The organism is Methylococcus mesophilus (assembly GCF_026247885.1).
In the GTDB taxonomy this organism is placed as follows: Bacteria; Pseudomonadota; Gammaproteobacteria; order Methylococcales; family Methylococcaceae; genus Methylococcus; species Methylococcus mesophilus.
Map to the genome: position 1 here is coordinate 1,488,921 of NZ_CP110921.1, position 53,580 is coordinate 1,542,500.

The 53,580-nt window shown below is 62.9% G+C and carries 52 protein-coding genes, 2 rRNA genes and 1 pseudogene; 24 read left to right on the forward strand and 31 right to left on the reverse strand.

Annotated features, from left to right (window positions below; translation table 11 throughout):
* Positions 1-7 precede the first annotated feature (7 nt).
* Positions 8-352 carry a hypothetical protein gene (locus tag OOT43_RS06830; protein WP_266024087.1) on the forward strand — a complete coding sequence of 115 codons (345 nt, stop codon included), beginning with the start codon at positions 8-10 and terminating at the stop codon, positions 350-352.
* 19 nt (positions 353-371) lie between these two features.
* The gene (locus OOT43_RS06835) at positions 372-1,040 is read left to right on the forward strand and encodes a thiopurine S-methyltransferase (protein ID WP_266024088.1); all 669 of its coding nucleotides are present in this window, start codon (positions 372-374) and stop codon (positions 1,038-1,040) included.
* A 15-nt stretch (positions 1,041-1,055) separates the two neighbouring features.
* On the opposite strand, the gene OOT43_RS06840 is transcribed toward OOT43_RS06835, so the two are convergent.
* The 3 genes from OOT43_RS06840 to OOT43_RS06850 form a co-directional block, all read right to left on the reverse strand.
* Complete coding sequence (locus OOT43_RS06840) at positions 1,056-1,322, reverse strand: RNA recognition motif domain-containing protein (RefSeq protein WP_026045904.1); 267 nt, start codon at positions 1,320-1,322, stop codon at positions 1,056-1,058.
* Between the two features lie 171 nt (positions 1,323-1,493).
* A complete protein-coding gene (locus OOT43_RS06845) occupies positions 1,494-1,703 on the reverse strand; it encodes a cold-shock protein (RefSeq protein ID WP_010960118.1) in 210 nt (69 codons plus the stop codon).
* 193 nt (positions 1,704-1,896) lie between these two features.
* A complete protein-coding gene (locus OOT43_RS06850; RefSeq protein WP_266024091.1) occupies positions 1,897-3,138 on the reverse strand; it encodes an ArsB/NhaD family transporter in 1,242 nt (413 codons plus the stop codon).
* An 81-nt stretch (positions 3,139-3,219) separates the two neighbouring features.
* Here OOT43_RS06850 and OOT43_RS06855 point away from each other — a divergent pair, with 81 nt between their 5' ends.
* Positions 3,220-3,750 (forward strand): PepSY domain-containing protein, encoded by a 531-nt coding sequence (locus tag OOT43_RS06855; protein WP_198323742.1) that lies wholly within the window; start codon positions 3,220-3,222, stop codon positions 3,748-3,750.
* A gap of 124 nt (positions 3,751-3,874) precedes the next feature.
* Here OOT43_RS06855 and OOT43_RS06860 read toward each other — a convergent pair whose 3' ends face one another.
* Positions 3,875-5,191, reverse strand: a complete 1,317-nt coding sequence (locus OOT43_RS06860; protein ID WP_266024092.1) for a glycosyltransferase — start codon at positions 5,189-5,191, stop codon at positions 3,875-3,877.
* A gap of 36 nt (positions 5,192-5,227) precedes the next feature.
* Entirely contained in the window at positions 5,228-5,836 is a 609-nt protein-coding gene (locus OOT43_RS06865; RefSeq protein WP_266024093.1) for a TetR/AcrR family transcriptional regulator, read from the reverse strand.
* 211 nt (positions 5,837-6,047) lie between these two features.
* Between OOT43_RS06865 and OOT43_RS06870 the strand changes: the two genes are divergently transcribed.
* A complete protein-coding gene (locus tag OOT43_RS06870) occupies positions 6,048-6,272 on the forward strand; it encodes a hypothetical protein (protein WP_266024094.1) in 225 nt (74 codons plus the stop codon).
* A 33-nt stretch (positions 6,273-6,305) separates the two neighbouring features.
* Positions 6,306-6,839, forward strand: a complete 534-nt coding sequence (locus OOT43_RS06875) for a hypothetical protein (RefSeq protein ID WP_266024095.1) — start codon at positions 6,306-6,308, stop codon at positions 6,837-6,839.
* A 162-nt stretch (positions 6,840-7,001) separates the two neighbouring features.
* Here OOT43_RS06875 and OOT43_RS06880 read toward each other — a convergent pair whose 3' ends face one another.
* From OOT43_RS06880 to OOT43_RS06930, 11 genes are all read right to left on the reverse strand, one after another.
* Positions 7,002-7,526, reverse strand: a complete 525-nt coding sequence (locus OOT43_RS06880; protein WP_266024096.1) for an SRPBCC family protein — start codon at positions 7,524-7,526, stop codon at positions 7,002-7,004.
* A gap of 18 nt (positions 7,527-7,544) precedes the next feature.
* Positions 7,545-8,516, reverse strand: a complete 972-nt coding sequence (locus tag OOT43_RS06885) for a vWA domain-containing protein (RefSeq protein ID WP_266024097.1) — start codon at positions 8,514-8,516, stop codon at positions 7,545-7,547.
* Positions 8,513-9,076 carry an MxaK protein gene (locus OOT43_RS06890; protein ID WP_266024098.1) on the reverse strand — a complete coding sequence of 188 codons (564 nt, stop codon included), beginning with the start codon at positions 9,074-9,076 and terminating at the stop codon, positions 8,513-8,515. The genes OOT43_RS06885 and OOT43_RS06890 overlap by 4 nt, the downstream gene beginning before the upstream one ends.
* Positions 9,073-10,056, reverse strand: a complete 984-nt coding sequence (locus OOT43_RS06895; protein WP_266024099.1) for a vWA domain-containing protein — start codon at positions 10,054-10,056, stop codon at positions 9,073-9,075. The genes OOT43_RS06890 and OOT43_RS06895 overlap by 4 nt, the downstream gene beginning before the upstream one ends.
* On the reverse strand, positions 10,053-10,955 hold the full coding sequence (locus OOT43_RS06900) for a nonribosomal peptide synthetase MxaA (protein ID WP_266024100.1): 903 nt from the start codon (positions 10,953-10,955) through the stop codon (positions 10,053-10,055). Before OOT43_RS06900 ends, OOT43_RS06895 begins: the two co-directional genes overlap by 4 nt.
* The gene (locus tag OOT43_RS06905) at positions 10,955-11,797 is read right to left on the reverse strand and encodes a DUF58 domain-containing protein (RefSeq protein WP_266024101.1); all 843 of its coding nucleotides are present in this window, start codon (positions 11,795-11,797) and stop codon (positions 10,955-10,957) included. Before OOT43_RS06905 ends, OOT43_RS06900 begins: the two co-directional genes overlap by 1 nt.
* Positions 11,794-12,813, reverse strand: coding sequence for an AAA family ATPase (locus OOT43_RS06910; RefSeq protein WP_266024103.1), 1,020 nt, complete (start codon positions 12,811-12,813; stop codon positions 11,794-11,796). Before OOT43_RS06910 ends, OOT43_RS06905 begins: the two co-directional genes overlap by 4 nt.
* A 222-nt stretch (positions 12,814-13,035) precedes the next feature.
* Positions 13,036-13,317, reverse strand: a complete 282-nt coding sequence (locus OOT43_RS06915) for a methanol dehydrogenase [cytochrome c] subunit (protein WP_266024849.1) — start codon at positions 13,315-13,317, stop codon at positions 13,036-13,038.
* A gap of 43 nt (positions 13,318-13,360) precedes the next feature.
* Positions 13,361-13,840, reverse strand: a complete 480-nt coding sequence (gene moxG / locus OOT43_RS06920) for a cytochrome c(L), periplasmic (RefSeq protein WP_266024104.1) — start codon at positions 13,838-13,840, stop codon at positions 13,361-13,363.
* A gap of 4 nt (positions 13,841-13,844) precedes the next feature.
* Positions 13,845-14,717: a methanol oxidation system protein MoxJ gene (gene moxJ / locus OOT43_RS06925; RefSeq protein WP_394358038.1), complete on the reverse strand. Its 873-nt coding sequence runs from the start codon at positions 14,715-14,717 to the stop codon at positions 13,845-13,847.
* 196 nt (positions 14,718-14,913) lie between these two features.
* Positions 14,914-16,719, reverse strand: coding sequence for a methanol/ethanol family PQQ-dependent dehydrogenase (locus OOT43_RS06930; protein WP_266024105.1), 1,806 nt, complete (start codon positions 16,717-16,719; stop codon positions 14,914-14,916).
* A 571-nt stretch (positions 16,720-17,290) separates the two neighbouring features.
* On the opposite strand from OOT43_RS06930, the gene OOT43_RS06935 reads away from it, so the two are divergent.
* Genes OOT43_RS06935 through OOT43_RS06945 form a run of 3 tightly spaced genes read left to right on the forward strand, consistent with a single transcriptional unit; the run spans position 17,291 to position 19,856 of the window.
* Complete coding sequence (locus tag OOT43_RS06935; protein ID WP_266024106.1) at positions 17,291-18,637, forward strand: ATP-binding protein; 1,347 nt, start codon at positions 17,291-17,293, stop codon at positions 18,635-18,637.
* Positions 18,634-19,281: a response regulator gene (locus OOT43_RS06940; protein ID WP_266024107.1), complete on the forward strand. Its 648-nt coding sequence runs from the start codon at positions 18,634-18,636 to the stop codon at positions 19,279-19,281. Before OOT43_RS06935 ends, OOT43_RS06940 begins: the two co-directional genes overlap by 4 nt.
* 5 nt (positions 19,282-19,286) lie before the next feature.
* Entirely contained in the window at positions 19,287-19,856 is a 570-nt protein-coding gene (locus OOT43_RS06945; protein ID WP_266024108.1) for a hypothetical protein, read from the forward strand.
* Positions 19,857-19,866: 10 nt separating this feature from the next.
* Here the strand turns inward: OOT43_RS06945 and OOT43_RS06950 are convergent, their stop codons facing one another.
* The 3 genes and pseudogenes from OOT43_RS06950 to OOT43_RS06960 form a co-directional block, all read right to left on the reverse strand.
* The gene (locus OOT43_RS06950) at positions 19,867-20,244 is read right to left on the reverse strand and encodes an HVO_A0114 family putative DNA-binding protein (RefSeq protein WP_266024109.1); all 378 of its coding nucleotides are present in this window, start codon (positions 20,242-20,244) and stop codon (positions 19,867-19,869) included.
* Positions 20,241-20,408, reverse strand: a pseudogene (locus tag OOT43_RS06955) (toxin-antitoxin system TumE family protein); the annotation flags it as partial. The gene OOT43_RS06950 and the pseudogene OOT43_RS06955, both read right to left, overlap by 4 nt.
* 247 nt (positions 20,409-20,655) lie before the next feature.
* Positions 20,656-21,684: a zinc-dependent alcohol dehydrogenase family protein gene (locus OOT43_RS06960; RefSeq protein WP_266024110.1), complete on the reverse strand. Its 1,029-nt coding sequence runs from the start codon at positions 21,682-21,684 to the stop codon at positions 20,656-20,658.
* A 72-nt stretch (positions 21,685-21,756) separates the two neighbouring features.
* Between OOT43_RS06960 and OOT43_RS06965 the strand changes: the two genes are divergently transcribed.
* Positions 21,757-22,029, forward strand: a complete 273-nt coding sequence (locus OOT43_RS06965) for a BrnT family toxin (protein ID WP_266024111.1) — start codon at positions 21,757-21,759, stop codon at positions 22,027-22,029.
* Positions 21,989-22,258, forward strand: a complete 270-nt coding sequence (locus OOT43_RS06970; protein WP_266024112.1) for a BrnA antitoxin family protein — start codon at positions 21,989-21,991, stop codon at positions 22,256-22,258. Before OOT43_RS06965 ends, OOT43_RS06970 begins: the two co-directional genes overlap by 41 nt.
* Before the next feature lie 18 nt (positions 22,259-22,276).
* On the opposite strand, the gene pepN is transcribed toward OOT43_RS06970, so the two are convergent.
* Entirely contained in the window at positions 22,277-24,928 is a 2,652-nt protein-coding gene (gene pepN, locus OOT43_RS06975; RefSeq protein ID WP_266024114.1) for an aminopeptidase N, read from the reverse strand.
* A gap of 192 nt (positions 24,929-25,120) precedes the next feature.
* Between pepN and OOT43_RS06980 the strand changes: the two genes are divergently transcribed.
* The 6 genes from OOT43_RS06980 (at position 25,121) to OOT43_RS07005 (ending at position 33,904) form a co-directional block, all read left to right on the forward strand.
* The gene (locus tag OOT43_RS06980) at positions 25,121-25,642 is read left to right on the forward strand and encodes a Spy/CpxP family protein refolding chaperone (protein WP_266024115.1); all 522 of its coding nucleotides are present in this window, start codon (positions 25,121-25,123) and stop codon (positions 25,640-25,642) included.
* 7 nt (positions 25,643-25,649) lie between these two features.
* Positions 25,650-26,381: a response regulator gene (locus OOT43_RS06985; RefSeq protein WP_266024116.1), complete on the forward strand. Its 732-nt coding sequence runs from the start codon at positions 25,650-25,652 to the stop codon at positions 26,379-26,381.
* Positions 26,369-27,559 carry an ATP-binding protein gene (locus OOT43_RS06990; protein ID WP_266024117.1) on the forward strand — a complete coding sequence of 397 codons (1,191 nt, stop codon included), beginning with the start codon at positions 26,369-26,371 and terminating at the stop codon, positions 27,557-27,559. The genes OOT43_RS06985 and OOT43_RS06990 overlap by 13 nt, the downstream gene beginning before the upstream one ends.
* Positions 27,560-27,675: 116 nt before the next feature.
* Entirely contained in the window at positions 27,676-29,316 is a 1,641-nt protein-coding gene (locus tag OOT43_RS06995; protein ID WP_266024118.1) for an NAD(P)-binding protein, read from the forward strand.
* 4 nt (positions 29,317-29,320) lie between these two features.
* Positions 29,321-32,887 (forward strand): pyruvate:ferredoxin (flavodoxin) oxidoreductase, encoded by a 3,567-nt coding sequence (gene nifJ, locus OOT43_RS07000; protein WP_266024119.1) that lies wholly within the window; start codon positions 29,321-29,323, stop codon positions 32,885-32,887.
* A 15-nt stretch (positions 32,888-32,902) separates the two neighbouring features.
* Positions 32,903-33,904, forward strand: coding sequence for a dihydroorotate dehydrogenase-like protein (locus OOT43_RS07005; RefSeq protein ID WP_266024120.1), 1,002 nt, complete (start codon positions 32,903-32,905; stop codon positions 33,902-33,904).
* 66 nt (positions 33,905-33,970) lie between these two features.
* On the opposite strand, the gene OOT43_RS07010 is transcribed toward OOT43_RS07005, so the two are convergent.
* Positions 33,971-34,294, reverse strand: a complete 324-nt coding sequence (locus tag OOT43_RS07010; protein WP_266024121.1) for a ComEA family DNA-binding protein — start codon at positions 34,292-34,294, stop codon at positions 33,971-33,973.
* Between the two features lie 179 nt (positions 34,295-34,473).
* On the opposite strand from OOT43_RS07010, the gene OOT43_RS07015 reads away from it, so the two are divergent.
* Entirely contained in the window at positions 34,474-34,881 is a 408-nt protein-coding gene (locus OOT43_RS07015; RefSeq protein ID WP_266024123.1) for a hypothetical protein, read from the forward strand.
* Between the two features lie 109 nt (positions 34,882-34,990).
* On the opposite strand, the gene OOT43_RS07020 is transcribed toward OOT43_RS07015, so the two are convergent.
* The 3 genes from OOT43_RS07020 to nifL form a co-directional block, all read right to left on the reverse strand.
* The gene (locus tag OOT43_RS07020) at positions 34,991-35,731 is read right to left on the reverse strand and encodes a right-handed parallel beta-helix repeat-containing protein (protein WP_266024124.1); all 741 of its coding nucleotides are present in this window, start codon (positions 35,729-35,731) and stop codon (positions 34,991-34,993) included.
* 229 nt (positions 35,732-35,960) lie between these two features.
* Entirely contained in the window at positions 35,961-37,496 is a 1,536-nt protein-coding gene (nifA, locus tag OOT43_RS07025) for a nif-specific transcriptional activator NifA (RefSeq protein ID WP_266024125.1), read from the reverse strand.
* Entirely contained in the window at positions 37,489-39,057 is a 1,569-nt protein-coding gene (nifL, locus tag OOT43_RS07030; protein WP_266024126.1) for a nitrogen fixation negative regulator NifL, read from the reverse strand. Before nifL ends, nifA begins: the two co-directional genes overlap by 8 nt.
* A 152-nt stretch (positions 39,058-39,209) precedes the next feature.
* Here nifL and bfr point away from each other — a divergent pair, with 152 nt between their 5' ends.
* Positions 39,210-39,674, forward strand: coding sequence for a bacterioferritin (gene bfr / locus OOT43_RS07035; RefSeq protein ID WP_266024127.1), 465 nt, complete (start codon positions 39,210-39,212; stop codon positions 39,672-39,674).
* Positions 39,675-39,905: 231 nt separating this feature from the next.
* Here bfr and OOT43_RS07040 read toward each other — a convergent pair whose 3' ends face one another.
* From OOT43_RS07040 to OOT43_RS07060, 5 genes are all read right to left on the reverse strand, one after another.
* Positions 39,906-40,193 (reverse strand): 2Fe-2S iron-sulfur cluster-binding protein, encoded by a 288-nt coding sequence (locus OOT43_RS07040; RefSeq protein WP_266024128.1) that lies wholly within the window; start codon positions 40,191-40,193, stop codon positions 39,906-39,908.
* A gap of 264 nt (positions 40,194-40,457) precedes the next feature.
* Positions 40,458-40,859, reverse strand: coding sequence for a Dabb family protein (locus tag OOT43_RS07045; RefSeq protein ID WP_266024129.1), 402 nt, complete (start codon positions 40,857-40,859; stop codon positions 40,458-40,460).
* Positions 40,860-40,900: 41 nt separating this feature from the next.
* On the reverse strand, positions 40,901-41,218 hold the full coding sequence (locus OOT43_RS07050) for a DMT family transporter (RefSeq protein ID WP_266024130.1): 318 nt from the start codon (positions 41,216-41,218) through the stop codon (positions 40,901-40,903).
* A 4-nt stretch (positions 41,219-41,222) separates the two neighbouring features.
* Positions 41,223-41,699, reverse strand: a complete 477-nt coding sequence (locus OOT43_RS07055) for an HMA2 domain-containing protein (protein ID WP_266024131.1) — start codon at positions 41,697-41,699, stop codon at positions 41,223-41,225.
* A 22-nt stretch (positions 41,700-41,721) separates the two neighbouring features.
* On the reverse strand, positions 41,722-42,240 hold the full coding sequence (locus OOT43_RS07060; RefSeq protein ID WP_266024132.1) for a WbuC family cupin fold metalloprotein: 519 nt from the start codon (positions 42,238-42,240) through the stop codon (positions 41,722-41,724).
* Between the two features lie 139 nt (positions 42,241-42,379).
* Between OOT43_RS07060 and OOT43_RS07065 the strand changes: the two genes are divergently transcribed.
* The 6 genes from OOT43_RS07065 to OOT43_RS07090 are packed head-to-tail and all read left to right on the forward strand — an operon-like array spanning position 42,380 to position 50,163.
* Positions 42,380-43,843, forward strand: a complete 1,464-nt coding sequence (locus OOT43_RS07065; protein WP_266024133.1) for a TldD/PmbA family protein — start codon at positions 42,380-42,382, stop codon at positions 43,841-43,843.
* Positions 43,840-45,204: a TldD/PmbA family protein gene (locus OOT43_RS07070; protein WP_266024134.1), complete on the forward strand. Its 1,365-nt coding sequence runs from the start codon at positions 43,840-43,842 to the stop codon at positions 45,202-45,204. The genes OOT43_RS07065 and OOT43_RS07070 overlap by 4 nt, the downstream gene beginning before the upstream one ends.
* 26 nt (positions 45,205-45,230) lie before the next feature.
* Positions 45,231-46,871, forward strand: a complete 1,641-nt coding sequence (gpmI, locus tag OOT43_RS07075) for a 2,3-bisphosphoglycerate-independent phosphoglycerate mutase (protein ID WP_266024135.1) — start codon at positions 45,231-45,233, stop codon at positions 46,869-46,871.
* Entirely contained in the window at positions 46,868-48,256 is a 1,389-nt protein-coding gene (locus OOT43_RS07080) for an ethanolamine ammonia-lyase subunit EutB (RefSeq protein WP_266024136.1), read from the forward strand. The genes gpmI and OOT43_RS07080 overlap by 4 nt, the downstream gene beginning before the upstream one ends.
* Entirely contained in the window at positions 48,253-49,005 is a 753-nt protein-coding gene (gene eutC / locus OOT43_RS07085) for an ethanolamine ammonia-lyase subunit EutC (RefSeq protein ID WP_266024137.1), read from the forward strand. Before OOT43_RS07080 ends, eutC begins: the two co-directional genes overlap by 4 nt.
* A gap of 18 nt (positions 49,006-49,023) precedes the next feature.
* Complete coding sequence (locus OOT43_RS07090) at positions 49,024-50,163, forward strand: ligand-gated ion channel (protein ID WP_266024138.1); 1,140 nt, start codon at positions 49,024-49,026, stop codon at positions 50,161-50,163.
* 89 nt (positions 50,164-50,252) lie between these two features.
* Here the strand turns inward: OOT43_RS07090 and rrf are convergent.
* Together rrf and OOT43_RS07100 are read right to left on the reverse strand one after the other, a co-directional pair.
* A 5S ribosomal RNA gene (gene rrf / locus OOT43_RS07095) occupies positions 50,253-50,365 on the reverse strand.
* A gap of 103 nt (positions 50,366-50,468) precedes the next feature.
* Positions 50,469-53,361 (reverse strand): 23S ribosomal RNA (locus OOT43_RS07100).
* Positions 53,362-53,580 lie beyond the last annotated feature (219 nt).

Here is a 53,580-nt window from a genome sequence, read left to right on the forward strand (position 1 = left end):
CCTACGCATGAAAACCCTGCGCCTCATCCTGCTGTGCTTGATCTTCACCACCGCCCAAAATGCCGCAGCCATGGGACCGAACACGCTGAAGGGCCCCATGAGCTTCATCGAAGTGCTCAATGAGGTATTGATCATGCGGCCGGTCGGCCTGGTGGCCACGATCGTCGGCACGACGCTTTTCCTGGCAACCAGCCCCTTCACCGGCATCGCCTCGGCGGCCGAGCCACACGACGCCTTCCGCAAGGCCGGCGATGCTTTGGTGGTAGGACCGGCGGCGTTTACTTTCTCCCGCCCGTTCGGCGTCTACGGCTACAACCCGAAAGGGGTTTATCCGGACCGCCGGCCGGACTGAGCGCGGAAATTCGCAGGCCATGGATCCCGATTTCTGGCACGAGCGCTGGCAGCAGAAGCAGACGGGCTTTCACCAAATCCAGGTCAATCCGCTGTTGGAAACTATCTGGCCTCGATGCATCGGTCCTGCGCTGCCCAGGGTTTTCGTTCCCCTCTGCGGCAAGTCCCTGGACATGATCTGGCTGCGGAATCGGGGGCATTCCGTACTCGGGAACGAACTCAGCCCCATCGCGGTCGACGAGTTCTTCCGGGAAAACGGCTTGTCGGCGGTTACGACACCGCTCGGAAACGGCTTCGTCCGCGCCGAGAGCGGCGATATAAGCCTACTGTGCGGGAACTATTTCGACTTGACCCCGGACCTCGTCGGCAAGGTCGGAGCGATCTACGACCGGGCAGCGCTGGTGGCGATGCCCCCGGAAATGCAGGGCCGCTACGCCGAGCAGGTCTTCCGGCTGCTGCCGGAAACCCCGCCCATGCTGCTCATTACGCTGGAATACAACGCAGAGGAAATGAGCGGCCCGCCGTTCCCCGTCCCTGAGGAAACGGTGGTTCGCCTGTTCGGACCAGCCTACCGGATCGAGTTGCTGTCGGCGCGCGATGCGTTGGAAGGGAATCCGCAGCTGCGCGCCAAAGGATTGAGCCGCCTGACCGAAAAGGCCTATTGGCTGCAGGCCCAGGCTTCGGCCTGAACCATGAGCGCAGGCTCAGCGGCGCCCGCGGCCGCCCGAGCGTGGCCCCTTGTCCAAGGCGACATAGATCGTCTTGCCTTCGTAATCGGAACCGTCCAGAGCCTCGATGGCCTTGCGGGCCTCGTGGCCTTCCATGCTGACCGAAGCCGTGCCGCGCGCCTTGCCGGTGAACATGTCGCGGCTGAGCTGAAGCTCGAAGACCTTGCCGTAGCCGGTGAACAGTTCCTTGAGGCCCGCCTCGGTCGTTTGGGGCGGTAAATTTCTGACAAAAAGTTTCAACATGTGCTGGGCACCTTCATAAAGGAGGGTCGAGCGGAGCGCTGCGACGAAGCGCAACGTCGCGCTGAGTGAAGAGGAAAAAACAGGCCGCTTGAAGCGGCCTGTTTTCGTCAGTAGCGGTACGCGACAGCGGGCTTGCCGCCCGCACGCCATCCCGGCATAACGAGATGGTGGTTACAGAACCACGACGTTCTCGGCCTGCGGCCCTTTCTGGCCGGCGACCTCGGTGAAGCTCACCCGCTGGCCTTCTTTCAGGGTCTTGAAGCCTTGGCCCTGGATCGAACGGAAATGAACGAAAAGATCACTGCCGTTTTCACGCTGGATGAAACCAAATCCCTTGCTTTCATTGAACCATTTAACGGTTCCCTGTTGCTGTTGTGACATATCGAATCTCTCGAAAAAAATGGGTGGAAACGTAAAGCGTAGTATTACGGCGAGTGGGCAGGTGGAGCGGGTATGGTTCCGGGTGGAACGAACGCTACTGAAACTTGCGTGGCACGGACCCCAATACGACATGGCTAAAGTAAAGTAATTCGGTACCGTTTTCAAGAAAAATCGAAAAATCCGGATCAAGCGCTCACCGAAACGGATGGAAGACGGACAGCCAGCCCCAGTAAACGGCAAGGTTCACCAAGGCCAGGGGCACGCCCGCCATCGCAAACGTGTGGAAGCCAAGCGTAACTCGGTGTTTTTCCGCATGCTGAGCGATGATGACGTTGCTGGCCGCGCCGAGGATCAGAAAATTCCCCGCCACCGTGCTGCCGGCCGCCAAAGCCATCAGCGCCTCGGTCGAAATACCGGCTTCACGCAGCATGGGCAGATAAAGCGCAACCAGAGGCACGTTCGAGACCAGTTGGCTAAGCCCGGCACTCAGGCCGAGGACGGTGGGAACGTCCGTCGGATCCAAAGGCCATCGGACCATCCAGGACTGGATGGCTCCGCTTTGCCAGACGCTCGCCATCAGAACGAACATGGCCGGGAAGAATGCCAGGGTCGGCCAGTCGATCCGCCACAGCACCGACCGCCGTTCCGGGCTAAACAGCAACACGGGGCCTGCCGCGGCGAGGGCGATCCAGCTTAACCGCATCCCCTTCTCGCCGCCTGGCAAATGGCGCCAGGCAATGAGCGCAAACATCAGCCAGAGTCCCGCTCTGGCGAGCTTTGCCAGTTGCCAGTCCAGCATCTCGACGGGCGTATGGACCAGCCGCGCCCCCCGCAGACTGCCGCGGTAAATCCAGCGCAGCCACAACCACGCCAACCCCAGGTTCACCACTGTCGGCACGCCGAGCATGCCAAGAAAAGTCAGAAACGGCTCCGGCAGGCCGGTCATGGTCGCAATCAGCAGATTCTGGGGGTTGCCGATCGGACTCGGAACACTCCCTAGAGTCACCGCAAAGGCCAGCGCAAGCAGCATCATGCGCGGATCGAGATCGTGCTCCCGAGCCAGCCGCAGCACCAGCGGCGTGCCGACGACGGCTACGGTATCGTTCATCAGCAGCGCCGACGCCAAACCGCCGCCGTACAGCACCACCAGGACCAGCCCCTGGGCCGAGCGGACACGGGAAAACCACCGATAAGCCATATAATAAAGGTAGCCGCTCGCCACCAGCGCATGCCCCAACACGAACATCCCGAACAGGAACAGCATGACGTCGGGATCGATCGCCGCAAGCGCCTCGCGCCAGCCGATCTCTCCCGTCGCCAGCACCGCCAGCGCCCCTGCGCACATCGCCTGCCATATCCTGACCGGCAAGCCGCCGATGGTTCGGGCCGCGATCAGACAGAAGACCGCGCCGAGTGTAAAAAGGGAGATATTCATGGCCCACTTTGAGAAAAATTCTGCCTATAGTAGAGGCCGCACACTTCCACACCGGTGTGCCCATCAAACCAAGGAGGCACTATGAAAAAGGCGTATCTTACCCTGCTCGCCGCGGTCGGCTCCGGGATCGTTGTAGTTTCGGCCCAGGCGGGCGAAACGGGGCAGTCCAAGACCAAGGTCAGCATGGAAAACTGCATGCACGCGGCGCTGGCCAAGCGCGCCGGCGAAGTGGTCAAACTGGAGTTTAAGGAGGAACGCGGCGCGCCCACTTATGAATTCGAAGTTCTGGGAGGCGATGGGAAATCCTGGGAACTGGAATGCGACGCCCTGACCGGCAAGATCATCGAGGAAGAGCAGGAGGTCGCCGATGGCGAGGCGCCGCTTTTCAAAACCAAGGCGAGAATCGGGCTGGACGAGGCGAAGAAGATCGCGCTAAGCGCGCATCCCGGCGAGATCGTGGAAGTCGAATACGAAATCGAGTCCGACGGCAATGCGTCCTATGAATTCGACATCAAGACCAAAAGCGGCGAAGTGAAGCTCGAAGTGGATGCCGCGACCGGCAAGATCATCGAAGACGACGAAAAAGAGTTGTATCAGATCGGCAAGGAATGAATCCGCGGCTCTTCCTGACGGAATGCCCGCGAATTTGCGGGCATTCCATTCCCGACGCAACCGATTCGCACCCGGCAAGCGCGACTTGGCCGCTTCCGAGCAAATCGTATCGGACGCGGTGCCGCTAGCAGGCAAACGCCCGCCAGTCAGCGGTCGGTTCAGCCGTGGTGGCCGCCGCTTCCAGTTCCCCCACCAGGGTCGACCCCGCCCCGTCTCTGCGCACCCGCTCGCCCAGCCTCTCCGCCGCCGAGCGAAATCCGGGGTCATCCAGCAAGCACCGGACAGCTTCGGCAATCTCGGCCACGGACGCATCGGGCGAAGACAACAGCCCCGCCCCGCGCGCGACCACGCGGGCTGCATTGTCGTGCTGATCCCGTCCCATGGGCATGCAGAGCATCGGAAGTCCCTGCGCCAGCGCCTTCATCACGGTCCCGTGGCCGCAGTGCGTCACCACCGCCGCCGCCTCGCGCATGACCACCCCGTGTGGCGCCGAACGCACAGCCGCCACGTTGTCAGGAACGCACACTTGCGTTCCTTCCAAAGCCGCTCCCAGCGTCACCAGCCCTCGCACCGGCAGCCGCCCCAGCGCGTCCGCTACGCGGCCAATCGCCCGAACCTGATTCTGGAACGTCGTGCTGAAAGCGACCAGAACCAACGGCCTGGGATCCTCCGGAGACCAGGGTGATTCCCAGCGGCGTACCAGCGGCGGATCGTCCAGTTCGGGGCCGACATAGCGAAAATTCTCGGGCAAGTGATCGGCCGGAAAGTCGAAGGCCGGGCTGGTTGCCAACCAATAGCGGCGAGCCGTGGCCAGTTGCTCGGCCGCGTCGTTCAGCGGCGGGAGACCGAAGGCGCGCCGCGCCGCGTTAACCGCCGGCAAGCCCAGATTGAACATCGCCCGGTTGTCCGCCGCCACCGCCGCATCGCGCTGCCGTTCCTCCTCGTTGCGTGCTGGAAGAAAACCGGGTCCGAAAGGCGGAATTCCCGCCAGCGGATGAATACAGACATGTGACGAGAGCACGGCGTAGGGAACTCCCGCGGCCTCCGCCCCGATCATCGGTCCGAACAGCAGATCGATACTGACCACCAGATCGGGACGGCGATGGCGAATTTCCGCAGCCACGTCACGAGCATACGCCAAGGCGGCGCCACACATGACCCGGTCCCGCAGCCGCCCGAGCCCCTCCGCAGGCGTCAAGCCCTCCCAGTCGCGCACCACCTCGGTCGCCTCCGATTTGTCCGGGCGGTTCGGCGCTTCGCGATAGCCGACGAAATCCGCCCCCGCCGCCTCGATCTCCGGGCGGTTGCAGTCGTCGCTCATGACTCGCACCCGATGGCCGCGGCCTACCAGACGCCTCACGGCACTGAGCAAAGGAGGCATGTCGCCGCCTCCCTCCCAGGCTGCAAACAGGAAATCGGACGATGCTGTGCCGATGTTCACCAGAATTTCTCCTACTGTGTTGGAAATCTCGGGACCTCAGCCGGACTCCAGGAGCCTGCCAGCCATCTCTTCCATGATGTCGACGACCTCTTCCGCCCTCTTGCCCTGATCGCGACGCAGGATTTGCCAAGTGTAAACGTCGGTAATGACGATCAGTTCCAGGACCCGCCGTTCACGCAGGGCCGGCTCGAGCCCCGCCAGCCATCGGTCGAAGCTGCGTTCGACCCAGCGCCTGTGCTCGGCGCGGCCGACATCCAGCCAGACCTTCACCACCGGACTGCGGGTTTCCTGGGCCAGGATGCGGACCACCAGATCCCCTTCCGCTTCATAGTCCGCGATCAGCGCGGCCAGCGTGGACCGAATGTCCGGAGCCGCGGCCTCGCGACGGGGCTTCATTTGCGGGGAAATCAACTCCACTGCCGCTTTCAGCAGCCCTTCCTTCCCGGAAAAGCGCCGGATCACGGTCTGCACGCTCACCCCCGCCGCCTCGGCGACATCGACCAGCGTGATCTCGTCCACCCAGCGCTCCCGCATGAACTTCAGCACCGCTTCCGCGATCCGGCGGTGCGTCTCGGCTGCCGCCTCGGCCCGGGCACCTTGCCGATACTGGCGGGGAACCCCAATGCTTGCCTCATCATTTTTCATGTTAATTATTTTAACACCAACATGCCAGCGTTGGTCAAGCAGGCTCCGTCCTGGCGGGATGACAGACGATACGGGTTCCAACAAGAAGACGGCGGCCGACAAAAATCTTGTTGACGCGCCAGAATTTTTCGCGTTAGCATGATTAACATCAATTTCATTGGACCCACATCAAAGACAAAATACAATTGATTCGACGACCAAGGACCATGACATGCCGACGACCTCTGCCCGACTGGAAATCCAGCAAAGGGATGTGCCGAAGTTTTCCAAACCAGGTATCAATGATGCCATCAAGTTATTATGCACATATCTGATGGCAGGCTGCTGCATCATCTTGCTGATTTCCGAAGTCTTGACTGTCGGAATGGCGGCGATTTTCGCGACCAAGATATTGGATTTATTTGGTTATCCGCTGCAGCTCCCCACCATTCGATAAGCCGACCAAAACCAAACCAACAGGAGATCCCTGATGATAAAGATCGCAACATGCTTAACCGCCGGCTGCCTGCTGAGCGCAAACGCCCTCGGCGGCGAAGTTCTGCCACTGCTACGGAGCGCTCCGGAAAAGGTCGGCCTGGAAATCGCGCCGGTGCCTCTCAAATATACCCGGAAGAATCGAAGCCTCGTGGGTCTGGGCAGCTACCTCGTCAATGCCGTGGGGGCCTGCAACGACTGCCATACCGCTCCTCCTTATGCCGACGGCGGCGACCCATATGCAGGCGAAACCGCCCGAGTGAATGCGGAGAATTATCTGGCCGGAGGAATACCATTCGGGCCGGTGATATCACCCAATATTACTCCGGATGAAAACGGCTTGCCCGCCGGCCTGGGGTTCGACGAGTTCAGAAGCGTCATGCGGACGGGCCGGGACCCTGACGAGCCGGAGCGGCTTTTGCAGGTCATGCCATGGCCGGCATACGCAAATTTGACCGAATATGACCTGAGGGCCATTTATGAATACCTCAAGGCCGTTCCACATGCCGAACCTGAAAGTCCTATTTAGGCTTAAGCAGCGGCAAATCAACAATAGGGAGAATTAGATATGCTATTCATAGCCGCCCTGATAGCCATGATCGCAGCCGCCGTATTCGGCTTGGTACTGATATCCGAATCCTAGAGATATCCGCAAGAAGCGGGCACGGACCGCCCGCCTCGACGTAAAAACTTATCTCCCGCTCTCAAGGCTTTTCTTGAGATTGTCCAACCCTGCGCGGAAGAACTTCTGCATCGCCGCCACGGCGGCCTCGTCGTTCAGCTCGTCCGGCGGGAAGTTGCCGGTATCGCCGCGGTAGAGCCGGCTTTTCCATTCGACCTGACTGCCGGTCTCGGTCGCCGTGAGCTTGAGTACGGCGGAGTAGGAACTGGCAGGCAGCGCCTTGACGTTGTCCTTGCCCAGCCGGTAGGTGTATTCGTGGGCCGCCGGGTCGTAGGCATCGAGTTCCTCGGTGAGTTGCTCTCCGTTGGGGAAATAGAGGGTACGCTTCTCGCCGGTGGCGTTGCCGCCGGTGCTTTCGCTCTTGGCCAGAGCGGGATTCCACTGGGCGATGGTGCCGAAATCCTTCAAGGCGTTCCAGACCTTGTCGACGGGAGCCGCGATCTCCACGGTCTCGACGACCTTCTGGGGAGTGGGGCCGTGCGCCAGCGAAACGGAGGCGAACAACAGCGCGGCCAGGACCAGTATCGGTTTCATGAGGTTTCTCCTTGTTCTTCAGTTTGCGGTTGGAAATCGAAGGCGCGGGAGCAGCGTCCGCAGATACACTCCAGCCAGCACGCCGAGCGCCAGGGCAGCGGGAATCCAGCGGACGTCGGCGGCGACCCGCTGGCGGTGCGCCAATGCCGGTGCCGTGAGGGCACGGGCCAGCCCTTCCGGCGCCTCCAGGCGGTGGTAGCCCAGGCCGGCGGCTTCGGCGAGTTGCCGCAGATATGCCTCCTTGAGCTGGGACAGGTGTTCCGTGCCCCCGGCTCTTTCGCTGCCGAAGGGGGCGTTGCGGGCGTGGTAGCCCTCGATCTGCTCGGGCGGCAGTTCCGACAGGCCGAAGCTCGAGCGCTGCGGGACTTCGTCCTCGCCATAAACACCCGAGCGCCGGCCCGACTCGTCGTACTTGGGGATGGGCGAGAGCCCCGAGTCCCCGACCCCCACGATCAGCCCCCGGACCTTCCCGCTCAGATCGGCGAAATCGGGCCGGTAGCGCGGGTTGAGCGGCGGCGCCTCGTGGCCGTCGGTGACGAAGACCACGTCGGCGTCACCGCGCCCCAGCAGTTCCAGAGTGTTGCGCAGGCCCGCGGCGATCAGGCTGTCGGCAGCCCAGGCCATGCGCCAGTCGAGCTGTTCAATGGCAGCGCTGATGGCGGAAAAGCCGGCGCAGGTTTCGATCGGCTCGAACAGCAGCGCCGGCTCGCGTTCGGTGAAGACGCCCAGTCCCAGGGTGGAACCGCAGGGCAGGTCCGCCGCGGCGCGGATCAGGCTTTGCCGGACGAATTCCAGCCGCGACACGGCGCGCCCGCCTTGCCGGTAGTCCTCGACGTTCATGCTGCGGGTGATGTCGACGATGACGATGTGGCTGAACACCGGTCTCTCCAGCGCCAGCCGGAGTGGGAAACAGGCGGCCACGGCCAGGACGAGGGCCGCAATCAGGCCGGCGAAAACCGGATCGGCAACGCGCTGCCGCCAGATGCTCAAGGCAAGCCTCGCGGGAATCCGGGCAACCCGGTCCACAGCCGCTTGGATTCGGCCTTGGGCGGCTCGTCGTCGGCATTGCTGACCCGATCCATCTCCGGCATGAGGCGCATGGCCACTTCCAGGTTGTATTTGGCATCCCAGTGGCCGGGCGCCAGCAGCAGGGTGCGCCGGTAGGCTTCCTTGGCCAGTTCGGCGAAGATCCGGGCCTGGTCGATTTCCGATTTTTCGACGCGGTCCAGAGCCTGGGCAAGCTGCAGATTGCCCTGGTTGTAATACACGTCGGCGCGGAAGGGCGCATCGCCCTGGGTCTCCAGCAGGTTCAGCAGCTCCAGCGCATCGCCGAAGCGCTCGTGCCGCACGAAATACACGGCGCGCGCCAACAAGACCGAATAAGATGCCGCCGCCAGCCGTTCCGGGGCGATGTCGTGCCCGCCCAGCAGCTCCGCAACATCGGCATTGGCCGCCGCGGCCTTCCGCCATTGCCTGAGCTCCAGCAGCGCCGACAAGGCCAGCATCAGGGCCAGTCCGGCTGCGATCCGAACGCGCCAATCGCCTCTCACCGCGCCACCTCCATGCCCTTCGCGGCGACCAGCCAGGCCAGCGCCAGCGCCGCCGCCAGATAACAAAAGGCTTGCAGATCCCGCCGCGGCACCCGCTCGGCATAGCGCAGCGGCCGCTGCTCCTCGCGGTCGACGTCGGCGATGGCGCGCTTCAGGGCGTCGGCGTCTTCCGCCTCGTAGGCGCGGTAGGGGATGCCTAAACTGCTGAAAAAGAGATGCAGATAGCGCTCGGGCCGCGCCTGGGCGTTGTCGTCCTCCGGGTTGTCCGGAGTTTCGAAGATACCGTGGCTGCCCGCGGTGCGCAGGAATATCCAGTACAGCCGTATGCCCTTCTCCTTGAACCAGCGGCGCAGCTTCAGCTCGCTGTCCGGGTCCACCTCGGCGGCGCCGTCGGACACCAGCAGGACGATGCGCGAACCTGCGGTCGGCTCGTCGCCGAAATACGAAAGCGCCATCGCCAGGCCCTTGCTCACATGCGTCTGCGCCAAGCCCGGCAGCTTCATGGCGTGGACCGCCGCCAGCACCGCAGCCTTGTTATCGGTCAGCGGCAGCACGAACAGCGGAGAGGTGCTGAAAGCGGCGACCCCGACCAGATCGTTGCGTCCGCTCGAGACGAAGCCGCTCAAGAGGCGCTCGGCCGCGGCGGACTTGGATTCCTCACCCCCCGCGGGGGTCCGCCCGGCGAAGCTGTCGTCCATGCTGCGGCTGCGGTCCAGCAGCAGCACCAAGTGGGCGCCGTAGCCCGTGCGTTCGACCGTGTACTCGCGCCGGTGCAGGCCCGCGCTGCCCAGCAGCAGAGCCAGGATGGCGCCGGCGCCGGCCACGCGCAGACTCAGGTCCACGGCACGCGATGCGGCATCGGCGGGCAACAGTGCGTGCCAGGAGCACGGGGCGGGACGCAGCGGCAGCCGCCACAACGGAAGCAGCGTCAGCGGCAGGCCCCACAGCCAGTACGGCGTGTCCAGCGCCCAATCGGTCATGGCCGCCTCCTTTCGGCAAGCTGGCAGGAACGGGCCAACGCCTCCATGCGCATCAGGTCGAACGGCGGCACCGGTGCGCCCTCCCCGAAGAAGACTTCGTACGATGCCAGGAAGAAATCCCGGATCTCATTGCGTAAAGGATCGTAGGCCGGATGGCCCCGGAAGAACTCGTCCAGCCCTTCGATGAACAGCGGCTCGGCTAAAGTTTGATTGAATGCTTGATGCAGACAGGAAAAACCTTTGAGCAAGGCTTCCCGGCTGTCTTCCTGTCCGCGCAGGCGCCGCAGCATCCGGCAGGCCTCGGCGAAGTAACGGCCGCGCAGGCCGAACGGCAGCCAGGCGCCCAGATAGGCCCACCAGGCCAGCGCGCCCGTGGCTGCGAGGCCGGAACTGACGCTCGCGGCGGCAGGGCCAAGAGTCGGCAGCGGCGCCGGTGCGGCGTCCGGGCGCATCGACAGGCCTTCCGCGCGCAGCACCGACAGTTCCCGGATCGGCGCGGTGGTGAAAGTCCAGTCCGGGACCGCCAACCGCTCGCCCGAACCGGCCAATTGCAGCTCGAAGCCGGGAATCGTGAGGTTCTTCACTTCCAGGGGCGCATAGAAGGTCTGGTATTCCAGCGTCAGTATCCGGCGCTTGCCATCGCGGTGAACTTCGACCCGCCGCAGCATCAGCCAGCGGTTGATCCAGCCTTCCCTGGGCAGGGACGCAGCCTCTATCCCCTGCCCCGCATCGGTTTCAATCCGCACTTCGTGGCGTATGAGATCGCCGATGACGTAGCCGAAGGCGCGGGGCGTGTCGAACGCGAATGCCCTCACACCGGGCGGCAACTCGGCGGCCGGCGCCAGGCAGCACCACAGCCCCAGGAGGAGAGATATCGAATGGCGAAGCACCGGCAACATCAGCCTGCATGGAAATAGCGGGTGACCGCGTCGGGATCGAAACCGCCGGACAGAAACAGCGGTTCCCTGCCGAAGCCGCGCAGCGTCGCCACCAAACGGTCGCGGCGCTCCTGGAAGGTCTGCGACAAGCGGGTGCGCAAGGCTGGTCGCAGCCACATCAGCCGCTCCATGCCGTTCTCCATGTCCTGCATCCGGGCCAGACCGGAAGCCTCCGGCGCCGACTCCTCCGGGTCCCAGAGCACCACCGGCACGACGTCGTGATGCGCCAGCGACTCCATGACCTGTTTCAAGAAGCCCAAGGGAAAGTGAAAATCCGACAGCAGGAACACCAATCCGCGCCGCGACGGCATATAGCGGACCGCGTGCAACAGCCCGCGCGCGCTGCCGCCCGTAGGCCGGAAACCGCGCAGACGCTCCGCCAGCTTCAATGCCGCACCCACCTGCCGGGTCGGCGGCAGCAGGAAATCCGGAGCGCTGCGGTCGGACAGCCCGACGAAGCCCATGGCATCCCCTGTCCGGTTCGAGGACAGCGCCAGTCCCTCGGTGAAATCCGCCAGCCAGGCCGTTTTCGACACGCGCCCGCGGTAGCCCATCGAGGCGGACAAGTCCGCCAAGGCGTAAACCGCGATGCGCCCTCGCTGCTCGTGCAGGCGTACCCAGAAGTGCCCGGCGGGGTCGCCGAGGCTGGCCCGCAGATGCAGCCTGCGGGGATCGGGATGCGCCTGAAACGGCACCAGCCGCTGAAAGGCATGCACGCCGCCGCCCTGCCGGCTGGGATGGGCGCCCGGCTGGACGCCGTCGGTTCGCCAGGCCAGCCGGTAATGGAATTCCTTGCGCTTCATGGCGCCGCGATCTGGCGGATCAGCTTGCCCACCAGCTCCGGAATCAGCTCGGCGCGGCGGTATTCGTAGACCGGTTTGAGGAAGATGCGGTGGCCGACCGCCGGGGCGAACACGTATTGCACGTCCTCCGGCTCGACCCGGTCCCGGCCGCTCAACCAAGCCTGCACCCGCGCCAGCCGGACCAGGTAGCTCATGCCGCGGGGGCTGGCGCCGGCCTCGATCATGTCGCCGGAATCCGCCTCGTGCTGAACGATGCCGAAATCCTCCGGCCGCCGGGTCGCGCGCCAGAGATCCTGCACGTAGGCTCTGAGACGGGCGCTGACGTGGATGCCGCCTTGCAGGACGTCGGCGATGCCGTTGAGTTCGCGGAACGAGAGCGTATCGGCCGGCGCGGACTCGACCAGCCGGTCGGGATCGTAGAAGCGCGGGTCGAACAGGATTTGGTCGATATGCGCCGCATCGGTCGGCGGCTCGATGGCGATTTCGAGCATGAAGCGGTCGCGCGCGGCCGCGGGCAGCTCGAAGGTCTCCTCCTTTTCCACCCGGTTGCGGTCGGCGAACACCTGCAGGTGGGGAAACCGGAACTCGCGGTTGAAGGCCGACACGCTGCGCTCGGCCATGACCCGCAGCAACAGGGAATGCACCTGGGGCCGGGCACGGTTGATCTCGTTGAAGAAGAAGATGGAAAGCTGCTCGCCGTGCTTGAGCAAGGGCCCCGGCGCGACGCCCGGCCGGCCGTGCTCGTCCAGGTAGGTGTAATAGACCAGATCGTTCGGCATCAGGTCGATAGTGCCCTCGATCCGCTCGTAGTCGCCGCCGATGCCGCGCGCCACCGCACGGAGCAAGGTCGTCTTGCCGACGCCGACGCCGCCTTCCAGCAGCGCATGGCCGCGGGCGAACACGGCCAGGGTCAGCAGCCGGATCGGGCGATCCTGCCCGAGCACGACTTGCCGCAGACCCTGTTCGAAGCGCTGGGCGCGTTCCAGGCTGTCGGCAAGTGGGTTGTCTAGATTCATGAGTGAATGCCGATCGGCGGGCTTCAAGATTGAGGCGGGTTTGGACAATCCGCCCAAAGCGTCTGGCAATCGTCATACCGGCAGGGAATGCCGGTATCCAGGTCACAGGGATGTGCAGGGCCGCCCTCCATGGCCTCTGGGTTCCGGCGGTCCCTGCCGGAACGACGCGCGTTTCTTAAACTGACGGTGCCAAGCATTCAGCGGCGACGCATACCGCTCCCGTCATTTGATGTCTTCAACCTTGTAGACGAACTTGCCGGTCCTGGCGTAGTTCTCCACGCGCTTCTGGTTGCGCGCTTCCATCGCCTTGATCGACTCCGACTGCTTGTTGAGCTCGTTCGGATCGTGCTTGGGGTCGTACTTGCTGCCGGCGACCTTGTCCGGAAAACCGGGCTTGGGCTCCCAGCACACGCCGGGCGCCTTGCAATTGGTGCCGTCGTAGGCTTGGGCGCCCGTAGCGAACAGGGCGGCGGCTGCAGCCACCGCGAGAGTCGTTTTCTGCATCATGAGGAAGTCCTCCTGTTGGGGGTAGAGATTGCGGGAGATATCACTTCAGCCATTCGGCCTTGGCGGGATCGCCTTTATAGACGCTGCGCGTCCAGGCCATGACCTTGAGCATGTCGTCGTTGTTCAGGTTGACGTATTGCGGCCCCATCATGCCCTGGGCGCCGCCGAACAGAATTTCGAACAAACCCGCGTCGGTGGCCGCACGGGGGTAGGTCCAATAATCGTCCGCCAAACCCGGCCCGAGTTTGCCTTCGGCCTCATGGCCGTGGCAGCCGGAGCAGGCCGACAGATACAGGCTATGGCCTTTATCGATGGCATCCTTGTTGCCGTTATAGGGGTTCTTGCCGGTCTGCAGGAACTGCTTGACGGCCTCGGTATCGCCTCCCGCCTTGGCATAGGACAAGTCCAGCGTCTCGCCGGTGATGGCGTGGCGCAGGGTGATGTCCGCCTGCACGGGCAGTGCCAGCAAACCGGCGGCGCACAAACCGGCCGCGCCGAGTTTCACTCTTCTAAGATTCATTTCTTCAGCCTTTCCTTTGATCGTTGGAAGCCGTCTTGGCCGGCTTTTCATCCAGGGGCAGCAGCGGAATGCCTTCCGCCTTGAGCACCGCATTCACTTCCTTGCCGTGTTTGGCCAGGACCTGGTCGATCTGCTTGAGCAGAGCCTCCTCGCCTTTGCGCACGCCGATGGCGGTCGAGTAGTGATGCGGCACCTTCTCGCCGTCGGAACGCAGGTTGTCGTCCGGGATGACCGTCATGGCCAGCCCCTGCCCCGCGTCCTTGACGTAGCGCGCCGCCGCCGGCCCCCACAGCACCGCGACTTCGGCGTTGCCGTTGGCGACTTCCGCCACCAGCTTGGCCGGGTCGTAGCGCACATACTGGTTGCGCCGCGACTTGAAACCGACCAGTGAGTGCATGTAGTTGAACATGTCGTTATAGCGGCCGATCTTGCGGATCATCGTCTCGGCCGGGGTGTCCGGCATGAACGCGATCTGCTTCACAGTCTTCAGCGCCGGGCTGTTCCAGTCCTTGATGTTCAGCCCCTTGTCCTTGCGGTATACGAAGACGTAGCCGGACCGGTAATACGGCGTGCTGGTCAACATCCGCGGATCGCCTGCGTCGACGCCGATGACCACGTCGCACAAGCCCTTGTCCAGGGAATCACGGACGAAATAGCGGGCGTCCGTCCACCACACGTTCTCGACCGGTCGCCCCAACTCCTTTCCGATGAGCTCGGCCAGCTTGTTTTCGAAGCCCTGGCCGGCCTTGTCCGAATACGGCATCTCGTTTTCCGCGGAGCAGACTTTGAGCGGCTCCGCATTCTTCGCTGCCTGCACGCCGCCCGAAACCGCGAGGGCAGCGATCAGCCCCGCGGCGGCAATACGGTTCATTCGCATGATTTATCCTTATCAATGGCAAAGGGTGGAATCAGCCCCGCAGCAATGCCCTTCAACTGATCCGTCATGCCGGCAGGGAAGCCGGCATCCAGGACACAAGGACGTGATCCCGGTCGGTGCCTTCCATGGCTTCTGGATTCCGGCGTTCCATGCCGGAATGACGACATGCAGCTTCCGAGGGATGCCCCCGTTCGACTCAGAGCGAGAACACGAACACCGAGCCGCCCATCTGGGTGTAATGCGCCAGTTCCTTGAACGCGCCCACCGCCCCCAGACCCGCGGTCGGGTCCTTCAGGTCGAACACCAGACCCACGCCCGGCCAGCCGCCGACGCCGGAGTAGATGGCGACGTACTGCTTGCCGTTATGCTGGTAGGTCATGGGATGGCCGATCACGCCGGACGGCAGCTGGAACTGCCACTTCAGCTCGCCGGTGCGGGTGTCGCGGGCCTTGATGAAGCCGTCCAGGGTGCCGTAGAACACCAAGTCGCCGGCGGTCGCCAACGTGCCGCCCCAGACCGCGAACTTCTCCGGCACTTCCCATTCCATCTTGCCGGTGACCGAATTCATGGCCTTGACTTGGCCCAGCATGCCCTTGGGCCCCGGATACATGTTGAGGGTCGCGCCGACGAAGAACTGGCCGGCCCGGTAGGGCAGCATGAACGGTTCCCAGTCCATGCAGATGTGGTTCACGCCCATGAAGAACAGCTTCTTGTCCGGATCGTAGGATTCGATGCCCTGGTTGTGGTAACCCATGGCCGACGGACAGATGCCCTTGGCGTTGTGGTCCATGCGGGTGCTGTATTCCGGATCGCGGATGGGCAGACCCGTCTTAAGATCGACCTTCTTCACCCAGTTGACGGTGTCGTCGATCTTGAAGGCGTTGACCATGGCGCCGGTTTCCCGGTTGAGGGTATAGACCAGGCCGTTGCGGTCCGGGTGGGTCAGCAGCGGCGTCATCTTGCCGTCCACTTCCTGCTCGGACAGCCCCATGTAGTTGATGCCGGCGTAATCCCACTCGTCGTGCGGCGTCTTCTGGTAGCCGAACTTGGCGCGGCCGGTGTCGGCGTCGCGGCCCCAGATGGTCATGGTCCATTTGTTGTCGCCGGGACGCATGGTCTCGTTCCAGGGTGCCGGGTTGCCGGAACCGTAGTAGATCATGTCCAGCTTGGGATCGTAGGCATACCAGCCCCAGTTGGTGCCGCCACCGATCTTCCAGGCGTCGCCCTCCCAGGTCTGCTGCCCCAAGCCGAACTGGCCGTAATGGGGGTTGTTCTTATTGAAGTCCTTGTCCAGCAGCAGGTCTTCGTCGGGACCGGTGGCATAGGCCCGCCATTCCTGCTTGCCGTCCTTGATGTTGTAGGCCGTGACGTAGCCGCGCACGCCCAGCTCGGCGCCGGCCGAGCCGATCAGCACCTTATCCTTCACCACGAAGGGCGCGCCGGTCAGGGTCGAGCCCATGGCGATGTCGGAGTTCTCCATCTTCCAGATTTCTTCGCCGGTCTTGGCGTTGAGCGCGACGACGTTGCCGTCCAGCTGGGCCAGGAAGATTTTCGCCGGGCCGTGGTCGCCGGCCGGCACGTAGGCCACGCCGCGGTTGACCACGTCGCAGCACGCCACAGCGCGGGCCGCCGGATTCTGCTTGGGCTTGTACTGCCACAGGATCTTGCGGGTGTCGTTCAGATCGACCGCGTAGACGTTGTTCGGGAACGGCGTATGGATGTACATGATGCCGTCCACCACCAGCGGCGCGCCTTCGTGGCCGTGCAAAGTGCCGGTGGACATGGTCCAGGCCACTTTCAGATTCTTGACGTTGTGGCTGTTGATTTCCGTCAGCCGGCTGAAATGGGTGGAGCTGTAGTCCTTGGTCTGCATGACCCAGTTCCGGTCGTCCTTGGACAACCGGTCCAGCTCCGGGTTAGCGTGCGCGGATTGCCCGGCCAGCATGGCGCCCATCGCCAGCACCGACCCGCCGAAGCCGCTTGCCAGTTTGCGAATTTGCATGTGTCTCCTCCGAGAATGAATGACGCCGACCCTGCATCGGCGCTCTACGAACAGCGGCGGAGATTCTGGGACAGATCATGTCGGCGGCGTTACGGAATAACCCCTCGAAGCAGCCTTGAAAAACTCTCGAATGCTGGGTGGAAAAACTCCCGTCCTGGTTGATGTAATCAAACAAAAGTATGAAGCGCTACGCGCAGCTGGATTGAATGTGGGTTTTCGGACCCACGGCCGACGCCCTTTCTTTTGTGCGGCCAAAAGAAAGTACGCAAAGAAAAGGCCGCCCGGAGGCCGCGAAAACTCCCTGCGCTTCTCGCTTTCGACGAGGGTCCATCGAAGGGGCTTCCTGCCCCTCGATGGACGAGCCGCATCCCGGCGGCTCCCCCTGCGGGCTGTTCTCGCCGAAAGCTGCGATGCTCGGCGCGGCCTGACGGGGTAAACGTCAAGAACGGAAACGGCCAAGGCGCTTCCCACCCTAATTCAAAGTCAGATTCCGACAATCAGGAATATCTCCCTGTCAAAACACCCGCCAATCGAGGCAAACTAACCCGATTTTTTCCCGGAGTAAGCGCCTTTGAGCCTGCGGTTTCGCCTGAACCTCATGATCGGGCTGGTGATGCTGGCCATCATCGGCATGGGCACGCTGTTCGTGGTCCACAACGCGCGCCGTTCGGTGGCGGAGGAAGTCCGCTCCTCGGTCAATCTGGCATTGCAGCTGATCGACGCCGGCCTGGAACAGGCGGTGGCGGCGGGCCGTTCGCCGGTGGATTGGATCGCCCAGCTCGCCCGGCTCGACCATACCCGCCATTTGAGCCTCAGCATCCATCAGGGCGAAAAAACGATAATCGACCTGCCCTCCTCTGCCGGCCCCGCGGAGGGTGAGGAAGCGCCCGCCTGGTTCGCCTGGGCCGTCGCGCCGGAACCCCTGGTGGCGGAGAAACATCTGCATCAGATCGGCAATCCGATGATTCAGATCACCGTCGACGCCAACCCGGCGGACGAGATCGCCGAAGCCTGGACCGAGGCGCGCGGCTTTCTATTGCTGATGCTGGCGCTCGCCGTCACGGTGTACCTGGTCGTCCATACCACCCTGGGGCGGGCATTCAAGTCGGTGGGCGTGATCCTCGAAGGGCTGGAGAATCTGGAAAACGGCGATTACAGCCGGCGCCTGCCGGAGTTCTACCTGCCGGAATTCGCCCGCATCTCGCGGGCCTTCAACCACACGGTCTGCGCGTTGGAGAGAAGCCGCGAGGAAAACCGGGCGCTGACCCAGGGCTCGCTGGCGATCCAGGAAGAGGAGCGGCGCTATCTCGCGCAGGAGTTGCACGACGAACTGGGCCAGTCGCTGAGCGCGATCAAGGCGATCGCCGCGTCGCTCCGCAAGCCGGAGCGGGACGAAAAATCGACGGCGGACGCCGTCGGCGCCATCCAATCGATCTGCGACCATTTGTTCGCCGTGCTGCGCACCCTGATGCAGCGGCTGCGCCCCTTGATGCTGGACGAGCTGGGATTGAAGGCGTCGTTGGAGGACATGGTCGAAAACTGGCGCAGCCGTTATCCCGACGTCGCGCTAGACTTCCGCTGCGACGATGGCATCGACGACTGCATCGGCGACTCCAAGATCCATATGTTCCGGATCGTGCAGGAAAGCCTGACCAACGTGGTCCGGCATTCCGGCGCGCGCCATCTCAAAATCCATTTGAACCTGATCGAAACCGCCGACGACCGCCCCGAAGCCGTCCTGCTCAAGGTCAGCGACGACGGCGCCGGCTTCGATCCTTCCCAGGCCCCGGCCGGCTTAGGCCTGCTCGGCATCCGCGAGCGGGTGGAAAGTCTGGGAGGACAGTTCAGCCTGAATACCCGCCCCGGCGCCGGCGTCACCCTGCGCATCAAAATTCCCTGCGGAGACGAATGTTCATGAGACCCAAGATTAGCGTGCTCCTGGTGGACGACCACGCCGTAGTCCGCGCGGGCTACCGCCTGCTGCTGTCCGGCACCCCGAACATCGAAGTCGTCGGCGAGGCCGAGCGGGGGGAGGAAGCCTGCCAGCTCTACTCCGACATCCGGCCGGACGTGATCGTCATGGACCTTTCGCTGCCCGGCATCGGCGGGCTGGCCTCGATCCGCCGCATCCGCACCCGCGACGCCTCCGCCCGGATCCTCGTCTTCAGCATCCACGACGAGCTCATCTACGTGGTGCGCGCGCTGGAAGCCGGCGCCAGGGGCTACATCACCAAGAGCTGCGCGCCGGAAATCCTGGTCGACGCGGTGGCCCGGATCGCCTCCGGCGAATCCTTCCTGGAACCGGAAATCGCCCAGCGCCTGGCGATGCAGACCCTGGGCGGCGCCGAGGCGGCCACCGCTTTGAACACGCTCTCGGCTCGCGAGTTCGACGTCTTCCTGCTGCTGGCCAAGGGCTACACCACCCGCGAGGTCGCGGAAGAACTGCGGCTCGGCTATAAAACCGTCGCCAATTACAGTACCCTCATCAAGAGCAAGCTGGGCGTGAACACCACCGCCGAAATGGCCCGCCTCGCCTACCAGAACGGGATATTCAAAACGTAACGACGATGGCCGAAACCGCGTATTACTCCCAACCCTTTGCAGAGCTCCTGGCCAGCGAACGGCTGAACAGCTTGGTACCGGGTGTACCCAACCTCGGCATGCGGCCGCGGCTGGACGCCTTGCGGATCGAAACGGCTTTCGAACCCGAAACGGTCCGCGACCATGACATGGCGCAGTGCTGTCTGGCGGCCATCTGGCTGTATCACGATTTTTTCGACGAAAGCCACCGCATCAGCCAGGGCATCGCCACAGCCAGCGGCAGCTACTGGCACGGCATCCTCCACCGCCGCGAACCGGACGCCTGGAACAGCAAGTACTGGTTCAAGCGGGTCGGCAGCCACCCGGCCTTTGCCGAAGTGGCCGCCGCCGCGCGGGAGCTGGCCCAAGCCGAACCGCACTCGCGCGAAACCGAATTCCTGCTGCGGCAGACCGCCTGGGACCCCGTCGCCTTCATCGACCTGTGCGAAACCGCCCGCCTCGGCCATACGCCCGCGGAGCCCTTGTGCCGGCGCATCCAGCTCGCGGAATGGCGGATACTGTTCGATTATTGCTACAGACGGGCCTTGAGCGCCTGAAAACCCCGGATCAAGCCACCCGCCCTTGCGGAAGGCGAATGTCCACCACGATCTCGGAATAGGGGGCGCTTACCCGTCCCCGCTCGTCCCGCTCCACGGCATGCCACGCGGAAAGCCTCTCCACGTCGCCGTGCACGTTCTTATAGTCGCGCTTCAGCCGCCGGGCCAATTCGGCAACGGTCATGGGACCGCATTCCCGCAGAACGGCGAGCAAATCCCAGCGGCGCGGCGTGAACAACGCCGCGAACTGGCCGACGTCGGCAAAACCGATCCCGAAATACGGTGCAGGACTCTCGCGGCGCTCCAGCGCCTCCATCATCCGGGCCGCGCGGGACAGATTCGCCTCGAGAGGCTCACCCACCTTCACGTTCAATACTCGCTCGGTCATTGTTCGACACCTTCTATATCGGCCATGAAATCAGCCATCAATTGTTGGGGATTGACGAAGCGATACGGTGCCTCTTGGTTACCGATATGTTTGTGATCGCCCTTGCCTCGTTCATTGTCGTAACCCACTCTCCGCTCGCCGTCGACGACGTAAACCAGCCGGTATTTGTAAGGATGCTACGACGGAGGCACAGGAGACGGAACCCTCCAAATCACGATCTCGACGAACCCCTCGCCGTAAGCCTCCTTGGTACGAAACAGTTCCACGGCTTTCATGGGGTCTATTACACCATAAGCGGGAGCGGGAGCGGGAGCGGGAGCGGGAGCGGGAGCGGGAGCGGGAGCGGGAGCGGGGGCGAAAACACTTGTCCGCGGTGTCGTACTTGGCAAGGGGACGAAGTAAATCAGCCGTTCAGGCCACCCGCAACACCTTCGCCCCGCGAATCCGGCGCTGCTTGAGGTCGAGCAATGCCCGGTTAGCGTCCTCGAACGCGTATTCCTCCGTCTCGGGACGGATGCCCATTTCCGCCGCCAGCGTCAGAAAGCCGGCTACGTCGCTGCGCGCCACGTTGGCGACCGACTTGATTTCCCGCTCCATCCACAAGTGCCGGGCATAGTCGAGACCGCCCAGGCAGTCACGGTCTCCGGGCGCCTTGCGTATCGCATTGATGACCAGGCGGCCACCGGGAGCGAGGTTGGCAAGCGCCGCGACTACCGGTTTCCAAGCCGGCGTGGTGTCGATGATGGCCGCCAGCGGCACTGGAGCAGTGTCTACGGTATCGCCGGCCCAGACTGCGCCCAGTTGCAGCGCGAAAGCACGCTCTTCGGGGTTACGCGCGAACACGTAGACTTCCGAATCGGGGAACCGGTGCCGCGCCATCATCAGCACCAGATGGGCGGAGGCTCCGAAGCCGGTAAGCCCCAGCCGCTGGCCGTTGTCGAGCCCGCTGAGATTGAGCGAGCGGTAGCCGATGGCCCCGGCGCACAGGAGCGGCGCGGCCTCAAGATCGGTGAACACCTCCGGAATACGGAAGGCGAAGGCCGCCGGGACGGTCATGTACTCGGCGTAACCGCCGTCGGCATCGCGGCCGGTGGCGAGGAATCCGGGACAGAGGTTCTCCCGTCCCGACCGGCAGTAGTCGCATTCGCCGCAAGCCGAATAGATCCAGGCCGCGCCGACGCGATCGCCCAGGGCGAATCCCGCAACATCGGCCCCGAGCGCCGCGATACGGCCTACGGCCTGATGTCCGGGCACCACCGGCAGGCGCGGCGGCGCGGTGCGGCCTTCGATCTCGTCGATTTCGGTGTGGCACACGCCGCAGACCGAGACCCTCAGCAGGATTTCGCCGGGGCCCGGCTCCGGCACCGGAAGGTCGGCGAGCCGCAGCGGGGTTCGCGACAAATCCAGCGGCCCTATTTGGCCGATCAACCAGGCTTTCATGACAGCCCCATACTTTGCCAAGCCGTACGGCACCCTTGACGGCAAAAATACTCGTAACTACGATAATTCGATATGTTGATCGAATTCGATCCCGAAAAACGCAACAAGACCCTAGCCGAACGCGGCGTGGATTTCGCAGATGCCGCTGAAATATTTGCCGGACGCCACTTTACCCTGGAAGACGCCCGTGAAGATTATGGCGAATCACGCTTCATCACAGTCGGCATGCTGAAAGGCCGAATGGTGGTTCTGGTCTGGACACCTCGCGGCGAGGCTCGCCGCATCATTTCCTTGAGGAAAGCCAATGAACGCGAAACAACCCGTTATGCCCACCGAGTGGCATGATCCGGACGACGCCCCGGAACTGACGGACGAATTCTTCGAGCAAGCCGACGAATTCGTCGGCGAAAAACTGGTGCGCCGGGGGCGTCCCAGGGCCGAAAACCGCAAGGTCGCCCTGACGGTACGCTACGACGCCGACATCGTTGCCGCCTTTCGCGCCACCGGGCAGGGCTGGCAATCGCGCATGAACGCCGCCTTGCGCGATTGGCTCAAGACCCATTCCCCAGCATAAACCGGGGGGCGTCACCGCCTACGCCAGGCTCTTCACCGCCACCTCGTACACATCCTTCGAGACGCCTTCCAGGCCGGCTATGCGCTGCAACTGGCGGCACATGGCTTCCTGCCGCCCTTGGTCGTAGCGGCGCCACTGAGTCAGCGCGCCTAGCATGCGGGCGGCGACCTGGGGATTGATGGCGTTGAGGGCGACGATCTGATTGCTTAAGAATTCGTAGCCGCTGCCGTCGGCCGCATGGAAGTTGACCGGATTGGCCTGCGAGAACGCACCGATCAGCGACCGCACGCGGTTGGGGGTGCGCAGGTCGAAATCGGGATGCGCCGTCAGCGCCTTGACGTTCTCCAGGGTGCCCGGAAGATGGCAGCTCGCCTGCAGGCTGAACCACTTGTCGATAACCAGCGCCTCCTCCCGCCATCGGGCGTAGAACGACTCGAGGCAGGCGGCTTTCTCCGGATGGGCGCTGTTGACGATCGCCGCCAGAGCCGCGATCTGGTCGGTCATGGTGCGGGCTTCGCGGAACTGGGCTGCGCACAGCTGGTAGGATTCGGCCGTCTCCAGTTCGGCGATAAACCCCAGGCAGGTGTTCTTGATCCGGCGCCGGTTTCTCGCAGCCGGGTCGAGTCCCCCCGTTTCAGCCGCATGGTGCTCCCGGTAGAGCCTCAGGAAGTCCTCGGCCAGGGCAGCGGCCAAGGCTTTGCGGACCGTCTGGCGCGCCCGGTGGATGGCTTCCGGATCGGCCACGCTCATCAGCGCGGCGACGTAGTCTTCCGAGGGCAGGCCCAGCAGCAGCGCCTGATAGGACAGGTCTGCCGCCGGTTGCGCCAGCAGCGCGCGGAAGGCGTCGACCAGATTCGAGTCGACGGTTTCCGGATTTTCGCCCGCCCGGATGCGCTCGATGAGGCCGAGCATCACCTGGGTCGCCAGGCTCTGGCCTGCGTCCCAGCGGTTGAAGGCGTCGGTGTCGTGGGCGAACAGGAATGCCAGCTCCTCGGCGCTGCGTTCCATTTTCAATCGGACCGGCGCGGAAAAGCCGCGCAGGACGGAGACCACGGGGCGCTCGGGGACGTCCACGAATTCGAATACCTGTTCGGCCTCCCGGACGTGCAGGACGCAGGTTCCCGGCCCGGCCTCTGCTTCACCCGCCAACCGCAGCGGCAATTCGCGCCCGTCCTCCGCCAGCAGGCCTACGGCCAACGGTATGTGCAGAGGCCGTTTGACCGGCTGGCCCGGCGTCGGCGGACAGGACTGGCGCACCGACAGGCGCAGGGTCCGGGCCCCGGCGTCGTACTCGGGGTCGAGCCGCAGTTCGGGCGTGCCGGCCTGGGCATACCACAGGCGGAACTGGCCGAGATCGATGCCGTTGGCGTCCTCCATGCAGCGCACGAAATCGTCGCAGGTCACGGCCTGCCCGTCGTGGCGCTCGAAATAGAGGTCCGTGCCCTTGCGGAAGCCCTCGGGGCCGGCCAGGGTCTGGATCATCCGCACCACTTCCCCGCCCTTTTCGTAGACGGTGAGGGTGTAGAAGTTGTTGATCTCGATGTAGGAATCCGGCCGCACCGGATGCGCCAGCGGACCTGCGTCCTCGGCGAACTGGCGGGTCCGCAGCAGGTTCACGTCCTCGATGCGCTTGACCGCCCGCGAACTGCGGTCGGCAGAGAATTCCTGGTCGCGGAACACGGTCAGCCCTTCCTTCAGGCTGAGCTGGAACCAGTCGCGGCAGGTGATGCGGTTGCCGGTCCAGTTGTGGAAATATTCGTGGCCGATGACGCCCTCGATGTGCTCGTAATCGGCGTCGGTCGCGGTGTCGGGCCGCGCCAGCACGAACTTGGTGTTGAAGACGTTGAGCCCCTTGTTCTCCATCGCCCCCATGTTGAAGTGGCTGACCGCCACGATCATGTACAGGTCGAGGTCGTACTCGCGGCCGAAGCGCTCCTCGTCCCAGCGCATCGCGTGCTTGAGCGACTGCATGGCGTGATCGCACTTGTCCCGATCATGCGGCTCCACGTAGATCTGCAGCGCGATCTCGCGGCCCGAGGCGGTGACGAAACGGTCTTCCAGGCAGGTGAGCTGCCCGGCCACCAGGGCGAAGAGGTAACAGGGCTTCTTGAACGGGTCCTCCCACCGGACCCAATGCCGGCCGTTTTTGAGTTCGCCGCTGGCGATCCGGTTGCCGTTCGACAGCAACACCGGATAGCGGCTCTTATCCGCCACGATCGTCGTAGTGAACAACGACATGACGTCGGGCCGGTCGATGTAATAGGTGATGCGGCGGAAGCCGTGCGGTTCGCACTGGGTGCAGAACATGCCGTTGGACAGGTACAGGCCTTCCAGCGCGGTGTTGGCTTCCGGGTTGATCCGGTTGACGATTTCCAGCTCGAACGGCCGGTCCGGCACCGCATGGATCAACAGCCCCGATTCGCTGACGCTGTATTCGCCCTCGCTCAGCGTCCGCCCGTTGAGCTTGGCGGATTCGAACGCCAGGTGCTCGCCGTCGAGCGCAAGCACGGGCTGCCATTCTTCCACCGCCGGATTGTGGCGCAGCTTCAACCGGGAGGTAACGCGGGTGGACTGGGGATCCAGCTCGAAGAACAGGTCGACGGCATCGACCAGATATGCCGGCGGCTGGTAGTCCTTGAGGTAGATGGTCTTCGGGGTGGCTTCACGCATTGTTGCGAATCTTGGTTCTGGAAAAACGGAAGTCCCGATGATACGGCTTAACCCGGCCCGGTCCAAACCGGTGGCCCGATTCAATCCTGATACATTTCGGAAATTCTGCCGACACCCGCCCTCGGGATCATGCCATCGCCGGGTAAGACAGGCCCGGCGGCATCCGCTGAAAACTCAATCAGGAGATCCCCCATGAAGCGTTATCGTTCCCTCTCGCAGAAATTGATGGCAGCCGCTGTGTTCGCGGGCCTCGCCTCGGCCATATCGACGGCCGGCGCGTTCCCCTCGCCCAAACCCGATCCGGAGGAGCGGCTGGCGGCGATGCTTTGGCGTATCCACGGCGAGCTGAACCTGAACGGCGAACAGGACGGTCTGTGGAAACGCGCAGAAGACGATACCCGGCAGATGACGAAGTCGCACCGCGAGCGCTTCGAGACCGCCCAGAAGGACATCAAGTCGGCGCTGAGCGATGGCAGCGCCGACCTTCGCGCCCTCTTCGACAAACTGGACGCGGACAAGAGCAGCGTCGAAGCCAGGATGAAGGAAAACCGGAAACTGTGGCTTAGCTTCTACGACAGCCTGGATCCGACCCAGAAAAAGACCGTAAACGCCCAACTGCTGGCCGAACTCGATAGAATGGGCCCCATGCCAGCCGATGGCAAATGCCGATTCGCTCCCGGAAAAGCCGAAGGCAATCCCCTCCCCCCGAAATAGCAGCTCCATGCAGGCACCGACCACACGTATTTTGATCGTGGATGACGACGTCGAGATTCGGAATCTGCTCGGCGGATACCTCTCGCGCTTCGGCATGGAAGCCGTCGGTGTCCACGATGGCGCAGAGATGAAAAAAGCGCTGGCGGAAAGTTCGTTCGACCTCGTCGTACTGGATCTGATGCTGCCGGGCGAAGACGGCCTGAGCCTGTGCCGGTCGCTCCGCGGCGAGAGCGATATCCCGGTCATCATGCTGACGGCCAGGGGCGATCCCATGGACCGGGTGGTCGGCCTGGAACTCGGCGCCGACGACTACGTGGCCAAGCCGTTCGAGCCGCGTGAACTGGTGGCTCGCATCCAGACCATCCTCCGGCGCGCCCGGCACGAGCGCGAAACGGAAAGCCCCGAAGCCTCCGACATCGCCGTGGAATTCGAAGGGTGGCGGCTGCACCGGGTGCTCCGGCAACTGACCTCGCCCGAAGGCATGGTCGTTCCCCTTTCCAATGCCGAATTCCGCCTGCTGAGCGTGTTCATCGAGCGTCCGAACCGCATTCTGACCCGCGACCAGCTGCTCGACTATGCCCGTGGCCGGGCCATGGAAGTCTTCGACCGCAGCATCGACCTGCTGGTGTCCCGGCTGCGCCAGAAACTGCAGGACGACCCCAAGAATCCCAGGCTCATCAAGACCATCCGCGGCGAAGGTTATTTCTTCAGCGCCCAGGTAAGCAAATGCGGCGCCTGATCCCGGACACGCTGTTCATCCGCCTGTTCCTGCTGCTGCTGGTGACCTTGACCGCCAGCCACTTCCTGGGCATGGCGGTCGTGTTCAACCTGGAATTGTCCGAACCTCCGCCTCTACCGCCGGCCCCGGCGCAGCCGGCTCCCCAGGCTCACCTCCCGCCCCTGCCGGAGTGGCTGTCCCGGCCGCCTCCGCCGGCCGACTTCCCGCCGCCGAAGGACAATTTCGGCTGGCGCGTGCCGGGGCTGGAGCCGACGCCCGCTCCCCCGCCGCAGCCCACTGTGGAGCAGGCTTCCGGCGATGTCATGGGCACTGGAATGTCCCTCCCCTACCGCCCGCACGGTGGCTGGATCAACGCGGCGATGCGGCTCGTCGCCCTGGGGTTGACGGCATGGATCGGCGCCCGCTGGCTGTCCCGGCCCATCATCCGCATCGCTCGGGCTGCCGAGCATTTCGGCGACAGCCTCAGTAGCCAGCCGCTGGAGGAAAGCGGCCCCGCCGAGGCCCGCCAGGCCGCCCGCGCGCTCAACCGCATGCAGGCGCAACTGCTGGAACAAATCCGCCAGCGCAGCCAGTTCCTGGCGGCAGTATCCCATGATTTGCGCACGCCGATCACCCGCCTCAACCTCCGAGTCGAAGGTGTGGAACCGCCCGAACTCCGCGAAAAACTGCACGAGGACCTGCGCGAGATGTCGATCATGCTGGGATCGACCCTGGATTATCTGCGCGGCCATGTCGAACCCGAGCCGCTGCAGCCGCTGGACGTCGAAGCCCTGGTGAATTCGCTCGCGGAGGACGCGCAGGATCAGGGCCAGGAAGTCAGCGTCAGCGGCGAAGCCAGGCCGATCACGGCTCGTCCCATCGCACTGCGGCGCTGCCTGGACAACCTGATCGTCAATGCATTGCGCTACGGCCAGAGCGCCGAAATCACGCTGAAGGATACACCGGGGAATCTGGTCATCGAGGTGAGGGACCACGGGCCGGGCATTCCGGACGACCAGCTCGAAGCGGTCTTCGCGCCCTTCGTCCGGCTCGAGACCTCCCGCAACCGCGCCTCCGGCGGCACCGGCCTGGGGTTGTCCATCGCCCGCGACGTCGCCCTCGGCCATGGCGGCCGCCTGACCCTGCGCAACTGCCCCGACGGCGGGCTCATCGCCCGGCTCAATCTCCCGCGTAAGTGATTCGCCGCGGCGCGCGGATCCGGCCGGCGTCCGTTTTTCACACTTTCCCGCTAAACTTGAACCGGACCGGATGATTTCCTACCGTTCGGCTGGCCCCGCCCCGATGGAGAAACGCAATGAGCGGCCCCAAGTTCAGCGACGTCACGCATCCCACCGATCTGGGCGACCACGGCAGAGGTACAGGCCCGGTCCGCCGGCAGCGGCCGGTCTACGCCGACCTGCTCCCTCCCTGCAACAACGCCTGCCCGGCCGGCGAGAACATCCAGGCCTGGCTGGCCGAGGCCCAGGCAGGCCGCTACCGGCATGCCTGGCGGATCCTGATGCGGGACAACCCGATGCCGGCGGTGCACGGCCGCGTCTGTTACCACCCCTGCGAATCCCATTGCAACCGCAACGAAGTCGACGAGGCGGTGAGCATCCATGCGGTGGAACGCTTCCTGGGTGACCTCGCCCTGCGGGAGGGCTGGGAAGCGGAGACCGAGGCGCCGCCCAGCGGCCAGCGGGTGCTGGTGATCGGCGCCGGACCCAGCGGGCTGTCGGCCGCCTATCATCTAGTGCGCCTGGGCCATGAGGTCGAGATCCACGAGGCGGGCCCCTTGGCCGGCGGCATGATGCATTTCGGCATCCCCGCCTACCGCCTGCCACGCCGAGAATTGGAGCAGGAAGTCCAGCGCATCGAGCGGATGGGGGTCAGGATCAGGCTCAACCACCGGGTCGACGATGTGCTCGAGGAAAAAACGGCAGGCCGCTTCGACGCCGTCTTCCTCGCCATCGGCGCACACCTGAGCAAACGGGTCGAGATCCCATCCCGCGACGCCGGCAAGATTCTCGACGCCGTGAGCTTCCTGCGCCAGGCGGCCAGCGGCGACCCGCCCAAGCTGGGGCGCCGGGTCGCCATCTACGGCGGCGGCAATACCGCGATGGACGCGGCCCGCACCGCCAAGCGTCTGGGCGCGGAGGAAGCCCTCATCATCTACCGCCGCGACCGCGAGCACATGCCGGCCCATCCGTTCGAGGCCGACGAGGCGCTGGAGGAAGGCGTCAGGATCAACTGGCTGCGCAGCATCAAGCAGATCGACCAGACCCGCATCCAGGTGGAGGTCATGCGTATCGACGAACGCGGCTATCCGCAGCCGACCGGGGAATTCGAGACCCTGGAAGCCGACGCCCTGATCCTCGCCCTGGGGCAGGACACCGACACCGCCTTCCTGCACAAGATCCCCGGCATCCGCTTTAAGGACGACGGCACCGTGCTGGTGGACCCCAACATGATGACCGGCAAGGCGGGCATCTTCGCCGGCGGCGACATGGTGCCCAGCGAGCGCACCGTCACCGTGGCGGTCGGCCACGGCAAGAAAGCGGCCCGCCACATCGACGCCTATCTGCGAGGATCGGCGTATGTTCCGCCCCCCAGACACCCCATCGTCGGCTTCGACAAATTGCACGTCTGGTATCTGACCGAGGCCGACCAGCGCGAGCAACCCCAGCTCGACCCGGCCCTCCGGGCCTACGGCTTCGACGAGGTCGTGCAGGGGCTGAGCGAATCCGAGGCGCTGTTCGAGGCCCGGCGCTGCTTCTCCTGCGGCAACTGTTTCGAATGCGACGGCTGCTACGGCGCCTGCCCCGAACAGGCCATCGTCAAGCTGGGGCCGGGCAAGCGCTACCGCTACGACTACGACCGCTGCACCGGCTGCGCCGTGTGCTACGAGCAATGCCCCTGCCATGCCATCGAAATGATCAGCGAACCGGGAGCCTGAGACCATGCATCCGACCACGGAAACCACGCTCGAGGGCAACGAGGCGGTGGCTTACATCGCCTACCGGATCAATGAGGTATGCGCGATCTATCCGATCACCCCCTCCTCCACCATGGCCGAACTGGCCGACCAGTGGGCGGCCGAGGGCAAAACCAACATCTGGGGCAACGTGCCGCTGGTGGTGGAGATGCAGAGCGAAGGCGGGGCCGCCGGCGCGGTGCACGGCGCGCTGCAGACAGGTGCCCTGACCACCACCTTCACCGCCTCGCAGGGTCTCTTGCTGATGATCCCGAACATGTACAAGATCGCCGGCGAGCTCACCCCTACGGTGTTCCATGTCGCGGCCCGCTCGCTCGCCGCCCAGGGCTTGTCCATCTTCGGCGACCATTCCGACGTCGCCGCCGTGCGCCCCACCGGCTTCGCCCAGCTCGCCTCCAGTTCGGTGCAGGAGGCGCACGACATGGCCCTGCTGGCCCAGGCCGCCAGCCTGGAATCACGGATTCCGTTCGTGCATTTCTTCGACGGCTTCCGGACCTCGCACGAGGTCAACAAACTGAGCCTGATCGCCGACGAAGACATCCGCGCCATGATCGATCCCGCCAAGGTCCGGGAGCATCGGACGCGGGCATTGAACCCCGACCATCCCTTCATCCGCGGCACCGCCCAGAACCCGGACGTCTATTTCCAGGGCCGGGAGACCGTCAACCCGTTCTATGCCCGCTTGCCCGGAATCGTGCAGGCGCAGTTCGACAAATTCGCCGGACTCACCGGCCGGCGGTACCGCTTGTTCGATTACTTCGGCGACCCGCAGGCCGAGCGGGTAGCCGTGATCCTCGGCTCCGGCGGGCAGACCCTGCGCGAAACCGTAGCCTTCCTGTGCCGGCAGGGCGAGAAGGTCGGCGTGGTGCAGGCACGCCTTGCTCTGCCCTTCTCCGCGCCCCACTTTTTGGCCGCGTTGCCGGCGAGCGTCCGGGCCATCGCGGTGTTGGACCGGCTCAAGCTGCCGGGTTCCACCGGCGAGCCGCTCTACACCGACGTCGTCACAGCGCTGACGGAACGCGGCGCCGCGCCGCGCGTCATCGGCGGTCGCTATGGCCTCTCCTCCAAAGAGTTCACCCCGGCCATGGCCAGGGCGGTGCTGGACGAGCTCGCCCAACCGCAACCCAAGAACCACTTCACCATCGGGATCCGCGACGACGTCTCCCACACCAGCCTGGACTACGACGAGCGCTTCGAGATCGAGCCGGACGACGTGGTACGCGCCCTGTTCTTCGGCTTGGGCGCCGACGGCACGGTGGGCGCCAACAAGAACAGCATCAAGATCATCGGCGAATCCACGCCGCTGCACGCCCAAGGCTACTTCGTCTACGACTCGAAGAAATCCGGTTCCCGCACCGTCTCCCACGTGCGCTTCGGCCCCCGCCCGATCGAATCCCCCTATCTCATCCGCTCGGCCGGCTTCGTCGGCTGCCACCAGTTCAACTTCGTGGAGAAGATCGACGTGCTGGAGCACGCCCGCAAGGGCGCGGTATTCCTGCTCAACAGCCCGTATGGACCGGACGAGGTGTGGGACCGTCTGCCCCGTACCGTCCAAGAAAGCATCATCGAGAAGGGCATCGCCTTCTACGTCATAGACGCCTCGAAAGTAGCGGCCGAATCGGGCATGGGCAACCGCACCAACACCATCATGCAGACCTGCTTCTTCGCCATCTCCGGCGTGCTGCCGCGCGAGGAGGCGATCGAGCGGATCAAGGCCTCGATCCACAAAACCTACGGCAAGAAAGGCGAGGACGTGGTCAAGAAGAACTTCGCCGCGGTGGACCATACCCTGGCGCATCTGTACCGGGTGGAAGTGCCGGCGCAAGCCAACAGCCGCCTGGAAATGCCGCCGCCGGTACCGCCCGAGGCGCCGGAATTCGTCCAGCGGGTAACGGCAGCCATGATGGCCGGGACCGGCGATGCCCTGCCGGTATCCGCCCTGCCGGTCGACGGCACTTACCCTTCCGGCACCACCCGTTGGGAGAAGCGCAACATCGCCGACACGGTCCCCGTATGGGAACCGGACATCTGCATTCAATGCGGCAACTGCAGCTTCGTCTGCCCGCACAGCGTAATCCGCTCGAAGTTCTATCCGGACTCGCGGCTCGCGGGTGCGCCCGCCGGCTTCAAATCCGCCTCCATCAACGCCCGAGGCTTCCCCGAAACCCGTTACACCTTGCAGTTCTACGTCGAAGACTGCACGGGCTGTGGCCTATGCGTGGAGGTCTGCCCGGCGCGCAGCCCGCGCGAAACCGGCGTCAAGGCAATCAACATGCGGCCGAAGGCACCGATCCTGGAGCAGGAGCGCACCAGCATCCGTTTCTTCGAACAACTGCCCGTCAACGACCGCTCGCGGGTAGACTTCTCGTCGGTGCGCGGCGCACAGTTCCTGGAGCCGCTGTTCGAATTCTCCGGCGCCTGCGCCGGCTGTGGCGAAACGCCCTATGTGCGCCTGCTTTCCCAGTTGTTCGGCGACCGCCTGCTGGTGGCCAACGCCACCGGCTGCTCCTCGATCTACGGCGGCAACCTGCCCACCACGCCCTGGACCAAGAACGCGGAAGGCCGCGGCCCGGCCTGGTCGAACTCGCTGTTCGAGGATAACGCCGAATTCGGCTTAGGCTTCCGGCTCAGCGCCGACAAGCATCTTGCCCTTGCCCGCCAGCGACTGGAGGAACTCGGGCAGCGGCTTCCGGCCGGACTGGCCGACGAAATACGGAACGCGCCGCAACTCACCGAATCCGAGATCCGCCACCAACGGGAACGTGTCGCGGCCCTGAAATCCTCCTTGCAAGACATCGACGGCGAAGCGGCTCGAGACCTGCTGTCGGTGGCCGACCATCTGGTCCGGCGCAGCATCTGGATCGTCGGCGGCGACGGCTGGGCCTACGACATCGGCTCGGCCGGGCTCGACCACGTCCTCGCCAGCGGCCGGGACGTCAACGTTCTGGTGCTGGACACCGAGGTGTATTCCAACACCGGGGGCCAGATGTCGAAATCGACCCCGCTCGGCGCCGTCGCCAAATTCGCCGCCGCCGGCAAGCCGGTCGCCAAGAAGGACGTGGCGCTGCAGGCCATCGCCTACGGCAACGTGTATGTGGCCCGGATCGCCATGGGCGCCAATCCCCAGCAGGCATTGCTGGCGCTGCGCGAGGCCGAGGCCTATCCCGGCCCCTCGCTGGTCCTGGCCTACAGCCACTGCATCGCCCACGGCATCGACATGCGGCAAGGCTTGAAGCAGCAGGACCTGGCTGCCGCCAGCGGGCATTGGCCGCTGATCCGCTACAACCCGGCGCTGCGGCAATCCGAACGGAACCCCTTCGTACTGGACTCGCCCCGCCCCCGCGTCAAGCTCAAAGACTATGCTATGAACGAGCTGCGCTACCGGATGCTGGCGCGCTCCCATCCAGCGGAAAGCGAGCATTTGATGATGCTGGCGCAGCAGGTGGTCGACCAGAAGTGGGGGATCTACGAGGAAATGGCGAGCCGGACCGGCGCCCACTTCCACCCCGACGCCAGCGTCAAGGCCCAATGATCGAGGAGATGCAATATGGACCTCAGCACAACCTATATGGGACTGCCCTTGAAGCATCCGGTCGTCGCCTCGGCCTCCCCGCTTTCCGAAAGCCTCCACGGCATCAGACGGCTGGAAGACGGCGGCGTCGCAGCCATCGTTCTGTTCTCCCTGTTCGAAGAGCAGATCCGGCATGAAAACGAGGTGTTCTCACAGCTGATGGCCTCCGGCAGCGAAAGCTTCGCCGAATCGTTGAGCTATTTTCCGGCGGCCGCCGATTATCACGCCGGACCGGAGCGCTATCTCGAACTGATCCGGCGGGCCGTCGAAGCCGTCGACATTCCGGTCATCGCCAGTTTGAACTGCATGAGCGACGAAGGCTGGATCGACTACGCGCGGCAAATCGAACAGGCCGGCGCACGGGGACTGGAACTGAACATCTACGGCATCGAAACCGATCCCCGCATCTCCGGCAGCGACATCGAACAGCGCTACGTGGACATCCTTACCGCCGTCAAGTCGGCGGTGCGCATTCCGGTCGCCTTGAAGCTCAGCCCGTTTTTCAGCGCCATGGCCCACATGGCCATGCGCCTCGAACAGGCCGGCGCCGACGCGCTGGTGCTGTTCAACCGCTTCTACCAGCCGGACGTCGACATCGAGCGGCTGGAGGTTCTCCCTTCGCTGGAACTGAGCAGCCCCGGCGAAATACGCCTGCCCTTGCTCTGGATCGCCCTGCTGCACGGCAAATTCGCCCCGTCGCTGGGCGCAACGACCGGCGTAGCTGGCGCCGGAGAGATCGTCAAATATCTGCTCGCGGGAGCCGACGCCGTCATGACGGCGTCGGCCCTGCTACGGCACGGCCCCACCTACGCCGCGGTGCTCGTGAAAGGCCTCGAGCACTGGATGGACGCCCACGGATTCGCGTCCCTCGCCCTGCTCAAGGGCAGCATGAGCCATGGCAGGATCGCAAATGCCAGCGCCTACGAACGGGCCAATTACATCAAGGTCCTGGAGTCTTTTCAGATTCCGCCGGTCTGAACATGGAACGAAAAAAAAGGCGCGGCCCGGAAGCCGCGCCTTCCCGCAACGAAAAACCGTTGCGACTCAATGATGAGGCTTCGCGGCAGGTGTTGCGGGAGCGGCGGCAGCCGGCGCCGGCGAGGCAGCCGTATCGCCCTTGACCGTGACCTTGTCGCGATTCTTGGACAGAATGCCGTCCTTGATGCCCTTGACGCGCTTCAGGTCGTCGACCGACTTGAAGTTGCCGTTAGCCTCACGGTCCTTCACGATGGCGTCTGCCTTGGCTTTTCCCACCCCGGTCATCGTCGCGGCAATTTCCTCGGCGGTCGCGGTGTTGATATCCAGGGGCTCGGCCCAGGCTGCAATGCTGAAAAACATGAGCAGAAGCAAAGCGAACAGCTTTTCCATATTTATCTCCAACTTATGGTTTACAGGAGATTTTTACTATAGAAGAAACCCTCCGAAAAGCAATGTGGCCGTGTAGCCACCGGGCGGGGCTTGCCGTGCCCGGCCCTGGCTGGGTAAAGTGCCTCTCCTGTTGAACCCGCGCCCAGACTTCCTAAACAAACCCATCGTGAGGGCATTCCATGGATCAAGATAAAGCTTTCCGCCGCACCCTGGCCGGACTCGCCACGACCGCCGTTTTGCTGGCCGGGTGCGGCAGCGAAACACCGGAGCCAGCCAAGACTTCAGCTCCCGCCGCCACAACGAGCTCCGCCCCATCAGTTCCTCCGCACATTCCGGTGACTCAATCCGAGCACCAGATTTTCGAAAAACTTTACGTTGAAAAGTGCGTCCAGGGGCAGCAGAACGATCCCGACAACCTCGTCAAGAACGACCAGGAGTTGGGACGGATATGCGAGTGCATGGCGAAGGAGATATCGCAACGGATCAGCAAGGCCGAGGCCGTGCATTTCAATCAGAAAGGGGAGTTTCCGTTCGACCTGGTCATCATGAGCAACCAGGCCGCGAACCACTGCCTGGGTTCGCCGTAAGAGCCGGCGCCATCTCCGGCCAACGGCCGCGCGAATCCCGATCGGCGCGCCGCCTGCACTGGGCCGCCGATCGGGGTTCCATCCGGGCGGGCTCTATCCCGCAGGCACCTCAGGGACCGTCGGGGAGATTGCCGCTGATCGTCGACTGCTTCCCCTTGAATGTGATGGTTCCCGACACCCCGCCATTGCTGGCCGCGATGTTGCCGGTAATCACGGAACCGGTGATCGTGGTTATCGAGCCCTGGGCACTCTTGAGTCCACCACCGTCTCCGCCGGACTGGTTGCCGTTCAGGACGGAATTCTTGAGATAGGCGGAACCGAAGCTGTAAATCCCGCCGCCGCCGGCGCCGGCCTTGTTGCCGGTCACCTCGGACCCGTACAGGGACAGGGTTCCCCAACCCGAGGCGGAACTGTTGTTGTAGACCCCGGCGCCGTCCAGGCCGGCGCTGTTCCCGGTGACCTGCGACTGCTTCAGGGTGGTCGTGCCGTAATTGTAAATGCCCCCGCCGTTGTTCACAGCGTTGTTCCCCATCACCACCGAACCGACCAGCGTCAGGTTGCCGTAGTTGAGAACCCCGGCGCCGTCCCCAACGCCGCCGCCACCGGTGATGGTGAGATTCTTGACCTTGACCTTGTTGGCCGCTCCCAGGATGGTCAGCACCGTGCCGCTGCCGGCGCCGAACAGGGTCGGCGCCGTGCCTTTGCCTTGAAGTTCGACGTTTTTCCAGACCACGAAATGGCCGACGCAGGTCCCGGATATCTCCAGGGTACCACCCGACTTGATGGCGTCCAGCTCCGACTGAAGATTGGTCGGACAATACACCCGTTTGGCCAGGGCGGGTTCGGCCATCGACGCCAGGAGGACGAGAATCACCCCGGACCGGGGCCCTATCCTTGCTGCTCCGCTGACTCGCCTCACCTGACGCTTTCCATCGTTCATAACCACCTCGCATTGTTCTTGGGAAGGACGCGCGGACCGGCCTCCGGCACGCACGGGCAAGAGCCTGCCGACATGCACATGGCGTGTCAATACGGACCCGCGGCGGCGAATCCGCAGGCGGCAGACACCGCGGCGGATTCTACAAGTGTTTCATGTGGATATTCAGGATCTTGACGCGGTAGGCGATCTGCCTCGGGGTCATGTCGAGCAGGCGCGCCGCCTTCGCCTGCACCCAGCCGCTCTGCTCGAGCGCGGCGATGATCCGCTCCCGCTCGTCCAGGTTGTCATCCTCCAGGTCGGCCTTGTAGGAAGCGACGTCGGCAACCGTCGACAGCTTTTCCTTGAGCCCGGTCAACGCGATAACCTCGCTGTCGATGACCCCTTCGCGGCTCATGATCGCCGCGCGCTCGAGCAGATTTTCCAGCTCGCGCACGTTACCGGGCCAGTCGTGCCGCATCAGTGAACGGATGGCACTCTCCTTGACTTCCAGCGACCGGTCTCCCTGGTTGCGGGAAATCCTGCCCAACAGAAAACGGGAGAGTTCGGGGATGTCCTCCTTGCGCTCCCGCAGAGGCGGCATCTGGATGGGCATCACGTTGAGGCGATAATAGAGGTCCTCGCGGAATGCCCCTTCTTCCACCGCAGACTCGAGATCGCGGTTGGTCGCCGCGATGATCCTCACATCGACCTTGAGCGTGTGAATCCCGCCGACCCGTTCGAATTCGCCCTCCTGCAGCACCCGCAGCAGCTTGGCCTGGAACGCCGGGGAAATCTCGCCGATCTCGTCCAGGAACAGGGTTCCATGGTTGGCCAATTCGAACCGCCCTTTGCGCTGGTTGACTGCGCCGCTGAAAGCGCCTTTCTCATGGCCGAACAGTTCCGACTCGAGCAGATTCTCGGGCAGCGCCGCACAGTTCAGCTTCACGAAGGGGCCGCTCGCCCGCGGAGAATTGAAGTGGATCGCGCTGGCGATCATCTCCTTGCCGGTGCCCGATTCGCCCCGGATCAGCACCGTGGTATTCCATTTCGCGACCTGGCGCACGGTCTCGAACACGCGCATCATCGGCGGGGTTCTCCCGATGATGTTCTCGAAGCCGTAATTCGAGCGCAGCGTCTGCTGCAACTGCTCGCACTGAGTCGTGAGATCGCGCTGCTTCTGTTCCATGCCACGCAGCAAACCCACGCTTTGCGCAACCAGATTGCTCACCATTTCCAGAAACCGGGCACGCTCGCCGAGCAGTTCGCGCTCGCTGGGCTGGGCGGCCAGCACCCCCAGCAGTTCGTCCCTGCCCACGTGGATCGGCGAACCGATGAAGGGCAGCTCCGGATCGTACAGTCCGAGGCGGCCGAGAAAACGCGGCTCGTCGGCAATGCGCTCCACCACAATGGTGCAGTTCGCTTCCAAAATGGTGCCGATCAAGCCTTCGCCCGGCTCATAGCGCACGGGTTCGTCGGAAATCCGTCCGGCTTCGCCCCGCCGCAGCACTGCCAATACCAATGCATCCGTTTCCGGCTCCCGCAGCGCGATCATTCCGGAGCGCAAATCGGCTTGCTCGTGCAGGACGTTGAGCACGCCTTCGAGCTTGCCTTTGAGTTCGGCGGTACTGTTCAGGACCTGACCGACCTGATAAAGGGCTTCGAGCTCCCGCTCGATCAATTCGTAACGATCAACCATGAGAAACCTTCGCAGGCCTCTCCGGCTGCGTTTGTCTGATTTCAAACTGCATATGGATTCGGCAGCCCTCGTTGTAGTCCGGATCGATACGGATCAAGCCGTTATGCTGGTTGACGATCTCGTGAGCGACGGCCAGCCCCATGCCGACATGCTGGCGACCCAAGCTCGCCTTGGTGGTGAAAAACGGCTCGAACACCTGGGTTCGCAACCCCGGAGATATCCCAGGCCCGGTATCCTCGATAGTGATGTGGATCAGCTGGTCGCGCGTCCAGGTGTGGATGCGCAGTTCGCGCTGTCGGGAATGCGCCATGGCATCGATGGCGTTCTCGATCACCTGCTTGAACAATGAGCGCAACCGGTTCTCCGAGCCGCGCAGACTGGGCAAGACCGGGGTCGGCACCCACTCCACTACGATGCCACTGGCGAGCAAGCGCTCGGTCAGCAGGGTGATGGCATCATGCAGCACTTGGTTCAGATTGACCGGCTTGAAGGCATTGTTGTCGGTGTGGGGAATGCATTTCTCCAGGGTGCCGATCGATGCTTCCCCGGCCGCGATGACCTGTTGCAGCAGATCGCGCACTGCCACATTGCCCACATCGTCGCCGCGGCGGTCCAGGAGGTTCTTGGCGGCGCCGATCAGGTTCAGCGGCCCCTGGATCTGGTGGATTGCGGCGAACAGCGTTTCCTTGAGGCTCTCGAGCTTTTCCTCCTCGGCCATCAGGGCCTGGAGACCGCGCAGGCGGTATTGGTCCTGCTGCTTCTTCTGCTGGGTGACGTCATCCACCGTCAGCAGCAGATAGCCTTTCTCCGAGCCGGAGAAAAACCCATCGACCGTGCCCTCCTCATGGCGGAACCATTGACCGGCACAGGAGAACCAGCGCGAGGGCCTGCCGCCCCCCGGATCGAAACGCAACTCCAGATTCCTGAACGCCTTTTCGCGGTGCCAGAAATCGCTCCATTCCTCGCCCGACTCCTCCCGCAGCAATTTCAGGAATAGCAGCGCTGGCTCCTCGACCTTCAGATCGCTCGCCAGCGCCTTGTACATCAGGTTGTCCAGAACGATGCGGCCGTTCTCGTCGATCAGCACCGCTGAAACCGGGATCGATGCCACCACGGTTTCCAGGAACAGCGTCTGCTGCCGAACCTGCTGCTGCAGCAGATACTCTTCCGTGACGTCGCGATGCATACCGATGAAGTGCGTGGTCTCTCCCGCCTCGTTCAGCATGGGAGCGACCGTGAGATCCGCCAGATAGCGCCGGCCGTCCCTGTGGCGGTTCAGCAGACGGCCGCGCCAGGGCTGCTGCCGGGTGATGCATCCCCATAGTTCCCGGTAAACCTCCGGCGGGGTACGCCGGTCCGACAGCATCGATTCGTTGCGCCCGACGCACTCTTGTGGTGCATAGCCGGTAATTTCGCTGAAAGCCGCGTTGACGTACAGAATGTTGGCTTTCAAGTCCGTGATCGAAATCGCCACTGGTGCCTGATCCACCGTCGCGCGCACCAGGGAGAACGGGAGATCGCGATTCGATGCGTTCTCAGAGTTCGACAAGTCTATTGGCACAGTAACACCTCCTTCGATACGCAATGAGGCAATATGTGTGCCCGTGAAGTTCCGGCAGGGAGTTCTCGCAGTGCCCGCAGGCCGCCTTGGCTACTACCGGTAGCGACCCGCCCCGAGTAAACTAGGCGCGTCCCCACACGGAGTACCTCGACATGAAAGGCGACAATCAAGTCATCGAATACCTCAACAAGGTTCTCACCAACGAGCTGACCGCCATCAACCAGTATTTCCTGCATGCCCGGATGTTCAAGAACTGGGGATTCGGAAAGCTCAACGAACACGAATACAAGGAATCCATCGACGAGATGAAGCATGCCGACCGCCTCATCGAGCGGATCCTGTTCCTGGAAGGCCTGCCGAACCTGCAGGACTTGGGCAAGCTCAAGATCGGCGAAAATCCCGAGGAAATGCTGCGCTGCGACCTCCAACTCGAGCACCAGGCACTGCCTCTGCTCAAGGACGCCATCGCCTACTGCGAAAAATGCGGCGACTATGTCAGCCGCGAGCTGTTCGAGGACATCCTCGAAAGCGAGGAGGAGCACGTCGACTGGCTGGAAACCCAGTTGGAACTGGTCGGCAAGGTGGGACTGCAGAACTATCTGCAATCCCAAATGTGAATCACCCGGGACAGATGTCCTGCGCGAAGGCCGTTCTCCGAAAGCGGCCTTCTTTTTGCGCTAATCTCCTATCTTTCCATACGCGCCCGTGCGCCGAAGCAGATGCGCAGAATGAAGTATGCGGTCAGGACGACCAGCATGACCACCGTGATTTCCACCCAGTTCATCTCATATCTCATCGTTCCGAACTCCGGTCAATAAGAAAAAGTCGCGTCGGGCGGCGTTGCGCCCTCAGGCTGGCCGGACGGAAATCTCTCCGCCCAACACCTGCGCCTGACAGGCCAGACGGTTGTTCTTCCCGGCCATGTTTTCCCGCAGTATCTTGTCTTCCAGAACGGACGGTTCACTCAGATTGTCCCAGCCGGCGGTGACTACCATGAGACAGGTTCCGCAGTCTCCCTCCCTGCAACCGTAAATGATTCCGGCCCCGACCTTCTCCGATATTTCGATCATTCGGGTTCCGGCCGGGACGGTGACGGTGACACCGATGTCTTCAAAGGTAACTGTGGCTTTGGCCATCGCCGGGAACTCCCCTATCCGTTGCTTGCCCGCATCCAAGCAGCGGCCGTGCCAAGAATGAATTTTCTGTTACTTCAAAAGCTTAAAGCTTTCTCGCCTGTCGGATTTACGACATGGAATCGCCACCGCTTGTCGCAAAACCGACAGATCGTGCCGCAGCGAAGGGAGTTTTGATCGTGCCGACACCGGGCGGGGTGTCGGCGGACGGACGGTGAGGAGGGAAGCGGCTCGGCTTAGCGCGATGGACTCGAGTGCCGCGGCAACTCAGTTCGATTCCTTGAAATCGTAAACCACGGCTTTGTCCACCAGCGGCTTGAGGGACTCGTCGATCACTTTTCGATGTTCGGGATGCGCCAGATAGTCCCGGAGCGCCTGATCGTTTTCGAACGTGGCCACCACCCCTACATCGTAGGAGCTGTCGACTACGGCTCGGTCTCCGGTCAGCACCGTACCCACCCGGTAATGGAGAACCATGGGAAGTTTCCCCAGGCGCCGGCTATTTTCGATGTACTGCTGCCGTGCGGCCGGGCTGCCATGATCCTTGAGCCAAACGATGACGACATGCTGCACCCGCCCGCCGCCCGCCGGAATCACCTCGGACGAACCAAGCGGGGAAAACGCGCAACCGAACAGAACCCATCCGAATACAAAAAATCGCTTGAACATCGTCTTATCCCTCGTTGTGATGGAAAAAGCCCGACACCGGCTCAATGCGCCAGCTTGAGGGTGATCACGCCGGCGACGATCAACGCCGCGCCCAAATAACGCCCCAGGCTGGCCGGATCACCGAAAAACCATACGCCGATGAAAAATGTACCGGCAGCCCCGATGCCGGTCCACACGGCGTAGGCCGTACCTATGGGTATCTCCCGCTGCGCCAGCCAGAGGAAAAGGCCGCTCAGCGCCATGCATAGGACCGCCAGGACGAGCCCGGGCAGACGCGCGCCTTCGTTTTGCGACAGCTTGAAGCCGAGCGGCCAACCGATTTCCAGACAGCCGGCCAGGAACAGATAGGCCCAGCTCATACCTTCAGCGGCTCAGTTTCCAGGCCAAAACACCGAGGGCGATCCCGGCCCCAAGCAGCCGCAGCACATCGCCTGCAACGCTGTCCTCGGCGGCGGCCTGCTCAGCCGGCTCATGGCCCCGCCCCCCCAATGAACGGACCGCGTCAGCAGGCGAAAGCCCCACCAGCGCGAACAACCCCTCCACATCGCCCGCCTGGATGTCGACCGCGATGAGGCCCAGAACCGCCGCCAGTTCGGCGAAGAACGTGAGCGACTCCAGCGCCCTCGAATGATAGTGGAGAGTGATGCTGCCGGTCGCCGGATTGACCGCGGCATGATGGATTCCCGCCACCTTGGAGAGACGCGCGGCGAGCTGCTCCGCATCCTGCGGGCGCCCCTTGAGGCGTTCGGACCTCAACCGGATGCGGCCCGGTACGGCGTGCGTCACGTGCAGTCCGTGCCGGTGGGAATCGTGATGGCTCTTGGCCCGGCCGTTCGTCATGGAAACCTCGCGTCCCGATGAATCATGAAAGGAATTCGGTGGAACATACCCGATCGCCCGGCTGCGCCGACTCCAACCGGCGCACCTGCGCGGCTGCGTCCGCGCTCCCCTCTTCCGGCGCCCAGGCTGCAAAGTCCTTGTCAGCGACCGGCGAATAGGGTCCCGGCTTCACCTCGAACATGACCGTCCTGGGCACCCGGCTGACCACCGTGTGCCAAGTCCCCGCGGGAATCTCGACGGCACAGTCGCCCCCGTCCGCCCTCAAGTCTATCCGTTCGGCGACACGTCCGTGATCGTCGAAAACCAACACCGAAAAAGCGCCCCGCACCACGACCATCAGTTCCCAGCCATCGGGTCGGGAATGGCGGTGCGGACGCGCGTAGGTGCCGGGCTCCAGAGCGTTGAACAGGCGTTGGACGGGATCCGCCAGTACCGGATGGACGTTGAGATTCTTGCGCAAACGGGCCGAGCACGCGGCTTCTTCGCTCAGCCCGGACAGCGTTCCGGCGGTGTAAAGCTTAAAATCAGCAGGCGAGGGCATTTACCTTTCGGGAGAAATCGTCGTGCGGAACCTAAGCATTCAGCGTATCCCGCCCGTATGAATCGCGCAATCACTCCGTTCCGGAACTGATAGAATCGGCGACAACTGCCGCGTACCGATTCCATACCATCCGGCCTCCATGAACGCCCCAGAAGCTGCACCCGCCGTAGTCGATCCGGCGTCCGCGCTGTCCCGGCTCGCTCGCGAAGCCGACTGGATCGGTCTGCGCCTTGTCGAAGAAACCAGCCAGCACCGCGCCGCCCGCAACGGCCGGCCCGAGCGGAACCAAGTGCATGGCAGCCGGGGCGCAATGGTCGAAGCCGTGGTGGACGGCAATCTGGCCTACGCGGCAACTTCGGACCTGTCGGAGACCGGCCTGCATGAAGCGGCGAGCCGCGCCGCCCGGCTGGCCCGGGCGGGTGCCCGCCACACCGTGGCGGTTTTTTCCCCAGGCCTGCGCCCCGCCGTGTTCGGCACAGCCACCGGCCCTTGCGAACGGCGCTTCGACGCCATCTCCCTGAGCGAACTGACGGCGAATCTGATCGCCGCCTGTGCCCGGCTGCGGGTCTCGGACAGGATCGTCGAAACGTCCGCGGAAATCATACTGACCGAACACTCGAGCCGTTACCTCACCTCGAGCGGCGCCGACATCGAGCAACGCTTCCACTTGGTCAGCCAGAACTTCATGGCGACTGCCCAGGATGGTTCGGAAACCCAGCGGCGCTCCCTCAACGGCCCTGTCGCCCGCTGCCTGCAGGGGGGACTCGAAACGATCGACTTCGAACTCATCTACAGGGAATGCGAGCAGGCCGGGCGGGAGGCGCTGGAGTTGCTCGACTCCGAAGATTGTCCGGACGACACCCGCGACCTGCTGCTGGCGCCGGACCAGATGTTGCTGCAGATCCACGAATCGGTCGGCCATCCCCTGGAACTGGACCGCATTCTCGGCGACGAGCGCAACTATGCGGGCTGGAGTTTCGTCAAACCGGAGGATTTCGGCCGACTGCGGTACGGCTCGCCCCTCATGAACATCCGCTTCGACCCCACCCTGCCAGGCGAATTCGCATCGTACCGCTTCGATGACGGCGGCAATCACGCCGACCGCCAATACCTGATCCGGGACGGACTGCTGCTGCGCGGGCTCGGCAGCCTGGAAAGCCAGGCCCGGCTCGGCCTCCCGGGCGTCGCCAATTTCCGTTCGGCAGGCTGGAACCGGGCGCCGATCGACCGCATGGCCAACCTCAACCTCGAACCCGGCGACAGCACCCTGGACGAAATGATCGCCTCGGTCGAACGCGGCATCTACATGAGCGCCAACCGCTCCTGGTCGATCGACGACTACCGGCGAAAATTCCAGTTCGGATGCGAATATGCGCGCCTGATAGAAGACGGACAGCTGACCCGTGTGGTCCGAAATCCCAACTACCGGGGCGTGAGCATCCCCTTCTGGCATTCGCTGAAGATGATCGGCAACCGGGAGAGCTTCGGCATTTTCGGCACCCCGTTCTGCGGCAAGGGCGAACCCAACCAGATGATCCGGGTCGGCCACGCCTCCCCCCATTGCCTGTTCTCCGGCGTGGAAGTCTTCGGGGGCGGCCGGTGAGCTTTGCGCGGGATGCCCATCGCCTCCTGGAACGGCTGAGCGACGACGCCTTCGCCGCGCTCCGTCCGGGGGAAGCCGCAAGTTTGAGCCTGTCGGGAGAAGACCAGACCTATCTCCGCTTCAATGCGGGCAAAGTCAGGCAGGCGACCGGGGTCCGCCAGTTGCGGCTGGAACTGGATTTTCGGGCTCAAGACCGCAGTGCGAAATTCACGACGGACCTGTCCGGTCGGGCGGACCGGGATATCTGCGACCTCCGCGCGCTGCTGGCGCGGGCCCGCTCGGAAGCCGCATCCCTGCCGCCCGACCCTTTCGCATCACCGATGGAAAATCACGGCCAGAGCGAGGAGTGGCACGAGGCCGCACTGCCCGACCCGGCGGCGGTCATCGACCAGATCGCCCTCGCGACCTCTGGCACTGACTTCGCCGGGCTGTTCGCCGCCGGCCCGCAGGTTCGTGCCGTACGGAATTCGACGGGGCAGCGCCACTGGTTTGGGACTTCCGGATTTTTCCTCGACTATTCCCTGTTCACCGTGAATTCAGCGGACGAAAACAAGGCGGTTAAAGGCTTACTGGGCGGCACCGACTGGAGCGCCGCCGATATTGCCGTCGCCATCGAAGCGGATCGCCAACGGCTCGATCAACTGCGGATTCCTTCCAGGACGCTGCCGCCGGGGGAATACCGCGCCTATCTCGCCCCTGCCGCCGTCGCCCATATCGTCGACCTGCTGTCCTGGGGCGCGGTCAGCTACGGCGCCTGGAAGAAGGGAGGATCGGCCCTGCGGCGGTGGATCGAGGGGGAAGCGCCCTTGTCCGACAAGTTCAGCCTGAGGGAAAATTTCGCGCTCGGACTCTGCCCGAGGTTCAATAGCCTTGGGGAAGCCGCCCCCGAGCAACTGTCCATCGTCGAACGCGGCGCGCTGAAGAATCTCTTGATCGGGGGACGCTCGGCCCGGGAGTACGGCGTGGCCTCCAACGGTGCCGAATCGGGTCTGTGGTCGGAAGAGCAGCTGCGCTCGCCGGAAATACAGCCCGGCGATCTGCCCGAACGCGATGTGCTGAAAAGGCTGGATTCGGGCCTTTACATCGGCAACGTGCACTACCTCAATTGGAGCGACCTGCAGAACGCCCGCTTGACCGGCATGACGCGGTACGCCTGTTTCCTCGTCGAGCAAGGGGAGATCGTCGCCCCGATCCACGACCTGCGTTTCGACGACAGCCTCTACCGCATCTTCGGTACGGAACTCGAGGCACTGAGCGACGCAGCCCGGCTGTTCCACTCCACCGACACCTATGAACTGCGCTCGCTGGGCGGCTCCAAGGTACCCGGCATCCTGCTGTCCCGCTTCAGGCTAACCCTCTAACCCGACTCCGTCCCACGACCAACCGCATGTTGAAAAGACACCCTACTTTCCCCGGCATCCAAGGCCCGGTCGTCACCATCGTCATGGACGGATTCGGCTACAGCCCCAAAACCGCCGGCAACGCCATTGCCCAAGCCTGCACGCCCACCCTGGACCGGCTGCTGGCGACCTGTCCGCATACCCTCCTCAAGGCGCACGGTAAGGCCGTGGGCATGCCCAGCGACGAGGACATGGGCAATTCCGAGGTCGGCCACAATGCGCTGGGTTCCGGCCAGGTCTACCACCAGGGCGCCGCCCTGGTCGCCGAAGCAATCGCCTCCGGCGCGCTGTTCGAAGGCACGGCATGGCGGGAAGTCGTCGCCAATGCCGGGAAACACGGATCAACCCTGCATTTCATCGGCCTGTTCTCCGACGGCAACGTCCATTCCCATATCGACCACCTCAAGGCGATGGTCGCGCGGGCCAAAACCGAAGGCCAACAGCGGGTGCGCATCCATATCCTGCTGGACGGCCGGGATGTACCCGAAACCTCCGCGCTGAACTACGTCGGCCCGTTCGAAGCCTTCCTCGCGGAACTCCGGAGCGAGGCGTTCGATGCCCGCATCGCCAGCGGCGGCGGACGCATGAACATCACCATGGACCGCTATGAAGCCGACTGGAGCATGGTCGAGCGCGGCTGGCGCGCCCATGTGCTGGGCGAGGCCCGGCATTTCGAATCGGCGGCACAGGCCATCGAGACGCTGCGTGCGGAACATCCCGGCGTCATCGACCAGGATCTGCCGCCCTTCGTCGTCGCCCACGACGGCGAACCCGTCGGCCGGATATTCGACAAGGACAGCGTGATCTTCTTCAACTTCCGCGGCGACCGGGCGATCGAAATGACCCGAGCCTTCGAAGACGAGGAGTTCGCGCCTTTCGACCGCGTGCGCCATCCCGGTGTGACCTACGCCGGCATGCTCCAGTACGATGGCGACCTCGGCATTCCCAGGCGCTATCTGGTGTCGCCCCCGGCCATCCGTGGCACGATGGGCGAATATCTGGCAGCGGAAGGCATCACCCAGCTTGCGATCTCCGAAACCCAGAAATACGGGCACGTCACCTATTTCTGGAACGGCAATCGCAGCGGCAAGTTCAACGAATCGCTGGAAACCTACGTCGAAATTCCTTCCGACAGGGTGCCGTTCGAGCAGCGCCCCTGGATGAAATCGGCAGAAATCACCGACGAACTGATCCGCCAGCTCAAAACCGGCAAGCACCGCACCGCCCGCGTCAACTACGCCAACGGAGACATGGTCGGGCACACCGGCAACTACCAGGCGACGATCATCGCCGTCGAAACCGTGGATCTGGCGCTGGCTCGGCTGCTGCCGGTGATCGATGCCCTCGACGGCGTGGCCCTGATCACTGCCGACCACGGCAACGCCGACGAAATGTACGAATTGGACAAGAAAACCGGCGAGCCCCAGCGAAGCCGGAGCGGCGCTCCCCAGGCCAAGACCTCGCACACGCTCAATCCGGTGCCGTTCATCTATTACGACCGCCGAAACCGAGCAGTCATTCAAAATCCGGCCGAGGCCGGCTTGAGCGCCGTCGCCGCCACCACGGTGAACCTGCTTGGCTACGAGGCGCCGGACACGTGGGACCGGGGACTGCTGGAGTTCAGATGAAATACTCAGCGTCGGTCAGAGGCAGGACCTACCGTTTTCCCGACCTCCGATGCCTCTTGGCCGCGGCCTCGCCACTGCGCTCCGCCGACGAACTGGCGGGTCTGGCGGCGGCCAGCGAAGAGGAGCGGGCCATGGCCCAGCGCATCCTCGCCGACGTGCCGTTGCGGCGGTTCCTGGAGGAACCGCTCATTCCGCCGGAACGGGACGAGGTCTCCCGGCTGATCCTGGAGCAGCACGATGCTTCAGCCTTCTCGCCGGTTGCATCGCTCAGCGTCGGCGAATTCCGCGAATGGCTGCTGGCGGAATCTGGCGACTTGAACGTCCTGGCCCGCGGCCTGACGCCGGAAATGGTGGCGGCGACCAGCAAGATCATGCGCAACCAGGATCTGATCGCAGTCGCCCGCCGTTGCAGCGTCATGACTCGATTCCGGAATTCCATCGGCTTGCCGGGCCGGCTCTCCACCCGCCTGCAGCCCAACCATCCGACTGACGATCCCAGGGGCATCGCCGCCAGCACCCTGGACGGCCTGCTTTACGGCAGCGGCGACGCCGTGATCGGCATCAATCCCGCCACCGACAATCTGGAAAACGTCCACGCCCTGCTGAACCTGCTCGACGAATTGCGCATCCGTTACGAGATTCCCACCCAGTCCTGCGTCCTGTCCCATGTGACGACCACCATGGAATTGATCCGCCGCGGCTCACCGGTCGATCTGGTGTTCCAGTCGATTGCCGGCACCGAGGCGGCGAACCGCAGCTTCGGCGTCGACCTCGCCATGCTGGGCGAAGCCCGGCAGATGGCACTCGAACTGAAACGAGGCACCCTCGGCGACAACCTCATGTATTTCGAAACCGGCCAGGGCAGCGCGCTGTCCGCCGGCGCTCACCACGGTCTCGACGCCCAGACCTGCGAGGCCCGCGCCTACGCCGTCGCCCGGGAATTTTCGCCGCTGCTGGTGAATACCGTGGTCGGCTTCATCGGCCCGGAATATCTCTACGACGGTAAGCAGATCATCCGCGCCGGCCTGGAAGACCATTTCTGCGGCAAACTGTTAGGTCTGCCGATGGGCTGCGACGTCTGCTACACCAACCACGCCGAAGCGGACCAGAACGACATGGACAACCTGCTTACCCTGCTCGGCATCGCCGGTTGCACCTACATCATGGGGATTCCCGGTGCGGACGACATCATGCTCGCCTACCAGAGCACCTCGTTCCACGACGCACTGTATTTGCGGCGGGTGCTCGGCCTTCGGCCCGCTCCGGAGTTCGAAGCCTGGCTCGAACGCATGGGTATTTTCGACGGACGGAACGCCCTATCCGGCCGGCGCTCGGCCACCCCCTTGCTGAGCGGCTTCGGCAATTTCACAGGGAACGCCGCATGAGCGACCGCTGGAGCGATCTGCGCGCCCTGACCCAGGCCCGCATAGCCCTTGGCCACGCCGGGCATGCCTTGCCCACCGGGGCACTGCTGGATTTTCAGCTCGCCCATGCCTCGGCCCGTGATGCGGTGCACAAGCCGTGGGACATCGAAGCCTTCGCCGAGGGAGTCCGTGCGCTTGGATTTCGGCCGCTAGCGCTGGCGACCCCAGTCACGGATCGTGCCGAATACCTCAAACGGCCCGACCTGGGCCAGACGCTCGACAGGGAGTCGGAACGGAAACTGCGGCTTCAGCCGCCCGAAGCCATGGATGTTGCGGTCGTCGTAACCAACGGATTGTCTTCAACGGCGCTCGACCAGCATGGACTTCCGCTCCTCCAGGCAATTGCCAGCGCCTGCTGCATAAGTGGCCTGCGCCTGGGACCGGTTTGCCTCGTCGCCAACGGCCGTGTCGCCGTGTCGGATCCTGTAGGCGCCGCCTTGGATGCCCGAGCCGCCGTGATCATCCTCGGCGAACGTCCCGGCCTCAGCGCCGATGACAGCTTAGGCCTCTACTTCACCTACGCTCCCTGCCCAGGCAGGTCCAATGCCGAGCGCAACTGTGTTTCCAACGTGCGGCCGCCCGCAGGAATGGATTACCACGAGGCGGCGTCCAAACTCATTTACCTGACTCGCGAATCGTTCCGGCTCGGTCTTTCCGGCGTCGCCCTAAAGGACGAAACGCGGCTCCGCGCAATTACCGCTGGGCATTGACACTTTGGCTATCCGATCATGAATAATTTCCGCAGCACAATAAGCAAGCACGGAAATACCATCGCCTTTTGCCTGCTCGTCACAACACTGGTCCTCGCAGTCGTCACGGTTCGTAGCGGAGCCCTCGATCGCACGGACTTCAACCGACGGGATCAGTTGATACCGGTCAATGCTTTCAATAGCCACGCGATCCCGGTGAACTTAGGCGTCTATGTCGAAAATATCTTTAACTTCTCGCCCAACCAGAAAACTTTCGATGCCGAAGGATGGGTGTGGCTGACTTGGCCTCAGGCCGCCCAGGATATTTTCGATGCGAACGAAATCCCGTCGAGCCAAATGATCGATTTCGTCAATTCCGTCAACGGCTGGGATTTCAGCCTGACCCCCGAGCGCAGCGAACCGATAAGGCTCCCGAATGGAGATTACTATCAGAACTTCCGTTACTCAGGGCATTTCTACGCAAACGAGTTGAACTTCAGGCAATTCCCGTTTCAGACTTTGCGATTGGCTCAAACTTTCGAACTGAATTCCGAAGATGAAGCGCTCAATGCGAAACATATCCGGCTGATTCCGGACGCGGCCGAGTCCGGTACAGGGGAATACATCGATATCATGGGCTATATTACGCACGGGAGCGAGATCAAAACATTCATTCACAATTACGGCACAAATTTCGGCTTGGCCGACAGCGACGGCGACCCGACAAAAAAGGTCAGCCAGATCCGCTTCGAGGTCATTTACAAGAAATCAATCACCTCATCGATACTCGAGCTTTTTCTGCCTCTCGTGACCGTCATGGCCTTGGTCATGTTCGCCCCCATGCTTTCTTCCTCGCTATGGGATGTCCGCCTCGGCCTCCCACCGATGGTATTGCTGACCCTCATATTCCTTCAGCAAGGCTATAAGACCGAATTGCCGGACCTCCCCTACGTGACGTTCCTCGACACGATATACAACCTGTGCTATCTCACGACCCTGATCCTATTCTGCCTATTCATGTGGGGATCGAATAAGCTCGACGAAGCGTCCGACATCGAACGAGCCAAGGTGATCGCTCATATCAACGCCATGGATCTGCGGTTTCAGATCGGCTTAACTGTCGCCTTGATCGGTCTGGGAAGCATTAACTGGTTCGTCATCGGTACTCAAACGCCCTAGAGAAAGGGCAGGCACGATAGCGTTGGGCAACAAAAAACCCCGATTCCTCAGCGGAGGGATCGGGGTTGATTGATGTTGCGTGATTAGGAGCCTGGCAGTTCCCTACTTTCGCACAGGTATCTGCACTATCATCGGCGCTAAGCGGTTTCACTTCCGAGGTCGGGATGGGATCGGGTGGTTCCCGCTCGCTCTGGCCGCCAGGCAAAACTGGTTGTCGAGCTTGAGCTCTTGAGGAATTTGGTCAACGTACACTGTGTTCGCGGTCTGTCGCACGATCTACACCCGCCAAACGTCTTGGGTGTTATATGGTCAAGCCTCACGGGCAATTAGTATTGGTTAGCTTCATGCATTACTGCACTTCCACACCCAACCTATCAACCTGGTGGTCTTCCAGGGCCCTTCAGGGGACTCGAGGTCCCAGGGAGATCTCATCTTGGGAGGGGCTTCCCGCTTAGATGCTTTCAGCGGTTATCCTGTCCGAACATAGCTACCCGGCAATGCCATTGGCATGACAACCGGAACACCAGCGGTTCGTTCACTCCGGTCCTCTCGTACTAGGAGCAACTTCCCTCAAATCTCCAACGCCCACGGCAGATAGGGACCGAACTGTCTCACGACGTTCTAAACCCAGCTCGCGTACCACTTTAAATGGCGAACAGCCATACCCTTGGGACCGGCTACAGCCCCAGGATGTGATGAGCCGACATCGAGGTGCCAAACACCGCCGTCGATATGAACTCTTGGGCGGTATCAGCCTGTTATCCCCGGAGTACCTTTTATCCGTTGAGCGATGGCCCTTCCATACAGAACCACCGGATCACTAGGACCTACTTTCGTACCTGCTCGACTTGTTCGTCTCGCAGTCAAGCGCGCTTTTGCCCTTACACTCTATGCGTGATTTCCGACCACGCTGAGCGCACCTTCGTGCTCCTCCGTTACTCTTTGGGAGGAGACCGCCCCAGTCAAACTACCCACCATGCACGGTCCCCGATCCGGATTACGGACCTGGGTTAGAACTCCAAATTCACCAGGGTGGTATTTCAAGGTTGGCTCCACCCGAACTGGCGTCCGAGTTTCTCAGCCTCCCACCTATCCTACACAAGTCAATTCAAAGTCCAGTGCAAAGCTATAGTAAAGGTTCACGGGGTCTTTCCGTCTAGCCGCGGGTACACTGCATCTTCACAGCAAGTTCAATTTCACTGAGTCTCGGGTGGAGACAGTGTGGCCATCGTTACGCCATTCGTGCAGGTCGGAACTTACCCGACAAGGAATTTCGCTACCTTAGGACCGTTATAGTTACGGCCGCCGTTTACCGGGGCTTCGATCAAGAGCTTCGCTTGCGCTGACCCCATCAATTAACCTTCCGGCACCGGGCAGGCGTCACACCCTATACGTCGACTTTCGTCTTTGCAGAGTGCTGTGTTTTTAATAAACAGTCGCAGCCACCGTTTCACTGCAACCCCCTTCGGCTCCATGAGCAAGTCACTTCACCTACCAGGGGCGTACCTTCTCCCGAAGTTACGGTACCATTTTGCCTAGTTCCTTCACCCGAGTTCTCTCAAGCGCCTGAGAATTTTCATCCTGCCCACCTGTGTCGGTTTTGGTACGGCCGCTTGCAACCTGAAGCTTAGAGGTTTTTCTTGGAAGCTTGGCATCAATCACTTCGGCTGAAGTCGCCTTCAGCACCGTCATCACGCCTCAGAATTGATCCCCCGGATTTGCCTAAGAGACCTTCCTACACGCTTAAACCGGGACGTCCAACACCCGGCTGACCTAGCCTTCTCCGTCACCCCATCGCAGTTGCAACCGGTACAGGAATATTAACCTGTTTTCCATCGACTACGCCTTTCGGCCTCGCCTTAGGTGCCGACTAACCCTGCGCCGATTAGCGTTGCGCAGGAAACCTTGGGCTTTCGGCGAACGGGTTTTTCACCCGTTTTGTCGTTACTTATGTCAGCATTCGCACTTCCGATACCTCCAGCCAACTTCTCAATTGACCTTCACAGGCCTACGGAACGCTCCTCTACCACTCACCTAAAAGGTGAATCCGCAGCTTCGGTACATGGCTTAGCCCCGTTGAATCTTCCGCGCAGGCCGACTCGACCAGTGAGCTATTACGCTTTCTTTAAAGGATGGCTGCTTCTAAGCCAACCTCCTGGCTGTCTCTGCCTTCCCACATCGTTTTCCACTGAGCCATGATTTGGGGACCTTAGCTGGCGGTCTGGGCTCTTTCCCTTTTCACGACGGACCTTATCACCCGCCGTGTGTCTCCCGTGATTGCACTTCTCGGTATTCGGAGTTTGCATCGGTTTGGTAAATCTAGACGACCCCCTAGCCGAAACAGTGCTCTACCCCGAGAGTGAGACACGAGGCGCTACCTAAATAGCTTTCGAGGAGAACCAGCTATCTCCGAGCTTGTTTAGCCTTTCACTCCTATCCACAGCTCATCCGAATCTTTTTCAACAGATCCCGGTTCGGCCCTCCAGTAAGTTTTACCTCACCTTCAGCCTGGCCATGGATAGCTCGCCCGGTTTCGGGTCTATTCCCAGCGACTCAATCGCCCTATTCAGACTCGCTTTCGCTACGCCTCCCCTATTCGGTTAAGCTTGCCACTGAGAATAACTCGCTGACCCATTATACAAAAGGTACGCAGTCACCCCTTTCGAGGCTCCCACTGCTTGTACGCATACGGTTTCAGGTTCTATTTCACTCCGCTCACCGCGGTTCTTTTCGCCTTTCCCTCACGGTACTGGTTCACTATCGGTCGGTAAGGAGTATTTAGCCTTGGAGGATGGTCCCCCCATGTTCAGACAAGGTTTCACGTGCCTCGCCCTACTCGTCTTCACACCAACGTTCCTTTCGTATACGGGACTATCACCCTCTATGGTGCGACTTTCCAGACGCTTCTACTAAAAACAATGATGCTTAAGGGCTGCTCCCCGTTCGCTCGCCACTACTAAGGGAATCTCGGTTGATTTCTTTTCCTCCAGGTACTTAGATGTTTCAGTTCCCTGGGTTCGCCTCGCCGACCTATGTATTCAGTCGGCGATAGCCGGTTAAAACCGGCTGGGTTGCCCCATTCGGACATCTCCGGATCACAGGTTGTTTGCCACCTCCCCGAAGCTTTTCGCAGGCTGCCACGTCCTTCTTCGCCTCTTACCGCCTAGGCATCCACCGTATGCGCTTATTCACTTGACCATATAACCCCAAACCGTCTGGCTTGGATCTCATGATCTATGCTGACACACCTTGAACAGCGCTTGCGAGAATCGTATGCTAACTCGCGTTAGCTTCGTTTCCTCGCACTGCTTATTTACAGTGTACGTTTTCCAAATTGTTAAAGAGCCGCTAATCATCGCCTAAGGCCATGATTCGTCAATCCACGGCTTACCGTGGATTCGCGAATCATTCCTTCTC

Excerpts from the sequence above, each read along its gene's own strand:
- OOT43_RS06950 (WP_266024109.1), bottom strand. The coding sequence starts at position 20,244 with ATGACCGAGCGAGTATTGAACGTGAAGGTGGGTGAGCCTCTCGAGGCG.
- OOT43_RS06870 (WP_266024094.1), top strand. The coding sequence starts at position 6,048 with ATGCCGACGACCTCTGCCCGACTGGAAATCCAGCAAAGGGATGTGCCG.
- OOT43_RS06910 (WP_266024103.1), bottom strand. The coding sequence starts at position 12,813 with ATGAATCTAGACAACCCACTTGCCGACAGCCTGGAACGCGCCCAGCGC.
- OOT43_RS06850 (WP_266024091.1), bottom strand. The coding sequence starts at position 3,138 with ATGAATATCTCCCTTTTTACACTCGGCGCGGTCTTCTGTCTGATCGCG.
- OOT43_RS06915 (WP_266024849.1), bottom strand. The coding sequence starts at position 13,317 with ATGCAGAAAACGACTCTCGCGGTGGCTGCAGCCGCCGCCCTGTTCGCT.
- OOT43_RS06840 (WP_026045904.1), bottom strand. The coding sequence starts at position 1,322 with ATGTTGAAACTTTTTGTCAGAAATTTACCGCCCCAAACGACCGAGGCG.
- OOT43_RS06930 (WP_266024105.1), bottom strand. The coding sequence starts at position 16,719 with ATGCAAATTCGCAAACTGGCAAGCGGCTTCGGCGGGTCGGTGCTGGCG.
- OOT43_RS06880 (WP_266024096.1), bottom strand. The coding sequence starts at position 7,526 with ATGAAACCGATACTGGTCCTGGCCGCGCTGTTGTTCGCCTCCGTTTCG.
- OOT43_RS07060 (WP_266024132.1), bottom strand. The coding sequence starts at position 42,240 with ATGCCCTCGCCTGCTGATTTTAAGCTTTACACCGCCGGAACGCTGTCC.
- bfr (WP_266024127.1), top strand. The coding sequence starts at position 39,210 with ATGAAAGGCGACAATCAAGTCATCGAATACCTCAACAAGGTTCTCACC.
- OOT43_RS06905 (WP_266024101.1), bottom strand. The coding sequence starts at position 11,797 with ATGAAGCGCAAGGAATTCCATTACCGGCTGGCCTGGCGAACCGACGGC.
- OOT43_RS06845 (WP_010960118.1), bottom strand. The coding sequence starts at position 1,703 with ATGTCACAACAGCAACAGGGAACCGTTAAATGGTTCAATGAAAGCAAG.
- OOT43_RS06875 (WP_266024095.1), top strand. The coding sequence starts at position 6,306 with ATGATAAAGATCGCAACATGCTTAACCGCCGGCTGCCTGCTGAGCGCA.
- OOT43_RS07055 (WP_266024131.1), bottom strand. The coding sequence starts at position 41,699 with ATGACGAACGGCCGGGCCAAGAGCCATCACGATTCCCACCGGCACGGA.
- OOT43_RS06855 (WP_198323742.1), top strand. The coding sequence starts at position 3,220 with ATGAAAAAGGCGTATCTTACCCTGCTCGCCGCGGTCGGCTCCGGGATC.
- OOT43_RS06980 (WP_266024115.1), top strand. The coding sequence starts at position 25,121 with ATGAAGCGTTATCGTTCCCTCTCGCAGAAATTGATGGCAGCCGCTGTG.
- OOT43_RS06965 (WP_266024111.1), top strand. The coding sequence starts at position 21,757 with ATGTTGATCGAATTCGATCCCGAAAAACGCAACAAGACCCTAGCCGAA.
- OOT43_RS06945 (WP_266024108.1), top strand. The coding sequence starts at position 19,287 with ATGGCCGAAACCGCGTATTACTCCCAACCCTTTGCAGAGCTCCTGGCC.
- OOT43_RS07040 (WP_266024128.1), bottom strand. The coding sequence starts at position 40,193 with ATGGCCAAAGCCACAGTTACCTTTGAAGACATCGGTGTCACCGTCACC.
- OOT43_RS06990 (WP_266024117.1), top strand. The coding sequence starts at position 26,369 with ATGCGGCGCCTGATCCCGGACACGCTGTTCATCCGCCTGTTCCTGCTG.
- pepN (WP_266024114.1), bottom strand. The coding sequence starts at position 24,928 with ATGCGTGAAGCCACCCCGAAGACCATCTACCTCAAGGACTACCAGCCG.
- OOT43_RS06960 (WP_266024110.1), bottom strand. The coding sequence starts at position 21,684 with ATGAAAGCCTGGTTGATCGGCCAAATAGGGCCGCTGGATTTGTCGCGA.
- OOT43_RS07045 (WP_266024129.1), bottom strand. The coding sequence starts at position 40,859 with ATGTTCAAGCGATTTTTTGTATTCGGATGGGTTCTGTTCGGTTGCGCG.
- OOT43_RS07080 (WP_266024136.1), top strand. The coding sequence starts at position 46,868 with ATGAAATACTCAGCGTCGGTCAGAGGCAGGACCTACCGTTTTCCCGAC.
- OOT43_RS07050 (WP_266024130.1), bottom strand. The coding sequence starts at position 41,218 with ATGAGCTGGGCCTATCTGTTCCTGGCCGGCTGTCTGGAAATCGGTTGG.
- nifA (WP_266024125.1), bottom strand. The coding sequence starts at position 37,496 with ATGGTTGATCGTTACGAATTGATCGAGCGGGAGCTCGAAGCCCTTTAT.
- OOT43_RS06895 (WP_266024099.1), bottom strand. The coding sequence starts at position 10,056 with ATGACCGATTGGGCGCTGGACACGCCGTACTGGCTGTGGGGCCTGCCG.
- nifJ (WP_266024119.1), top strand. The coding sequence starts at position 29,321 with ATGCATCCGACCACGGAAACCACGCTCGAGGGCAACGAGGCGGTGGCT.
- OOT43_RS06995 (WP_266024118.1), top strand. The coding sequence starts at position 27,676 with ATGAGCGGCCCCAAGTTCAGCGACGTCACGCATCCCACCGATCTGGGC.
- OOT43_RS07005 (WP_266024120.1), top strand. The coding sequence starts at position 32,903 with ATGGACCTCAGCACAACCTATATGGGACTGCCCTTGAAGCATCCGGTC.
- OOT43_RS06900 (WP_266024100.1), bottom strand. The coding sequence starts at position 10,955 with ATGTTGCCGGTGCTTCGCCATTCGATATCTCTCCTCCTGGGGCTGTGG.
- OOT43_RS07015 (WP_266024123.1), top strand. The coding sequence starts at position 34,474 with ATGGATCAAGATAAAGCTTTCCGCCGCACCCTGGCCGGACTCGCCACG.
- OOT43_RS06835 (WP_266024088.1), top strand. The coding sequence starts at position 372 with ATGGATCCCGATTTCTGGCACGAGCGCTGGCAGCAGAAGCAGACGGGC.
- OOT43_RS07020 (WP_266024124.1), bottom strand. The coding sequence starts at position 35,731 with ATGGCCGAACCCGCCCTGGCCAAACGGGTGTATTGTCCGACCAATCTT.
- gpmI (WP_266024135.1), top strand. The coding sequence starts at position 45,231 with ATGTTGAAAAGACACCCTACTTTCCCCGGCATCCAAGGCCCGGTCGTC.
- OOT43_RS06940 (WP_266024107.1), top strand. The coding sequence starts at position 18,634 with ATGAGACCCAAGATTAGCGTGCTCCTGGTGGACGACCACGCCGTAGTC.
- OOT43_RS06985 (WP_266024116.1), top strand. The coding sequence starts at position 25,650 with ATGCAGGCACCGACCACACGTATTTTGATCGTGGATGACGACGTCGAG.
- moxJ (WP_394358038.1), bottom strand. The coding sequence starts at position 14,717 with ATGCGAATGAACCGTATTGCCGCCGCGGGGCTGATCGCTGCCCTCGCG.
- eutC (WP_266024137.1), top strand. The coding sequence starts at position 48,253 with ATGAGCGACCGCTGGAGCGATCTGCGCGCCCTGACCCAGGCCCGCATA.
- OOT43_RS07010 (WP_266024121.1), bottom strand. The coding sequence starts at position 34,294 with ATGGAAAAGCTGTTCGCTTTGCTTCTGCTCATGTTTTTCAGCATTGCA.
- moxG (WP_266024104.1), bottom strand. The coding sequence starts at position 13,840 with ATGAATCTTAGAAGAGTGAAACTCGGCGCGGCCGGTTTGTGCGCCGCC.
- OOT43_RS07090 (WP_266024138.1), top strand. The coding sequence starts at position 49,024 with ATGAATAATTTCCGCAGCACAATAAGCAAGCACGGAAATACCATCGCC.
- OOT43_RS06830 (WP_266024087.1), top strand. The coding sequence starts at position 8 with ATGAAAACCCTGCGCCTCATCCTGCTGTGCTTGATCTTCACCACCGCC.
- OOT43_RS07065 (WP_266024133.1), top strand. The coding sequence starts at position 42,380 with ATGAACGCCCCAGAAGCTGCACCCGCCGTAGTCGATCCGGCGTCCGCG.
- OOT43_RS06865 (WP_266024093.1), bottom strand. The coding sequence starts at position 5,836 with ATGAAAAATGATGAGGCAAGCATTGGGGTTCCCCGCCAGTATCGGCAA.
- OOT43_RS06970 (WP_266024112.1), top strand. The coding sequence starts at position 21,989 with ATGAACGCGAAACAACCCGTTATGCCCACCGAGTGGCATGATCCGGAC.